The following is a 47,922-nucleotide window of genomic DNA, read 5'->3' as shown; positions in this document are numbered from 1 at the left end:
GGGTCAGCCCAGCGTGTCGTAGTCCCGCAACGCCCTGCGCAGAGCGCGCAGGGCGTAGTGGCTGCGGGACTTGACCGTGCCCGGCGGTACACCGAGCGCCTCGGCGGCCTCGCTCACCGACCGCCCGCAGAAGTACACCTGCTGCACCACGGCGTGGTGCCGGGAGCTGAGCGCCTTCAGCGCGGCGCGGACGTCGAGCACCTCTATCGACGGCTCGATCGGGTCGTCCGCCTCCAGCCGGTCGCCGTCCAGGCCGTGCGGGCATTCCTCGACCCGCGCCAGCCGTGCTCTGCGCGCGTCGATCGCGAGCCGGCGGGCCACGGTGAACAGCCACGGCCGCATCGACTCGTGCTCGCTCGTCAGGGCCTCCGGGTGTCTCCAGGCCCGGATCATGGTCTCCTGCACCAGGTCCTCGGCGCGCTGGGCGTCGCCGTGGGTCAGCCCCGTCAGGAAGCGGAACAGGGCGCGGCCGTGCTCGCGGTGGAGCCGCGCCAGGTCCTCGTCGCTCGTGTGCGCCGTGGGACGTGCGGGGGTGCCGGGCGAGACCGTTGTCGTCACAGACGGGGCTCCTTGACGAGGTGCCGAAAGATCCGCGAGGTGGCGGAAATTCAACACCGTTTCGCCGAGCGGTTCAACGGCTCGCACAGGACCTCGGTCCTACAACCTCTCGGCGAGCGGCGGCCGTTGAACCGTTCGGCACCGGGCAGGGCCCTTCCGCGGCGTCTCCCGTTACGCGGGGGTCAGACGCACGGGCACTTCCTGGTGGCCGTTGCTGATGAGGGACGGCACCGGGCGCAGGTCGTCGGCCGGGACCGCGAGTGCCAGGTCCGGGAAGCGGCCGAAGAGCTGCCGCAGCGCCTCGGCGACCTCCAGGCGGGCCAGGGGGGCGCCGAGGCAGAAGTGCACCCCGTGGCCGAATGCCAGGTGCTCCTTGAGGGTGCGGGTGACGTCGAAGGTGTCGGCGTCGGCGCCGTGCCAGTCGGGGTGGCGGTTGGCGGCGCCGTACGAGGCGAGGATGGCCTCGCCCTTGGCGATGGTCCCGCCGCCGGGCAGCTCGACGTCGTTGACGGCGTAGCGCAGCGGAAGGTGCTTGACGGCGGGCGAGTGCCGCAGGGTCTCCTCCACGACGTCGTCCCAGCCTGCCTTGCCGGTGCGGACGAGGTCCAGCTGCTCGGGGTGGGTCAGCAGGGCCACGGCGGCCTGGTCGATGACGTTGACGGTGGTCTCGTACCCGGCACTGATCATCAGCAGGAGCGTGTCGCGCAGTTCCTCGGCGGTCATGCCGCTGCCGCCGCTCTCCTCGTCCCGGGCGGCGATGAGCAGGGACGTCATGTCGTCCCCGGGGGTGGCGGTCTTGGTGGCGATCAGCTCGTCGAGGACGCCGTACAGGGCGAGGGTGTTGGCCTGCGACTCCTCCTGGGTGAGGGTGGTGTCGAAGACGCCGTCCACGAGCTTGCGGAAGCCGGCCCGCTGGTCCTCGGGCACGCCCATCAGGTGGCCGATCACGGAGATGGGCAGCGGGTAGGCCAGGTGCTCGCGCAGGTCCACGACCTGCCCGGCGGGCCGGGCGGCGAGGGCGTCGACCAGCTCGGTGACCATGGCCTCGACGGCCGGGCGCAGTTCGGCGATGCGCCGGGCGCTGAACGCGGGGGCCACCATGCGCCGCAGCCTGCGATGGTCGGCGCCGTAGGCGGTGAACATGTTCTTCACCGCGACCCACAGGGCCAGCGGCCAGGTGGCGACCCGCTGCTCGAACTCGGGCCAGTGCGCGCGGGCGTCCTTGGACACCGACGGGCTGGTCAGCAGCTGCTTGAGCAGCGCGGGGTCGGTCACGGCCCAGGCCGGGACGCCGAGGACGTCGACGCGTGCGGCCGGGCCGCGCTCGCGCAGGGTCCGGTGCTCCTCGTGCGCGGTGGCGCCGGTGGGGTCGAGGACGAGCGGGGGGTGCTGGGACATGCTGGTCTCCTTCGGACGGCCGGCGGGGTTGGGGTCCGGCTCAGACGACGGCGGGGAAGCGGACGGGCAGGGCTTCCAGGGCTCGGTGGAACGGGCCGGGGCGCCACACCAGTTCGGAGCGCGGGCAGGCCAGGTGGATCTCCGGCAGCGCGTCCAGGAGGCAGGTGATGGCGGTCTCGGCGATGAGATAGGCGTGTGTGCGGGCCGGGCAGGTGTGCGGGCCGATGCTCCAGGACAGGTGGGCGCGGTTGCCCGCGAGCTGGGCCGCGCTGAGTCCGGCGGTGACGGCCGGGTCGTTGTTGCAGGCGGCCATGGAGATCACCACGGGCTGGTGGGCGGGCAGCAGCACACCCTCGACGTCGATCGGGTAGGGCGGGTAGCTGATGCAGTAGTTGGCCATCGGCGGGTCCGTGTACAGGACGGTGTCGAGGGCGTCGCGGACGGGCTGGCCGGCGTGCAGGCCGGCGGAGAACTGCTCGTCGGTGAGGATCCTGAGCACGGTGTTGCTGATCAGGTTGGTCAGCGGTTCGATGCCAGCGCCGTACAGCGTGACGAGCTGGTGGGCCATCTCGACGTCGTCCAGGCGGGCCGAGTGCGCGATGAGCCGTGAGGTGACGTCGTCGCCGGGCTGCTGCCGGCGCAGGGCGACGAGGTCGGCCACCGCCCGGCCGAGGATCTCGTTGCCCCGGGCGGCCGTCTCGGCCTCCGCCTCGAAGATCTTGGCCATGCCGTCGGCGATGCGCCGGCCGATCTCGTCCGGGCAGCCCAGCAGGGCGCTCAGCACACGGAAGGCGATGGGCCACGAGTACTGCACGAGCAGGTCGGCATGGCCGAGGGCGCGGAAGTCGGCGATGGCCGCGGTGGCGACGTTCTCCACCAGGGCCCGCAGCCCGTGCTGGTCGACCGCCTGCAGGCTCGCGGTGTTGGCCGCCCGGTAGCGGGTGTGCTCGGCACCGGAGGAGCGCAGCGCGTTGGGGCGCCACTCCATCATCGGCCTCACCGGGCAGGTCTCGGGGATCGACTCCTGCCAGATCCGCGGGTCGGCGGGGAAGTGCAGCGGGTCGTTGAGGATGCGCCGGGCCTGGTGGAAGCCGATGACCAGGGTCGCGGGGACACCGGGGGCGAGGTCGACGGGGACCAGCGGGCCGAAGTCGCGGCGCATGCGCTCGTAGGCGGCGTGCGGATCGCCGGCGAACTCGGCGTCGTAGAGGGCGATCCGGGTCGTGGGGCTCGTGGTGCCGGGGGCGGGGGTCGTCATGAACGGGGCTCCACAAGGGGGGCTGAGACCTGCCGGGTGGTCAGGTGCTCGACGAGGGTGATGAGCGAGAACACGCAGGACCGGCGGTCCCGCGCGTCGCATTCGGTCAGGGGCGTGTCGGGGTCCAGCGCGAGCGCCTGACGGATCTCGTGCAGGGGGTAGCGGGGCGCGTCCGGGAAGACGTTGATGGCGACGGCGTACGGCGTCTGCTGCTCCTCCAGCAGGCTCAGTACCTCGTGGCAGCCGTCCAGGTCGCGGGTGTCCGCCAGGACCACCGCGCCCAGCGCGCCCTCGGTCAGCCCCTCCCACAGCGGGCGGAAGCGGGTCTGGCCGGGGGTGCCGAAGAGGTACAGCACCAGGCGGTCGCCGAGAAGGTGGATGCGGCCGAAGTCCATGGCGACCGTCGTCGCGGTCTTGTGCGGCTTGCCGCGCAGATCGTCCACGCCGATGCTCGCCTCGGTGATCGGCTCCTCCATGCGCAGCGGTGTCACCTCGGAGACGCTGCCGACGAAGGTGGTCTTGCCGACGCCGAACGCCCCGGCCACGACGATCTTGGCCGACCGGGTGACGCCGGGCGCGAGGTAGGAGAGGGCGGGCTGGTCAGACGAGTTCGCGGAGTCCACGCAGCACCTCCTGTAGCAGGTCGAGTCCGGGCCGGTCCTCCTCGGCGGGGGCCGGGACGGCCAGATGGCCGCTGTCCATGAGCGTGGAGACGAGGATCCGGACGGTGGACGGCGGCAGTTCGAGTGCGGCGGCGATGTCGGCCACGGCCAGGCCGCCGCGCCCGCCGGCGAACAGACGCATCACCCTGCGGGCGTCCGGCCCCAGCGTGTCGGTGGGGCCGGACGCGGCGACGAGCACCGTCTCCAGGCGGACGTCCCGGCTGGGCCGGTTGCGTCCGCCGGTGCGGACGTAGGGTCTGATCATGTCCGGGTCGTGCCGCGGACCGGTCACGTCGCGGTGCCGCCTTCCGCGGTGGGACGGCGCTCCGCGACCTCCATCTCGTGGCCGACCCGGGTCGCCAGCCGCACCATGTGGTGGGTGATCAGCCCGACGTCCGCCTCGGGGCCGGTGGTGACGACCGAGAGCATGGTGTTCTTCGCGGCGGCGGTCGTCAGCCCGATGCGGCCCTGCGACTCGATCAGCAGCTGGCACATCCCCTTGCCGCCGACATGCTCGTCCCACGCCTTGCCGGCCGCCCGCAGCGACGCGGTCACCGCGGCGAGCTTCTCCGCGTCCTCCTGGCCGATGGTCCGGGTGCGGGCCTGGAGCAGGCCGTCGCCGCTCATCAGCACCGCGTACTCGACCCCCTCGACCGAGCCGAGTTCCTGGTCGAGCAGCCACCCCAGGCTGTTGCTGTGCGTGTCGCGCATGATCAGTGTCCTTCGACGGTTCCGTTGTCTTGCGGCATCTGGCGTCCCCGGCGGGTGCCCGCCGCCCAGGCGGCGGCGACGCTCGGCCGGCCCGGGACGACCGGCTCCTCGGACGGCGGCGGGGACGCGCTGCGTGCCGCCCGGGCGGGTCGTTGACGGACCGTCAGGCCGCTGGCGGTGGTCTGCGCGGGGGCCGGGGCGACGGCTTCGCGCGGGGCCGGGGCGGCAGCCGTGGGCTCGTACTCGGGCTCGGTGGCGGGCTCCGGTGCGACGGCCTCGGGTGCCGCGGTGAGGTCGGTCGCCGCGGTGTGCCCGGCCGCGACCGGCCGGGGCTGCGTGGTGGCGGCCGCCGCGGGCCGGGGCGCGGTGGGGGTCACGGGCGCCAGGAGGTTCTTCGGCAGCACCAGGACGGCCCGGGTGCCCTGGTAGATGTTCGGCGCGGTCAGTTCCACCCGGAAGCCGTAGTTCTCGGCGAGCAGTGAGGCGACCCGCAGACCGGTCTGCGGGTGGGCGCCGAGCCGGGTGATGTCGTCGCGGTGCTTGCCGGACATGATGTCGCTGGCCCACAGCAGCCGCTCGTCGTCCATCCGCAGCCCGGCGTCGTCCACGATCAGGAAGCAGGCGTGGTGGCCCTCCTCGACGGAGACGTGGACGCGCGCGGTCGGTGGGGAGTACCGCAGGGCGTTGTCGAGCAGCAGCGCCAGGGTGTGGACGACGGCCTCGACCGCCCGGCTCTCCACCGCCACGGTGTCCCACTCGTGGTGCTCGATGCGCTGGTAGCCCTCGATCCGGCCCATCGCCGCGCGGATCACATCGGTCAGGGAGGTCCGCGGCCAGCGCCGGGAGAGCCTGTCGCCGGCCAGTACGGCGTACCCCTGCGCGGTGAGCAGCATCTGCTGCGCGATGTGGTCGATGTGCACGAGGGTCGCGTACGCCTCGTCGTCCTGGTGGGAGCGGACGCCCTGGCTGATCTCCCGGCTGAGCCGGGACGCCTTCGCCACCACGTTGGAGGCGAAGCTGCGCACGGCGGCACGCGTGGCCTCCCGCGCCTCACGGCGTGCCTTGTCGATCTCCTGGTCGGCGGCGGACCGGATGCCGTCGACCCGCTCGTCGGCCGAGGTCTGCGCCGCGTCCCGCACCTGTGTCACCGTGGCGGTCACCTGGGCGCTCAGGTCGCGGAGCCGGCCGGCGAGCGGCGTGTACGCGAGCTGGTGGGGCACGGCGGGGTCGCCACCGGGTCGTTCACCGGCGGCCAACCCGGGTATCTCGGAGGTGAGTTGGGCCAGGGCGTATTCCACGGCACCCAACTGCTGGGTGAGTTGCTCCACATGGCCCCGCAGCTGTTCGCCGCGGCCGCGTTCGCGCCGGTAGCAGCGGTGGAAGTGCCAGGTGGTTCCGGCGGCCGCCAGCGCGACCGTGGTGCCGGCGGCCAGTAACAGGTCGGTCATCGAGTCCTCTCCAAGGTGTCCGGCTCGCGCACCGGCCGGCACGGGGCGTCGCGGCCGGGCGAGGTGGTGCCACCGGCTGCCGTGACGCCGTCGTCCTGGATGCGGGCAGGGCAGACCACACGCCCGGATCCCCGCGGACCCGCGACCACGGGTGCCGTCGGGGAGGACGATCCGGTGAGGATCCGACTGGTGGCGCTGAAGGGGTGAACGCGCACGGCGGGTGGGCCGACCGCGACGCCGGCGGCTGCCACGGCCCGGGTACGGCCGAGGTGAACGGGCCTGCCGGCTAAGGCAGGGAGGGCGGCGGGCACAGTGTCCTTTCGGGTACGAGGTCTCGTCGTCCTGCGTCACTTCCGCGACGCCCGGTGGCCGTTTCCGGTCTCGCCGGAGTTTATCGGCAAACCAGCAGTGTGTTCGACGCTTGGGCCCCTGACCCTGTGAAAGATCCATGGCGGCAGGGGGGTTACGGATGCTGCCGTTCCGTTCCTTCGGCTATGTCCCGAACGCACTTGATCCGCAAAGGTGTTGACGTAAGTCGGACATGAGAGCCACCGGGGGCGGGACCGCCGCGCACCCCCCGTGAACCGTCCCCGTCTGATGTAATCGTCGCCGGAAGATCCCCCGGGGGCGGGGGTGGCACTGGGGGGCGGCTTTGGAAGAGTTGGGGGCGTCGGACCCGCGCCAGCTGGGGCGCTACCGCATCCTCGCGCGCCTGGGCGCGGGCGGGATGGGCCGCGTGTACCTGGGCCGCTCCACCAGCGGCCGGATGGTCGCGGTGAAGGTGGTGCGCGCCGAGCTGGCGGAGGACGCCGCGTTCCGGCGCCGGTTCGCCCGCGAGGTGGACGCGGCCCGGCGTGTGACGGGCTTCTTCACCGCGGCCGTCGTCGACGCCGACCCCGAGGGTTCGCCCGCCTGGCTCGCCACCGCCTACGTTCCGGGCATCCCGCTGGACGAGGCGGTCCGTGTGCACGGGGCGTGGCCGCGGCGCTCCCTGCTCGTCCTCGGAGCGGGGCTGGTCGAGGCCCTGGAGGCGATCCACGGCACCGGGCTCGTCCACCGGGACCTGAAGCCGTCCAACGTGCTGCTCGCCGGGGACGGACCGCGGGTGATCGACTTCGGCATCTCGATCGCCTCCGAGGCCAGCGTCCTGACACAGACGGGCATGGTGATCGGCAGCCCGGGCTTCATGTCGCCCGAGCAGGTGACGGGCCGGACGGTCGGCACCGCCGGCGACGTGTTCTCCCTGGGCGCGGTCCTGGCCTACGCGGGCACCGGGACGGCTCCGTTCGGGACGGGCTCTCCGCACTCGGTGAACTTCCGCGCCGTCTACGAACAGCCGGACCTGCGCGGCCTGCCGGCGGGCACGGAGTTCGTCGGCCGGTGCCTGGAGAAGGACCCGGACCTGCGGCCGACGGTGCCGGAACTCCTGGCCGAGTTCGCGCAGTTGCTCGCGGAGGAGGACGGGCAGTCGTACGAGGGCCGGCTGCCGAAGGAGACGGACTGGCTGCCGGAAGCCGTGGCCCTGGCCCTCACGGAACGGACGACGGGCGCCCCCCGGCCCCGCCCGGCGGGAGGTTCGCGGCCCGCGCGGCCCGCGACCGCGGAGCCGGACGGCCGGCAGGAGGCGAGGGCCGGGGGCACGCCCGGCGCAGGAGTCACGCCGAGCGCCGAAGCCACGCCGGGCGCCGGGGCCACACCAGGTGCCGAGGCCAGGCCCAGCGAGGCGAGCACGCCGAGCCCCACAGGCACGCCCAGCGCGGGAAGCACGCCGGCCCCCGAAGCCGCTCCGTCCCCCACCCCCGGCACCACCAGCCCACCCACCCCCGACCCCCGCGTCTCCCTGGCCAAACCCCCCACGTCGCTGCCCGCCCCACCGCCCGTCGATCCACCAACACCCGCAACCCGCACCCCCGTTCCCCCCGCCGGCGAGCCGTTCCTCCTCTCCGCCGGAGTGCCCGCCACATCGCCGGCGTCACCGCCGCGCCCGCCCCGGCGCCGCCGTCTCCTGGCCATCGTCCTGGCGGCAGTCCTCGTCACCGGTGGCGGCATCACCGCCCTGCTCCTCCAGCAGGGCAAGGACAAGCACGGCACCGCGGAGACCGGCTCGAACGCCACCCCGCGCAACAGCCCCGGCACCGCCGAGGGGTTCGACGCGGCCGTCGGCCACGTGGTCAACGCCTCCGACCGCAAGGGCGGCACGCTGCGCCTGCTCAGCAGCACGGACGCGGACTCCTGGGACCCGGGCCGTTCCTACTACGGGTGGGTCTGGAACCTGCAGCGGCTCTACACCCGCACCCTGCTCACGTACGACGTCAGGCCCGGCCAGCAGGGCCGCACCCTCGTCCCGGACCTGGCCGCGGCCCAGCCGCAGGTCTCGGCGGACGGCAGGACGTACACGGTGAGGCTGAGGCCGGTCCTGAAGTTCGAGGACGGCACCCCGATCACCGCGAAGGACGTGAAGTACGCCATCGAGCGCGTCTTCGCCCAGGACGTCGTAAGCGGCGGCCCCACCTACCTCGTCGAGAGCCTGGACCAGGGGCAGAACTACCAGGGACCGTACAAGGACGCCTCCGGAGCGCGGTCCGGGCTGAGGGCCGTCGAGACGCCGGACGACCGGACACTCGTCTTCCGGCTGGCCAAGGCGGACTCGCGCTTCCCGCACCTGCTGGCCATGGGCGCCACCGCCCCCATACCGCGGAAGCGGGACACCGGCGCCGACTACGGCATGAAGCCCGTCTCCTCCGGCCCGTACCGGTTCCAGTCCTACACCCCGGGGCAGTCCCTCGTCCTGGTGCGCAACGAGCACTGGGACCGGGCGACCGACCCGCTGCGCACGGCACTGCCCGACCGGATCGAGCTGACCGTCACCGATGCCGACACGGTGGCCACACGGCTGCTCGGCGGCGCCGCCGACCTCGACGTCCAGCAGGCCGGCCTGCCGCAGTCCGCCGAGACCACGGTGTTGCGGGACCCGCAGCTGAAGTCCCATGCCGACGCGGCGTACACGGGGTACGTCCGCAGCGTGGCGCTGGTGTCGAAGACGGCGCCGCTGGACAACCCGCACTGCCGCAAGGCCGTGTTCTACGCCGTCGACCCCACCGCGCTGCAGAACGCGCGCGGCGGTCCCACGGCCGGCTCCCTGCACGGCAACCTGCTGCCCCCGACGATCCCGGGCGCCGACGGCTACGACCCGTTCAGCCTGACCGGCGGCAAGCCCCGGCCCGACAAGGCCAGGGAGGAGCTGCGGGCCTGCGGCCGGCCCGCGGGCTTCACCACCAAGCTCGTCGTGCGCGACACCAGGGCGAAGGACCTCCAGACGGCGGAGGTGCTGCGGCAGTCCCTCAAGGCCGTGGGCATCACCGTCGAGACCGAGCGGATCGACGTCACCCAGTACTTCTCGGTCGTCGGCTCGCCCGGCGAGGTGAAGAACAAGGGCTACGGCCTGATGATGCTCGGCTGGGGCGCTGACTACCCCGAGGGCTCCGGTTTCCTGCCGCCCCTGACCGACGGGCGCCTGATCACGCCCAGCGGCAACACCAACTACGCCCAGGTCGACGAGCCCGAGATCAACACCCTCCTCGACCAGGCCCGCACCGCCACCGACCCCGCCCGGGCGACCGAGCTCTACCGCCGGATCAACCACAAGGTCACGGACGGGGCGTACTACCTGCCGATCGTCGCCGACAAGGCCCTCAACTACCGCAGCCCGCGGCTGACCAACGTCTATGTGCACGAGGCCTACGGCATGGTCGACTTCCTCTCCCTCGGCACGGAGGACGGCAAGTAGCATCAGGAGGCGCGCTACTTTACCTTCCGGTTGGTAAAGTAGGCGCATGGCACGAAGCGCGAAGCGTCGGATCCTGGAGGGCGCACTGGAGCTGCTGCGGGTCGAGGGCGGTGGAGCGATCACCCTGGACGCCGCGGCCAAGCAGGTCGGACTGACCAAGCCCGGGCTGATGTACCACTTTCCGACCAAGGAAGCGCTGATGCTCGCCGTCGTCGGCCATGTCGCGGACCGGTGGGAGAAGCTCCTGCTCGACCGGCTGGGCCGGCCCCTGGAGACCGCCTCACCGCACCAGCGGATCCGCGCCTACGTCGAGGTCTCCCTGGACGTGCCGTTCGACAGCGCCGACTTCGCGATCTACGCCGACGTCCACTACCGCACCGCGCTCACCGACACCTGGGTCCGCCGTATGGAGCCGTGGCTCGACCTGCCGGGGACCCTGCCGGAGACGGTGCGCGCCCGGCTCACGGCGGCCCGGCTGCTCGCCGACGGCTACTGGATCGCGGCCGCCACCGGGGTCCTGCCGGTCCCCGGTCGTGACCGCGAGCAGCTCCGGGCGGTCGCCGACGACCTGATGGCGGAGGAGAGATCCTGATGCGGAAATGGCTGCTGCTCGGCGCGGCGATCCTGCTGGAGGTCACCGCCACCCTGTGTCTGCGCGGGGCCCTCGACCACCCGGCGCTCTACGTCGTCGTCGCCGCCGGCTACACCGGCTCCTTCACCGCGCTGTCCTTCGTGCTGCGCGCGGGCCTGGCGCTCGGCGTCGCCTACGGCGTCTGGGCGGCCAGCGGCGTGGCGCTGACCGCCGTACTGGCGACCCTCGTCTTCGGCGACCCGCTGACCGCGGTCATGGGCGTCGGCATCGTCCTGCTGATCGCCGGTGTGCTGTGCGTCGAACTCGGAGCCCAGGCGGCGCACGGCCGTGCCGGCCAGGACGAGCGGGCGGTGTCATGAGCTGGGTGTTCCTGATCGGCGCCGTGCTCGCCGAGGTCAGCGGGACGCTGTCCCTGCGGATGGCGTCGCACGACAGGAAGTGGTTCGCCGCCGTACTCGCCGGGTATCTGGCCGCGTTCGCGCTCCTCACCCTCGCCCTGGACAGCGGTCTGCCGCTCGGCGTCGCCTACGGCGTCTGGGCCGCCAGCGGAGTCGCTCTGATCGCCGTGGCCTCCCGCGCCCTGTTCGGCGAACCCCTCACCAAGGTCATGAGCGCGGGCATCGGCCTGATCGTGATCGGCGTGCTGTGCATCGAACTGGGCGCGGCACACTGAGACTTGGACACGGCAGGCCCGGCCGCGAGCGACACGTGGCAGTGTTCGTCGGCAGAGGTGTGCCGCTGCCGACGAACGGAGGACTTGAGTGCCCGCCGAACCCCAGGCCGCCCGACCGGCCAACCCGGTGATCCCCGGCTTCCATCCCGACCCGAGCGTCTGCCGGGTCGGCGAGGACTACTACCTCGCCTGCTCCAGTTTCGAGTACTTCCCCGGCGTCCCCGTCTTCCACAGCCGTGACCTGGTGCACTGGACGCAGCTCGGCAACGCCCTCGACCGGCCCACCCAGTTGCGGCTGCCGGCCTCCACACCGTCCTCCGGCGGGATCTACGCGCCCACCCTGCGCCACCACGACGGCCGTTTCTGGCTGATCGTCACCAACGTGAGCGAGGGCGGCGGCAATCTGATCGTCACCGCCACCGACCCCGCGGGACCGTGGTCGGAGCCGGTACCGGTGCCGGGGGTGGAGGGCATCGACCCCGATCTGGCCTGGGACGAGGACGGCACCTGCTGGTGCACGTTCGCCGGAGTGGCCCAGGTCCGTATCGACCCCTCGACGGGGCGGACGTACGGCGCACCGCACAGGCTCTGGTCGGGCACGCCCGGCGCGAAGGCCCCGGAGGCGCCCCACCTGTACCGCGTGGGCGACCACTGGTACCTGCTGATCGCCGAGGGCGGCACCGAGCGCGGCCACGGCGTGTCCGTCGCCCGCGGCCGTACGCCGGACGGCCCGTTCGAGCCGTGCCCGGCCAACCCGATCGTCAGCCACCGCGGCACCGACCACCCGGTGCAGAACACCGGCCACGCCGATCTGGTGCAGGCGCCCGACGGCTCCTGGTGGATGCTGCTGCTCGGGGTGCGGCCACGCGGCGGCACCCCCGGCTGGCACGTGCTCGGCCGGGAGACCTTCCTCGCGCCGGTGACCTGGAAGGACGGCTGGCCGGTGGTCGGCGAGGTGTCCCTGGACCTGCCCGCGCTCCCCTGGCCGCTCTCCCCCGCTCCGGCCGAGGAGGGGCGGGACGACTTCGACCTCGGGGAGCTGCGTCCGCAGTGGATCTCCCTGCGGGACCGGCCCGCCGAACACCACACCACGAAGGAGCGCCCCGGATGGCTGACGCTGCGGGCGCGCGGCGGCTCCCTGGACGAGCCCGACGTCGTGTTCACCGGCCGGCGCCAGCAGCACCTGTCCTGCACGGCACGCACCCTGATCGACGCCTCACAGGGCAGCGGGGGCCTGGCCGTCCGGCTCGACGAGCGGCACCACTACGCGGTCGAGGTGTCCGCCGGTCAGGTGCGGGTCGTCGCCCGTATCGGCCCGGTGCGTACGGTCGTTGCCACGCGGCCGGTGCCCGCCGGGCCGGTGGTCCTCCGCGTCAGCACCGGCGAACCGTCGCCGCACGGTCCGCTCACCGGCCCCGACACGGTCTCGCTGGGCATGGAGTTGCCGGACGGCACCTTCGACGTGCTCGCGGCCCTCGACGGCCGCTATCTGTCGACCGAGGTGGCCGGCGGTTTCACCGGCCGCGTCATCGGCATGTACGTCACGAGCGGCACGGTCCACTTCGACTGGTTCGACTACCGGGACGAGGGCTACCGGTGCTCGGGGTTCTCGTAGTCGTGGCGGCAGCCGGCGTCCCAGGCGGTGCGCTGGTTGCCGTAGGCGGGGATGCCGCCGAGGTCCTTCAGCGCCCGCGCCAGGTGCAGCAGGTTCCAGGTCATGAAGGTGGTGTTGCGGTTGGTGAAGTCGTTCTCCGGACCGCCCGAACCAGGGTCGAGGTAGGAGGGTCCGGGGCCGGCCTCGCCGATCCATCCGGCGTCCGCCTGGGGCGGGATGGTGTAGCCCAGGTGCTGCAGGCTGTAGAGCACGTTCATCGCGCAGTGCTTGACGCCGTCCTCGTTGCCGGTGATCAGGCAGCCGCCCACCCGGCCGTAATAGGCGTACTGACCGGCGTCGTTGAGCAGGCTGGAGCAGGCGTAGAGCCGCTCGATCACCTGCTTCGTCACGGAGCTGTTGTCGCCCAGCCAGATGGGGCCGGCCAGCACCAGGATGTCGGCCGCCATGACCCGCTCGTACAGCTCCGGCCAGGCGTCCGTCTGCCAGCCGTGCTCGCGCATGTCGGGCCACACCCCGGTGGCGATGTCGTGGTCCACCGCCCGTACGACGTCGACGCCGACGCCCTGCGCCTCCATGATGGCGGTGCTGCGGTCGATCAGTCCCTGGGTGTTGCTCGTCTCGGGCGAGCGCTTGAGCGTGCAGTTGATCACCAGTGCCCGCAGGTCGTCGTAGCGAGCCGGCGGGGCGTCGGCGAAGGGCGACGAGGTCACACAGTCCTCCACGGGCCTGCCGCCGCACCGGCGCACGGCGGTCTTCCACGTCCGCGACCAGCCTGCGCGAGGACCGCGGCGGGCGCCACCACGGCGCGTCCGTCCGGAGGCACTCCGGCTCACGCGGTGGTCAGGTCGGCGTACAGCAGGTGGTGGTCGGAGTACCGGGTCGGATGCACCCGGTGCGCGAGCGGGGCGACGCCCTTCAGGAAGACGTAGTCGAACCTGCTCTGCCAGTCGGTGGTCGGCTCGCAGTTCCCGGGAGTCGAGGGACGGCAGCGGGGGTCCGCGTCCGCGGCCAGTGCCCACATCGGGGCGAGTTCGGGCGCGTCCGCCACGGCGTTGAAGTCGCCGAGGACGACCGCGCGGTCGTGGCGGGCGACGGCAGCGGCGAGTACGCCGACCTGGCCCGCGCGGACGGTCTCCTGACGTCGTTGAGCGAGGTGGGTGTCGAAGACCCGGACGGACCGGCCGCCCACCGTGGTGGTGACCGCCAGATACCCGCGGTCCTCCGAACCGCCGTCGGGGTATTCCACGCGGACGGGGTCCGTCATCGGTGCCGCCGAGAGAACCGCCTGCCCGAAGGCACCCGGAGACCACGGCACTCCCCCGCAACGGCTCCAGTCGCGCAGGACCGTCCCGTACTCGACGTGGTAGACCAGCCCGTAAAGGGTGCTCAGATACCACCGGATCCTCTCGACGTCCCGCACGCACGCCTCCTGCATGCCGATGACCTGGGGCGCGTACCTGGCGATCTCCGCCGCCCGGTCGGCGTTGTCCCTGCCGCAGGGATTGCAGATGTTCCACGTCATGACCCGGTTCGGCACGACGTGCCGGACGGCCTCGGCGGGCAGCGGCCGGGACGAGGGGGTGCCGCTCGGCGCGCTGGGGCCGACGAGCAGCAGGCAGACCACGGCCAAGGCGCCCGCGACCGAAAGCGTGCCCCTGCCGTGCAGCATCGTCTCCCCCACAGTGTTGACAGTCTTCGGGCACTTCCTATCATCAAACACTGTCCGTAAACACGACCATTGTTCGAAATGACGAACACCCCACCTCCCTCCCACAGAGATGACATGGACATGACTTTACGCTCCGGGGCATCGTCCGGCTCAGGCCGCGCCAGGCCCCTCGTGCTGCTGGCACTCGTGCTGGCCATGGCCACGGCCCTGCTCGGCGGCCGGGCCTCCGCCGGCAGCGGCGCCGTGGCCGCCGGCTCGCTGCCCTGTGACCTGTACGCCGCGGGCAGCACCCCCTGCGTGGCCGCGCACAGCACCACCCGGGCCCTGTACTCCGCCTACAACGGCCGTCTCTACCAGGTCAGACGCGCCTCGGACGGCGCCACCCGGGACATCGGCGTGCTCGGCGCCGGCGGTTACGCCGACGCCGCCGCGCAGGACTCCTTCTGCGCGGGGACGAGCTGCCTCATCACCGTCGTCTACGACCAGTCCGGCCGCGGCAACCACCTCACCCAGGCCCCGCCCGGAGGATTCCAGGGCCCGGCGGCAGGCGGGTACGACAACCTCGCCGAAGCATCCGCCGCCCCGGTCACCGTGGGCGGCCACAAGGCGTACGGCGTCTTCATCGCCCCGGGCACCGGTTACCGCAACAACCACACCAACGGCATCGCCACCGGGGACCAGCCGGAAGGCATGTACGCGGTCCTCGACGGCAGCCACCACAACGGCGGTTGCTGCTTCGACTACGGCAACGCCGAGACCAACAGCCGGGACAACGGCAACGGCACCATGGAGGCCGTCTACTTCGGCAACATCAAGGTGTGGGGCTACGGCACCGGCAACGGCCCCTGGGTCATGGCCGACCTGGAGAACGGCCTGTTCTCCGGAGTCAACCCGGGCTACAACGCGGGCGACCCCAGCGTCAGCCACCGGTTCCTCACCGCGATCGTCAAGGGCGGCCCGAACCAGTGGGCGATCCGGGCCGGCAACGCCCAGTCCGGCGGCCTGTCCACCTACTACAGCGGACCGCGCCCCAACGCCTCGGGCTACAACCCGATGAAGAAGGAGGGCGCCATCATCCTCGGCATCGGCGGCGACAACAGCAACGGTTCCGCCGGCACCTTCTACGAGGGCGTCATGACCTCCGGATACCCGTCGGACGCGACCGAGAACGCCGTCCAGGCCAACATCGACGCGGCCGGGTACGCCACCAGCCCCCTGGCGGGCGCCCCCGCCGTGGGGTCCAGGATCTCGCTGCGGGCCACCACCCCCTGCTGCAGCGCCGACTACCTCCGGCACGACAGCGCCGGCAGCGACGCCGCCATCGCGGCGGTCTCCTCCTCCAGTCCGTCCGCCGACAAGGCCGCCGCCACCTGGATCGTGCGCCCGGGACTGGGCGACGCCTCGTGCGTCTCCTTCGAGTCCGCCGACAGGCCCGGGCAGTACCTGCGCCACTACGACTTCCGGCTGCGGGTCGACAGCATCGACAGCAGCGCGCTGTCCCGGCTGGACGCCACGTTCTGCCCACAGGCGAGCCACAACGGCCAGGGCGTCTCGCTGCGCTCCGCCAACTACCCCGGCGACTTCGTACGCCACTACGCCTACGGCGTCTACATCGCCGGCCACGGCGGCAGCCACGCCTGGGACACCTCCACGGCCTGGGCCGACGACACGAGCTGGGTCGTGACCTCCCCCTGGGCCTGACACGACGACGCCGGGCCGTCCGGCGACGGCCCGGCGGCCGGGGTCAGTTCGCGGCCAGGACGTCGACGACGAAGACCAGGCTGGAGCGCGCGGGGATGCCCTGCTGCGCCTGGGAGCCGTAACCGAGCGCGGGGGGTACGACGACCAGCAGCCTGCTGCCCACGGTCGCGCCCACGAGGGCCCGGTCCAGGCCCTCGACGAGGTTGTGCCGGCCCACGACCACCGGCGTGGGGCCCGTCGTCCAGGAGGTGTCGAACAACGCCACGTCGTCCTCACCTCGGTTGCTGTTCCAGACGGCTCCGGCACGCCTCAGCACCACCGTCTGACCCGCGCGGACCCGTGGCCCGGAGCCGTCGACGAGGCCGCGCACGACCAGGTCCCTCGGGGGCGCCGCGTCGGGCACGTCGAGGGAGACGGAGGAGGCGTCGGCCCGGACGCTGGGCAGGCCCGCGCCGGCGCCGTGCTGCCGTCCTGGGACGGTGGCCTTGGCCGGCACGGCGTCGACGATGTCCACCGCGAAGACGACCGTCTCGGTCGGCGACACCCCGAGGGCGGGGTTGCCCGAGCTGCCGTAGGCGGCCGGGGGCGGCGCCACCACCAGGACCCGGCTGCCGACGCTCTGCCCCCGCACGGCCTGGTCCAGGGCGGGCAGCACCGCACCGGTGCCGACCGTGAACAGCACGGGGTGCGCGGGCTTGCCGGCGCCGGCGAAGGTGGCGGGCAGATCCTTGCCGGCCTTCCAGGCGCGGGCCGAGTAGTTCACGACCGCGATGTCGTGGTCGGCGACCTCACGGCCGTGACCGGTGAGTGCGGGGGTCACCACGAACTTCCCGGTCGGGTCCGCCTTGGGGACGGTGATGACCGGCTTCTTCCCGAAGTCGCCGCGCACCGTGGGCAGTACGGCGTCGGTGTGCACCACCGGCGGCAGCGGCCGGCGGGCCACGGACACGGTCGGGGCGGGCAGAGGACGGTGGCCGGCCTCCTGGGAGGGCGAGGTCTTCTCGGCGCTGCATCCGACGAGGGCCAGGGCGCAGGCGAGCAGAGGCAGGGCGATTCGGCGCATGTTCTTTCCCGGTCGGCGTGGAGGCGAAGGAAACCGCTTCGGATCAGCGGCGCCGCTTGGCGGCCTGACGCGTGTGCAGCAGCCCGGCGAGCCAGGATCCCGCCAGCAGCGCGCAGGCGGACTCGATGAATGCCCTGGGGCCGTCGCCACCCGTCGTGAGGTCGGCGACATAGAGGATGGCGAACACGAATCCGAAGACGAACAGGATGACGGAGGCGGCACCGAAGGCGGGTCCTCGCTTCATCGTGGGTCCTTGAGGGGTGTAGGGGGAGGGGGATGGGGGCCCGTCCGGTGGCCGGGAGCGGCCACCGGACGGGCTCACCGCTTCGCGGTGGTGTCAGCCGGTCAGCAGCGGACGTACGCGTAGGACACGTAACCCACGGGGTAGGTGCCCACCCACTTCTGGGTGCTGAACAACTTCAGGCACTTGCCCCGTTCCTTGGCCCGGTACGCCGCCCACACGATCAGCGCCGCGTACAGACCGAGAATGGCGGCCACGGCGCCCGCGTACACGTTGATGCACGCGATGATGCCGGCGATGAAGCCGTAGGCCGTGAGGACGTACGGGCCCTCGTTGGCCATCTTCTTCGTCGCCCACCAGTTGAAGTAGACGCGGACGGAGGAGCCGATGTGCAGGCCCGCGTCCCAGCCCCAGTAGTCCCAGTACTTCCAGGAGTGGCCGACGACCTTGCCGAAGAAGTAGTGCTTGGTGCGCCAGCGGTGCCACTTGCCGTCGAGGTCGACCTGGTTGACCGGGTCGGCGCCGGCGTATTCGTAAGCGTTGTCGCTGCCACCCGGGACCGGGTCCATCGACAGGAAGCGTCCCTGCGTCGGGTCGTACAGGCGCACGCCCATCAGCACGGCCCCGGTCGGCGTCTCGGCGGACCGCATCTCGCTGCCGAGCCAGCCGTAGCGGGCGCCGGCGCTGCCGGTGACGGCGTTGCCGTACTCGTCCTGGCGCAGCACCGTCGGTGCCTGGCCGGCGTCGAGCGGGAGCGTCAGACCGATGTCGCCGTGCAGGCCGGTCAGTTGCAGGACGACGCCTCCGGTGGCGCCCGTGACGGCCTCCAGCTTGCCGCTCAGGCCGCGGACGTTGCGGGTGATGAGACCGGAGGAGTTCTCCGTCACCCAGTCCGGGCTGTCGTCGGCCGAGCCGTAGTGGTTCGTCTTCTGGCCGGTCTGGGCCCAGGTGCCGTCGGCGTTCTGCGTCTCCGTGGTCCACGAGGCCAGGCGTCCGGCCGCGTCGAGGTCCCACGTCTGACGCTGGGTGCCGGCGGTCTGCCGGCGCACCAGGTCGTGCGCGTAGTACTCGATGGTGGTGCCGCTCGCCTGGGTGGTGGTCCGGCCGAAGGCGTCGTAGGCCACGCCCGTTCCGACGATCCGGTCGGCGCTGTCGTAGGTGCTGGTCACCGTGGTGGCGCCGGTGTCGGTGCAGCCGTCTCCGGGTGCGCTGACGCTGGTGGTCAGACCGGTGCGGTTGGTGTTGCCGTCCAGCGCGTAGGCACGCCGGGTGCAGGTCTCGTCCGCGGCGGTGTCGTCGGTGCGGGTGAGCCGCCCGGCGTTGTCGTAGACGTAGTCCTGCTCGGTGGTGTCTCCCGCGGTGCCGTTGTGGTGGACGATCTGCCCGTGCGCGGAGTAGTCCGCGGTGTCCGCCAGCAGGATCGCGCCGTCGGTGTCACGGGTGTAGATCCGGGAGGTGTTCTCGCCGATCTCGTTGAAGCCGAGGTTCAGCGTGTAGCCGCCGGGCAGGGTCTCGGTGGTGAGCTGCCCGTCCGGGCCGTAGGCGGCGTTGAAGGTGCCCGCCACGGAGTCGGTCAGGGAGGTGGGGAGCCCGCGGGGCTCCTTCGCCGTGTCGTAGGCGTAGGTCGTCGTCGACGGGGACGAGTCGCTGACCTTGAGCGGGCGGCCCAGGACGTCGTACTCGGCGGTGCGGGTGTTGCCGGCGCCGTCGTTGTAGGAGATGACCCGGCCGAGCTTGTCGTAGGCCGTGGTGATGGTCTTCCCGTTGGACGTCACCGTGGTGGTGCGGCCCGTCGCCGGGTCGAACGTGTTGGTGGTGTCCGGCACCGCGGTCCCGATGCCGCCGGTGAGCGACGCGGAGACCGTGCGGCCCGCGCCGTCGGCGGTCAGGGTGGTGGTGCGGGTCGCCCCGTTGGCGGTCTCGGTGACCTTCGCCGGGTTGCCCCACCAGTCGTACTCGACGGTCCGGGTGGGCACCTGGGCCGGGTTGGAGCCGTCTCCGGTGACGGCGGCGGCGGGAGCGGTGGAGCACTGCAGGTCGGCCCACTCGGGGCGGCCCTGGCAAGCCCCGGTGCCGCTGGCCGACCAGTAGGTCGTCACCGTCGCCCCGGCGTCCGCGCCGTTCGACTTCGGCAGGGTCGTCTTCACGACTCGGCCCTGGGCGTCGTAGGAGGTGGTCCGGGTGAGGTTCAGACCGCCCGCGTCCTCGACGGTGGAGGTCTGCAGACCGGTGGCCCAGTCGTAGGTGTTCTTGTTGACCCGCACGTCGGCGTCGGACGGGTAGCCGTCCACGTGCGCGCCGACGCTCACCTGGGTGGGCAGGTCGCTGACCTTGGCCGACCCGTCGGTGGGACGCCCGCCGTCGTAGGCGGTGACGGTGTGCGTGCGCGCGGCGACCTCGGTGCCGGCCGGCAGGTCGGTGCCACCCGTGCCCGCCTTGAGGGCCGAGGTGAGGGTGGTCAGGTGCAGCGGCCCGAACTCCTCCAGCTGCAGACGGCCGTCACCGCTGTACACGTACGAGGTGGACAGCTGCCGCGCGCGCTCGGCCGTGGAGGCGTCGCTGATGCCCAGCAGGGTGAGCCGGTTCAGGTCGTCACCGGAGGTGGCCAGCGCCATCCGGCGGTCGCTCGCGGTCAGCTCGCGGACCTGGTTGCCCAGCGCGTTGTACTCGGTGACGTCGATGTGACCGCCCGGGTCCGCGCCGTTGACGCCGCGTCCGGAGGCGTCGATGTAGGAGATGGTGGCGCGCTGGTAGGCGCCGGCGGACAGGGTGCGGCCGTCGTTGGACGCGGGCGCGGTGTCCGCGGGGAAGATGGCCGTGGCGTCCGTGGGCACGTCCGTCTGGCCCCAGGCCTGCACATCGGTGGCGCCCATGGCGTACGGCGCCGTGGTGCCGGTCAGCGGGACGTCGTAGACGACGCTGGTGTCCGCGGTGCCCTCGGTGACGTCGGCGCTGCCCTGGCGCAGGGCGGGGCGGGACGTCTTGAGCAGCATGCCGTCACCGGCGGTCGCGGCGTTGCCCGCCTTGCCGTAGGAGAAGGTCCACGGCAGTTCACCGGGCGGCGTCAGCTTGGTGACGCGGCCGGCGCCGTCGTACTCGTACGCCGTCTTCAGCGACGGGGTGATCTGCGGGTTCCACGCCTGGCGCAGGTGGCCGGCCGTGTCGTAGGCGAAGGTCTGCACCGCCGTGGCCGTGGACGCCGAGGCGCCGGGCGCGGTGGAGCGCAGCCTGATCTCCTTCACCTGGCCCGCGACGTCACCGAACGCCGAGGACGTGGCGGTGGTGGTGGACGCGTAGACGTACTCCAGCATCCGGCAGCCCTTGGCGGCGGGCGTGGCGGCGCAGGTGTCGGCGGTGACCGCCGAGGTCGGCGCGATCACGTACTTGGGCCGGGCCAGGGTCTGCGTCCCGGAGACGACCTTCTCCGAGACGACCGTGGTCGTGGAGTTGGAGGTCGGCCGGTAGGAGGTGGTCTCCTGCCACGCCGTCGCGGCGGGGTCGACCTTGGCGAACGAGGTGGTCGTGCCGGAGGTGTCCTTCAGGGTGAACGATCCGGTCAGCGACCCGGTGAGGGTCAGCGACTCCGAGCCGGGCTCCGGCTTCCAGCCGCCGGCGTTGGTCGCCGTGAAGCCGATGCCGCGGCCCTGCGTGTCGACCAGTTCCACGGAGGTCGCGGACGTCTTGCGGATGCTGGTCCAGTCCGACCCGCTGGCGTCCGCCGTGATGCCGGAGATCCAGTCGGGGCCGAAGATGGCGGCCTGGCCCTCGATGCCGTCGTCGGTCGTCGCCCGGCGGGACGAGGTGCTGCGCGTGGCCGTCAGACCGAAGCCGCCGGCGTCGCTCTCCGAGAGGGAGAAGTCACCGGTCAGCAGGTTCACCTCACCGGGACCCACCTCCTGGGTGGGCGCGTCGCCCGCCTCGCGGTCCACGGTGACCGTGACCGGCTGGCTGTAGCCGGTGGTGGTGCCGTCGGTGAACGCGGCACGGATGTCGATCGGGCCGTCCTGCGCGATGGAGGTGGTGATGTTCCACGTCAGCGCGGCGGGCGCACCGTTCGGGGCGGGCAGCGGCCACGAACCGACCGCGGCGCCGGTGGAGTTGACGGTCACGTCGCCGAGCGGCACGTTCTGCCACGCGTCGGTCTCGCCGCGGCGGTACTGGTACGTCACACCGGTGTAGCTGGTGCGGCCGGTCGAGGTGAGCGCGACCCGGCGGGCCGGGCGGTCGCCGTCGCGCGGTGAGACCATCGCGGCGCCGTCGGCGCCGACACCGAAGCGGTACTCGGTCGTCGTCGTGGACAGGTTGCCGCCGGAGTCGATGGTCTTGGCGTACAGGCTGTGCCAGCCGTCGCCCGGCTGCACGGTCACCGTCAGCGCGTCACCGCCGGTGCCGTCCGTGGTGTCGTCGACGCGGTTGGGCGTGTTCGCGTCGTCCAGACCCCAGTAGTAGCCCTGGCCGTCGGTGGAGGTCGTGTCCAGGGTGCACTGGGCACCGTTGGCCGACTTGGCGGTCCAGGTGTCCTTGGCGTACGGCGTGCACGAGATCGTGGGCGCCACCGGCTTGGCGGTGTTCAGGACGAAGGTGTTGTAGCCCGTCCAGGTGCCGTAGTCGGTGCCGTCGTAGCCGCGCACGCGGTAGCGCAGGTGCGCACCGGCCGGGAAGGCGTTGGCCGAGGGAATGGTCAGCTGCGCCGTGCCGCCCGAGGCCACGGACGCGGTGGTTGCCGTGTACGTGTAGGTCGTGTCGTTGTAGGCGGGGTCCGGGGTGACCTCGAACTGCGCCTTGACCGTGCTGCCGTCGGCGTCGCTCACCTTCGCCGACAGGACCGGCGTGAGGGAGGTGACGTAGCGCTTGCCGTTGTAGGCGTTGACGGCGCTCGGCGAGATGGCCGCACTGGCCGGGACGGCGGGGTACGAGTTGTACGTCACCGTCAGGTGCGGCTCGACGGAGTTGTCACCGCTGATGTAGTTGGCCGAGCGGAACCGCCGCCACGTCAGCGGGTCGGTCTCGTCGGCGCCCGCGATGCGCAGGCCGTAGTTGGCCGAGCCGCTCGCCCAGGCCTGCACGATGGCGTCGATGTCGAAGTTCATCGTGCCGCCGGGGCAGGTGGAGTTGTAGCCCAGGGCGGCCTTGTTGACCACCGCGCCGGTGGTCGTGGTGGCGGGCTGGGCGCTCCAGGTGATGGCGGAGGAGCTCCAGTCGGCGGTGACCCGCCGCACCTCGGTACCGGCTCCCGTGGTGGCGCACGTCGAGGAGTAGTACGAGTACAGGGCGAGGTTGGTGTCCAGGATGTGCTTGCCCTTGAAGGCGGACACGTCGAACTTCAGGTAGGAGCGGGCCTTGTCGGCGCCCGTGTCGTACGTGCCCGACTTCAGCTCGGCCGAGGAGACCTGGGAGTCGGGGTAGTCCGGCGTCTGCACCCAGGTGTCGGTGGTGACGGCCAGCGTGGACGTCGGGTCCACGGTGACGGGGTACTTCAGGTCCTTGCGGGCCAGGTAGCCGGCGTCCGGGGTGAGGACCAGGGTCTGCGATCCGTCGGCGGCCGTCTCGATGGCCGTGCCGACCGGGGCCACGTTCTTCGACTCGCCCGAGCGGGAGTCCTTGGAGGAGTCCCACATCCGGGGCGCGGGCGCCTCGGCGACGAGGTGTCCGGCGGCGTCGTTCAGCAGCAGGTGGCCGGAGGCCGCCTTGGACAGCTTCAGGCCGTCCAGGTGGAGCGGGATGCGGTACGACACCGCGGCATCCGGCGCCTGGGACAGGACGACGTTCTCGGAGAAGCCCTGCTCCAGAGCGGTGACCTCAAGTGTCTGGCCGCGGCCCAGGTCGTAGGAGGCGGTGGAACCCTTGAGCCGGGGCGCCGGGAGCTTGCTCTGCCAGCCGAGGCCGAAGGACGTCCTGCCCTTGGTCACGGAGGCCAGCTTGTCGTCGCCGCCGTCGGACAGCCGCACGTCCGCTGCCGCGGCCTTGGGCGTCACCGAGGGGCCGGTGTCCCGCAGCGAGGTGTCGATGTCCTGCCAGACACCGTCCTTGTGGGTGCGTATCGGTCCCGCGTAGACGGACGTCCGCAGGGCGCCGGACGGCAGGGCCCAGGTGGTGGACTGCTCCGTGCGGGACGACAGCACCTCGATGTCACGGTTCTGCAGGCGTGCCATGAGCAGCGCGGACGCCTGGTCGGCGGCCTGCGCGGGGCCGGATGCCGCGGAGTTCTTCCCGGTCGGGGTCTGCGCGGCCGCGGTGGCCCCGTCCAGCGCGGCGACGGACAGGGCGAGGGCCAGACTGCCTGCGACATAGCGCATGCGTCTGTCGCGCCAGAGCCGCCGTCTCGCCCAGGGCGAGGGCGGCTGATAGCGATTCATCAGGAATTCCCAGCCTTTCGTCGTACGAGAGAAAGACGTTGAGCCGGAAAAGCTAGCGACGCCGATATAGCGTGAAGATCATCTAAAGAAGGAGGCACCGGACATCTCCCGTGGTCACGGCTTGATCACAACTCCGCAGTAGGCGAACTTCGTCAACACCGCATCTTCAGAAGGAAATTGAAACCCGGACGCGTCAGTTTTTACGAAAGCATGGAGCGGCGGAGTTCATTTGGGGGACATTCACCCGAGGATCCGCCCATAGGTCATGCCTATCCGGCCCATCGAGTCGAGGCGGCACCGGTCGGGGCCCGGTGCCGCGGGGACCTGGATGGAGGCCGCAATGACGCACACCCCGGACGAAACGGTGGCGATGGCGGGACCTGGGCGAGTCGATGGAGCCGATCGGCACGACCTTCGTCGCGGCGATGAAGATGCTCATCGGCCCGATCGTCTGCCTGACCGTCCCACCTTCCTCAGATCCGCGACGCCGGCGATCCCGCCGATGAAGGCCCTCGTCTACTTCCAGGGCGGCACCGTCGTGGCGATGGCCGCCGGGCTCGTGGCGATCAACCTCTTCCCGCTCGGCAGCGGTGTCCACGCCGATGTCGGCGACCTGGAGTTGTCCTCGGACGCCGGCCAGTACGTCGACAAGGGCGCGCACCAGCACTGGTGGGAGTTCCTCACGAACCTGGTCCCGGACAGCTTCTTCGGCGCGTTCGTGGAGTCCTTGTTCACCGAGGTCGGCTGTGAGCGCATCATGCGGTTCGCCTTTGACCTGGCCCGCACGCGCACCCGGCGCAAGGTCTCCTCGGTCACCAAGAGCAACGCCCAGCAGTACGGCATGGTGCTGCGGGACGACGTCTTCCGGCGCGTCGCCGCCGACTACCCCGACGTGGAGACCGAGAGCGTGCTGGTCGACGCCATGTCGGCGAAGTTCGTCCTGCACCCCGAGGACCTGTCGGTCGTCGTCGCGTCCAACCTCAACGCCGAGCACCGCTCCACGGCTCCGCCCCGGACAACGCCGGGCAGGGCCTGGCCAACCCCATCGGCGCCGTGGGCAGCGCCGCGCTCATGCTGGATCACCTGGGCCTGCCCGAGCAGGCCGCCCGTCTGCACCGGGCCATCGAGGCCACCGCCCGCGCCGGCGTCCTCACCCGGGACGTCGGCGGCACCGCGTCGACCGAGGACGTCACCAAGGCGCTCATCGACGCACTGGCCGGCTGACCGTCGTCGCCGGCCTCCGGATCGGCCCGGGCTGCGTTCATGTCGCGCCCGCAGCCCGGGCACCGGTCCCGCTGCTAATGGGCCTTCCACTTCGCGTTGTCGGGGATCGTCTTGTCAGGCACGTGCACCTGGATGAGGGACGGGCTGTTCGTGTTGTCCAGCGCCCCCGTCACGGCATCCTTCAGCTCGCCGTACGTGCCGACTTCCCACCCCTGGCAGCCGAAGACATCCGCCAGCGTGCTGTAGTTCCACCGGTGCAGCCCACAGGGCTTGTAGAACGGCTTGTCGGAATGGAACACCGACGCGTCGGCGAGCCACTGCTCCACGGCGTAGACGCCGTTGTCGATGACGAAGATGATCGGATGGAGCCCGAACCGGGTCTGTGTCGACAGGCATTGGGCGGTCATCTGGAATCCGCCGTCGCCCGAGAAGACCATCACCTTCTGGTCGGGACCCTTCGCCAGGCAGATTCCCGTCGCGGCCGGCGCGCTGTACCCGATCGCCGAGTAGGACGACTGAACGATGAACCCTCCCGGGCTCGGCACGTCGAGCAGCAGGCTGCCGAAGTAGTTCATGCTCGCGTCGGCGCCGACGATGGTGTTCCGGTCGATGTACTGCTGGATGTAGTCGTAGAACCCCTGGTACGTGATGACTTCGGACTCCGGCACGGCCGGCGCGCTGAGTACCTGCTTTTCGGGCAGCTTCCGTCCCTTGGGCACGATCTTTTCCGCCAGGATGCCGTCGATCAGGTGCTCCAGCGCGACCTGTCCGCCGAAATACGTTCCGAACTTGACCGCGTCGAACGAGGCGAACGCGGTCTTGTCGTAGTCCGGGTCCCAGCCCAGCGAGTTGATGTCCGTCAGCCACACGCCGAGGGCCAGGATGAAATCGGACGTGTCGGCCAGATCCGTCACGGCCGTCGATGACGCCTGGCCGTCGAGCACGCCGACGAACAGCGCGTCGTCCTCGGAAAGGACGGCCTTGCTGAGGAGTTCCGTGACGAACGGGACGTTCAGTTGCTGGATCAGCCTCATGGCCTTGTCCTGGAGGCCGAGCCGGTCGATCTCCACGCCGAGCCAGATGAGCGGATTCTCGGCGCTTTCGAGCTTCGCGCAGATCCGTTCGACCGACTGTGCCAGGCTGGTCTCGTCCGACAGGGCCCTGGCCGGCTTCAGCACGCCCTTCGGCGGCTCGCACTCCAGGTCGACCATGTCCTGGAGCAGCTCGATGTAGATCGGGCGCCGTTCACTGATGCACTTGGTCAGTGCGTAATCGATCAGCGTCGGCGCGATATCCGGATTGTCGATGCGTATGGCCGCGACCGTCAGGTGCTCGAAAGACTGAAGATCCGTTTCGCGTCCGGTGATGAAGTGATGCGCGCTGAAGCCGGTCTGCTCGAACGTGATGGTCTTCTTGATGCTCGGCGTGCCGTTGATCAGCACGAGCGGCACCTTCTCGACATAGGCACCGGCGACGGCGTTCACGGCACACAGCGCGCCCGCGGAATAGGTGAGGCAGAGGGCGCCGATCCCCTTCAGCCTCGCGTAACCGTCCGCCGCGTAACCGGCGTTGACCTCATTGACTTCCTCGACGATTTCGACGCCGCTTGGCGCGACGTACCCGTTCAGCCACTCGATCGAGTAGTCGCCCGCGATGGCGAACAGGTGCTCAAGACCGAGTTGGCGGAGCCTGTCCACCAGGTACTGTCCTACAGTGCAGCCCTCGTTCATGGTTGGCACACCTCCGTGGTCAGTAGTCGCTCGCGCCGCCGAACAGCCGGGGCATGTAGATGTCGAAGATTCCGGGGCACCTGCGTTCCGGATACCGCCGCAGCATGAAGTCCTTGAAGGCGTCGTCCGTCAGCCCGCCGTCGACGGCCTGCCGAGCGGCGGACAGGTACTCGATGTTGCGGGCGACCTCGTTCTTGTCGGCGGGCAGGCCGTGGCCCGGCATGAACAGCTCGTAGTCCGACACCAGCATGTCCCCCAGTACCCGAGTCCAGTGGTCCATGTGTTTCGTCAGGTACAGATGGTTGCCGCTGTAGATCAGGTCCTGAGCGATGTACACGCCCAGCTCGGGAAGCCTGATGGTGAGGTGGTAGTCGATCTCGGTGTCGGTCACCCGGTCGAAGAGGTACCTGACGCCGTCGATAGTCTCCTCGCCGGGAGAGACCACCTGTTTGGGAACGACCACGCGCTCCGGGGCGAGGTCGCCGAGTTTCCAGTGGTCGCTTCGCGAGTCCTCCCCATGGTCCTGGATGAAGGTCATGGTCTCGGACAGCGCGTGGACCGTGATGTCGGTGAACGCGGTCCCCAGGCCGAACCAGTGGTCAGGGTGGCGGTGGGAGACGTACAGCCGGTCGATCGGCTTGTCCAGGCTGTCCGCGTAGTCCCTGAAGGCTCTGGCATAGGGGGCGAGGAACTGCCCGTCGACGAGAACCAGCTGGTTCTTCGTCTCGATGATGTGCGTCGCGTTCGCGATGTTGTTGTCCGTGAAGGACGCGACGAAGGTGTGAATACGGACATCGCCTGTCTGCTTCACGACCATGACGATGGGATCTGACACCTGAGCCAGCATGACGAGGCCTCTTTCGAATTATGTGGTCCGCTCGCGCAGTTCCTCCAGGGCAGCCCTCGCGACGTCGTAGGCGCTGTCCCGGTCGGGCACCGGCTCGTCCTCTCCGGGACGCCAGAAACGCCGGCGTGCCATGCGCATGGAGCTGTCGAAGGGCGGGATCGCGTTGAACACTTCGATCAGGTAAGGCCCGCGATACACCGGCTCGATCTCGTCGGTGATGATGTGCCACGGGATCCAGCTGTCCTTCACCGCGCCCCGGTCGGGTGCGGATATATGGACGTAGTAGAGCCGGTCCTGCCGTACCGCTCGCGCGACGTTGTCCTTGAAGACCGACGGGCCCTGGCTCTCCATGACGACCTGCGCGGTGTCGACCGTCACGCCACCGCGCGGGTGCTCCAGGCCCTCCAGGAAGTCCAGTACCTCGGAGACCATGTTGGGCGGCGGCGTCTCCCAGCTCTTGACGGGCTCGACGGCGAGCTTCACCTCGCGCGCCGTGGCGTACTCCAGCAGCTCCTCGAAGACGGAACGCGCCGCGTGGTAGCGCGGCTTCATCCAGTCCTGCAGGGCGTCGCTCCAGATCGGCTCATCGGTGTCCGTGAGCGGAAAGACCCCGTAGGGATAGATGAACGGCCCGGACATGATCGAGTCGCCGCCCAGGACCCGGGTGATGTCGACGCGTGACTTGAGGTAGGACAGGGCCTGCCTGCGCTGCTCCTCGTACGGCGACGTCGGGTCGAAGGTCCGCGTGGTCCCGACGTTGGTGGTGAACTTCACCTCCCCCAGGCCCGCCTGGTCGAACGCCTTCCTGAGGTCGGTGTAGCTGTCGACCTCAAGCTTGTGATCGACGGTCGTGGGCTGGGCGGCGATGTGCACGTCGAAGCCGTCGTAGCCCATGTCGGTCAGGGCCTTCAGATGACTGACCAGCGTCCGGGTGTACGTGGCGTCCTGGGGCCGGAGATCGGCCGTGAACATGAAGAAGCTGAAGAATACGTCTCGTCCGAGTGTCGCGTTCATGGTCACCAGCCCAGGACGTCGGCGAGGTAGGCACGTGCGTGCTTGGCGTACTCCAGCGGGACGGCCTTGTTCGGGTCCTGCTCCGCCTCCACGACCAGCCACCCCTGGTAGTGCGCGTCGGCCAGCGTTTCGAGGATGGGCCGGAAGTCGATCGCGCCGTCTCCGGGGACGGTGAAGACGCCGAGCTCGATGGCCTCCTGGAACGACAGGCCTTCTTCCCGCACCCGGCTCACGACCTCGGGCCGGATGCTCTTCAGGTGGACGTGCCCGATGCGGTCGGCGTAGGCCCGCGCCACGTCCAGCGGATCGTCGCCGGCGAAGGCCATGTGGCCGGTGTCGAGCAGCAGGTGGACCAGGTCCGGATCGGTCGAGGCCATCAGCCGGTCGACGTCGGCCCGGGTCATGACGCCGGTGCCCATGTGGTGGTGATAGCTGAGCTTCATCCCGGCCGAGCCGGCGATCTTGCCCAGCTCGTCCAGGCCCGAGGTCAAGGCGTCCCACTGGGCGTCGGTGAAGACCGGGCGGTTGGCGAACACGTCCACGGGCAGCAGGTGCGAGGAAGCGCCGAACTCGGCCACGACCAGCTCGTTCCCGCCCAGCGCCTTGACATGGGCGAGCGTCTCCTCGAACGCGGCGATGGTCCTCTGCCGCATCTTGCCGATCGTGAAGTACGTGCTCGTCCAGGGCTCGGACACACTCAGGCCGCGCAGATCGAGGGCGGCCTTGAGCTCGGCGGCGTCCGAGGGGTACTTGTGCCCGATGCTGCAGCCCTGGAAGCCGGCGAGCGCCATCTCGCTCACGGCCTGGCCGAAGGTGATGCCGGCGTCGATGGTGGGGAAGTCGTCGTTCCACCACAGGGTGCAGCAGACGCCGAGCTTCACCTTGTCCGGGCTGAGGCGGTCAGCCAGATCCCTCATCTCGTCACCCCTTTCAGGTAGCGCTCCGGGATGCGGGGTGGCTTAGCCCAGGAGCCGTATCCGGGTGCCTTGGCGCCTGGCGGATTGGCCCCGATGGCCCGCCACACCAGCCCCTCCTGGTAGGAGGCCGCGGTGACCGTCGAGGTGCCCACCGCCGTGTCGGCCCCGTAGCGGTCGGTCCACTCCGGTGGCAGCGCGTACCACATCCCGGCGTACCAGAGCTTGATCACACCGCGGGCCACCGGGCCGAGCCGGTCGTCGCTGAAGATCCGGTGGCGCAGGGCCCGGTCGAACAGGTCCCGGTCGAGCGGGCTGCGGGCATTGCTGCGGGCTGTACCGGCCGCGTCGGCCCGGGCCGCCCGGTGGGCGTCCAGGAGAGCGGTGACGACCTCGTCGCCGCAGGCGGCCCGTACTTTCGCCAGGTAGTGGTGGGCCATGCCGGTGCCGAGGAGATCGGTCTCCTCGAAGGCGGTGAGGTCGGCCGACAGGAGCAGGAACTTCTCGAACGACGGGGCCGTCATCGTGTCACCGCCTGGGCTGTCTCGCCGGCCCGCGGTGCGGTCTGCGGGCCGGACCCGGCCGCGGCCGGAATCTCGAAGGTGGGAGCGGCGTGCAGGCCGCCACTGCCCGGCAGGGGGTTGCACACCAGCCGGTTGAATCCGTCGCGCAGGCGGAACATCGCGCAGACGGCGTCCTGCAAGAGGCTCGGCCGCCCGTCGAACGCCCCGGTGAGCAGGGCGAGAAGCGCCGCGTATTCGGCGTTGAAGTCCTGGGCGACCCTGGCCAGTTCCGATCCCGCCGGATAGTCGGCCAGCCGGGCGCTCACCTTGACGTTGTACACGTCGTCCCAGGAGATGCTCAGCTTGGGCCCCGAAGGCGCGTCGGGCTCGTCGCCCCGCTGGTAGTAGCGCCCGAACTGCAGCTGCCGGAACCGGTAGTAGTGGGCCAGCTCCCCCTCGGCGTCGTAGATGCCCGAATCGAGACCCTCGCCCTGGGCGGCGATGAAGCGGAGCGCCCGCTGGGCCGAGTCCAGGTCGGTGACGATGATCACCTCTCCGCCGCCGGAGTAGAAGTACTCGGGCCCCACCTGCCGCTCCGGGTTCCCGCGGAAGAGCGTGGGGTCGTCGGCCGCGACCTGTGCGAGACCTTCGATGATCTCCTCGTAGAACTCGCCGATGCTGTAGAAGCGCATCCCCTCGACGGTGGGGCTGGAGACCAGGAGCGGAGAGCGGCCGTCCGATGTCTGCACCAGCCGTGCGTCGGCGGTGGGGGCCTTGCCCGGCCGCTCGATCTTGCAGAAGGTCTCGACCGCCTCGTGGGAGAAGGGCCGCAGGTCGACGGTGAAGTCGTCCTCTCCGTCCGGCAGGTAGGCCGGATAGGACGGCACGAAGCCGGGGCGGGTCAGGTCGGGTTTCGCGTCGATGGCGTTCAGCACGTTGGCGACGAGGGTCAGGTGCAGCATCTCCTCCACCACGGCCACCCGGATGATGTGGGCGGCGTCGGAGTTGGTGGTGGAGCGTATGGAGTAGTACGCGGTCAGGTACGGCGGAAGCGTCGCGTGCTCCAGCGCCAAGGCCGCGTCCAGGTAGCGGACCAGGTCGTCTCGGTTCTTGATGGTGGACTCGGTCACCGGGCCACCTCCCCTGTGGTCGGCGCCGCGTGGCGCCGGTCGAAGGTCACGTTGATCGGTGCGGACTCGGAGTCGAGCTGGGCCAGCATGGCCCGGACGCTGCGCAGGCACAGGGCGGCGACGGTGAGCGTCACGTTCGAGGTGCCCACGGTGGGCATGCTTCCCCCGCCGACCATGTACAGGTTCTGGTGGTCCCAGCACCGCTGATCGGCGTCGACCACCGAGGTCGCCGGGTCACCGCCCATCACATGGGTGCCCGCCAGGTGATTGCCCCCGCGGATCTCGTACCCCTCGCCGTCGTGGACGATGTAGCCCCAGAAGTTCGGGTTGTACACGGTGTGGTCCTCGGCTCCCAGCCGGGCGAAGATCCGTCTCGACAGCTGCCGGGCGTACGCCACCCCGCGCATCGTGTACTCGGGGATGTCGTAGGTGAGGACGGGCCGCATGTTCCCCAGCTGGTCGGTGAAGTCCGGGTTCACGGTGATCCGGTTGCTCGGGTTGGCGGGGACCTCGACCATGAAGGCCAGCTGGAGCTGGCGGGACACCCGGTCCACCAGGCCCTGGCGCAGGGACTCGCCGTAGCGGCCACCGGCGTCCACCAGTTCCATGATGTCGGTCATCGGCGCACCGCGGCACCAGCCCCAGCCGTCGTTGTGGATGTCGACGGTGAACGCCGCCTGGTGGCTGCGGAAGCGGCCGCCGCGCAGATCGGTGATGCCGCCCGTGCAGTTCGTGCCGCGGAAGGTGCCGGCCACCTCCGGCAGCCGGGCCCACGCCAGCAGATAGGCGTGGTCCATGAAGTTGCGCCCCATCTGGCCGCTGGAGCTGCGCAGCCCGGAGGCCAGCATCAGCCGGGGGTTCTCCACCGCGTTGGCGGCCAGGACGAACAGCCGGCCGCGGGCTCTCATCGTGGTGAAGCCGGGGCTGTCGGGCCGGTCGTAGCGGCGGTACTCGATCTCGGTCACCCGGCCCGTCTCCTCGTCGATGTGCACCTTGTGCGCCACCGCCTGGCCCACCAGGTCGACCCTGCCGCTCTGCAGGGCCACGGCGAGCGTTTTGCCTGCGTTGTACTTGGCCTGCACCGGGCAGAGGGGCACGCAGTTGTTGTTGCCCTGGCACCGCTCGCCGACCTCGACCTGGTACGCGCTCACCGCCCCTTGCGGCACGAAGCCCTTCCCGCCGTCGTAGGCCGGGTTCGGTATCCCGTTCCGGCCCTGTGGGAACGGCCGGATCCGCAGCTGCCGCTGCTCCCCGTCGAGTTCGACCGGCATGCCGTCGACGTCCTTGGCGACCATTCGGTCCAGGTAGGACAGGGGCAGTCCCTTCATGGGGAACACATAGCCCTCGTCGAAGGTGATCCCGAGGTAGGCCTGGTCCTCCACGTCGGCGGAGACGCCGATCTCGCGTTCGGCCTCGTTGTAGTACGGGACGAGGTCCTCGTAGGTGAGCGGCCAGTCCGCCCCCTCGCCGTAGAGCGTCCGCATCCGGAAGTCCTCGGGCAGCATCCGCAGCGTCTTGCCCTCCCAGTGCATGGTGGTGCCGCCGAGGACGCGCGTATAGGTGGTGTCGGTGGCGAAGGGCCCGCTCTGGACGATGTACGACGAGGCGTCGGGCCGGCCCGGGGTGATGGGGCGTGCGTCGGTGCCGCGGGGCATCGGGGCGTTGGGGATGGCCGGGTAGGGGGCCTGGTTGTCCTTGCTGATGGCCGAGTAGAACCGGTTGAGGTAGTCCTCGTAGCCCCTGAGCGTGAGGTCCTGGGCCGGGCCCGCTTCGAGGATCAGCACTCTTCTGCCGGCCTGGCTCAGCCGCAGGGCGATCAGGGCGCCGGAGATCCCGCCGCCGACGATGACGGCGTCGTAGAGGACGTCCGCCGCCGCCACGGGGTCGGTGCGCTTCGCCGCTCCTTCGGGGAACTTCGCGTACATGAGGCAGTCACTCCTCCTCTGCCAGGCGCAGCCGGGAGCGGCCTGGCGGCCGGGATTCGGGTCGGCAGGCCACGGTCACACCGCCTCGGCCCGGGCTCGCATGGCGGACAGACAGGCGGCGTAGCTCCACGTCAGGTTGCGGACACTGCGCTGGTAGCCGGTGGTGCCGTCGAACTGCTCGGAGAGCTCCAAGTGGTCGCTGTGGTGGATGACGGCCATCACCATGGCGTCACCGGTGGCTGTCAGGGCGGCGGCTGCTGCCGCCGGGGGCGTCGACGTGTCGATGCCCGACTGGGCGAAGAACGGCGCGGACAGGTTGTCCCGGGGGACGCTGTTGCCCGCCTTGATCTCGGCGGCCAGCCGGTAGTGCAGCTCGGCGACGTTGCATGTGGACAGGGCCCAGGGGTGGCCGCCGCGTACGGGGTGCGCGGTGTCACCGTCGTAGGAGTCTTCCGGGTAGCGGCCGAACATCGGCCCGATACCGAACTGGTCCTTGTCCGACTTGTTGATCGGGTAGAACGCGGTGCCGCCCTCTTCCCACTGCGACCGCAGCTGGGCCGCGGTGGCCAGCAGGCCGGTGTCGGTGACGGGCAGGGCGCCGTAGAGGGCCGCCTGGACGATGTCGATGTTGGGGTCGTATCCGCTGACGACGGGGTTCTGGGGCGAGGGCCGGGCTCCGCCACCGGGGTCGGCCAGCACGCTGACGTACCTGTTCCCGTCCCAGTGTTCTGCGAGGGCCTGGCGCAGCCAGTCGACGGCGGGCCGCAGCCCGGCCGGCTTGTCGATGCCGGCGACGGTCGAGGCCTGGATCTCCTCGAAGCAGCGCAGCTGTGCGGAGCGGGCGAAGAAGCTGTACCCGCTGTGCTCCTCCCACAGGTTCGTGGTGGGGCCTTCGTAGACGCCGAGGAGGTAGGCCACGTTCGCGTTCACCAGGTCGACCGCCTGCTTCCGCGTGGCGACGTCGAGCTGGTCGTAGGCGGCCAGGATGGTGATCGTCTGCAGGGCCGGGCCGTCGTTCTGCTCGGACCACGGGCGGGGTTCGCCGGAGATCTCGAAGCAGGCGTGCCCCTTGGTCAGCGGCGGCTGGGCGTTGGAGTGGCACAGGTCGGCGAACTGCACGTAGTCGTTGAGCGTCTGCACCGTGCCGCCCGGGCGCACGGGCATGCCGGCCTTCGCCACCTCCATGGCCGCGACGGCCCCGTCGCGCACCCAGTGGAAGACGTAGTCCTGGTCGATGCCGGGGGTCGAGGCCGGGAAGGAGGGGGCGGCGATGATGCAGCCCGGCTTCGAGTCGCGGGAGACGTCGCCCGGCGACCGGGGATCGCTGAAGACGAAGCCGTCGCTCGCGATGTTCCGGAACATGAGGGCAAACATGATCGGCACGAACGACCGCAGGTCGACCGCTCCCGGGGCCAGGGAGATCTGGACGCTCGCCCGTGCCCGGGGAGCACTCGCCCGCGCTCGGGGAGCGTCGGCCGGCCGGTCGGACCGGGCGCGCACATGGGGCGTGGTGGACTGGGGCATTTCCGGACTCCGTCACCCTGCGAGCGGATCCATCGGATCCGGTCGTCGGTCGGTGTCCCGGTCACATGGATGGAAAGGGCGGGAATCGAGTGCGTCCATGGCTCCACCACGGGTACGTGGGATTTCCGGCGTGAGCATCAGCAAGCCGGATGGACGGCGCGCAGAAAAGCGCAGATATTTCTGGGATTCGTTTGGTCCAGCGAGTCGGTCGCCGCCGGCAACGCCTGGCGCGCAGACCACTGCCGCATCACCAACGATACGCGGGAACCCTCAAGATCGCCGAGTGAGCCGCGGACGACTTCTCGTGAGCCTCGCGCGCGGCGGGCCGGCAGTTTGCGCCGGCAGTCATGGGGCGCCGCGACCGGAGGAGTCACAGCGCACCTGAATGAGCATCAGGAGCCGAGAGGGGGCCTGAATCGACATCAGAATGGTTGAATTCCTCCCCATTTTCCGGGCGGTGCCGGAGGCCGTCTGCGCCGGTCCGGCGGAGATGTTGCGGTCCACTCCACGAGTGCTTTCATGGAGACGAAGGCATACGTGCGAGCAGATTTCGCGAGGCAGATGCCCTCGACACGGGGCGGCGACATCGCGCAGTGGCAGCGTGGAGCCGGGAGCGCGCAGGTGATGCGCGGCTCCGCCGGTACCGATCTCGCTGGTCTCCATTCGCGCCGGCACTCGACTGTCCGTACGACGTCCCGCCAGTAATGTGCAGCGCGGAGGGATCGGACCTCATGCCCACGAAGGTGATTCGCCACCCGGAAGGAAAGGCGCGGCCGCACAGCGCCCCCTGGTACACCTTGTATCCCAGGCGGTGGTGGTCCCGGATCTCACGGGCAATGGGAAGAAGGTGGCGCAAGCTCCGCACCGAAAGGGAGGCGCGCAGAAGTATCGTCCCCAATCGGAACTGGCGCCCCTGGCGGCTCTCCCTCGGCCCTCTGCTGCGCGCATACGCGCTTGTCGGGACGGTTCTGCTTTTCCTGTGGGTAGGCCTGGCCATTTATGATTTCTATTACCTGAAGGATGACGAAACCTCGAAGGAAAGCGAGGCATCAGCGCTCCACAAAGTGCTCGCTTCCGTGTGGTTCGACGCCGTCAACCATATCGTGGGCCCTGTTCTGACGGGTTCCCTGCTGCTGGCATTCTTTCTTCTCTACTGGTACCACAAGACCAAGAAGCCGCTCGTCGACAAGGCGCGCACGCAACCGCATGCCCTGGTCCCCACAGCCGGAACCCTCGTCAACCGGATCGTCGGTCGGCGCGAACTGTCCCAGGTGATAGCCCAGACACTCCGCAACCGGAAGACCCGGAAGCCTTATCTCCTGGTAGGCGGCGTGGGCGTCGGCAAAACGGCGGTTCTGGTGGAACTCACCCGGATGCTCGCACAGCAGGCCGCCGTGCCCGTGCCCATCAGTCTGCGCGACATGAAATCCGACGGTGAACTCGACTTCGAGGAAATGGCCCGGCGCCGCTTCCAGGACGAAGCGGACCAGGGAGTGCTCGCCGGCACCAACATCGACAAGACGTGGCGGCAGCTCAGGCTCGACGACAAGGCCGTCGTCATCGCCGACGGCCTGGAAGAGGCCCTCCTCGACGAGAAGTACCAGGAGGACCGCGACAACATCATCCGGCGGGCGATCGACCGGGCAGACCGCCAGAAGCTGCCCCTGGTGATCGCCTCGCGCCCGCACGCACCACTGGAGGGCACCCGGGCCGCGATCGCCGAGATGGAGCCGCTGAGCGAGGAAGCGGCCCTGGAATACCTGATACACAAGCGCGGTGAACTGGACGAGCGCCGCCTCGACTGGGTGGTGGAGACCGCCAATGTCGTGGATTCGCCGATCTATCTGCGGATCGCCCGTCTGCTGCAGCAGTGCGGGCTGCTGGAGCATCTCACCCTCCGCGACGAGAACGACCGACTGGACACACGCAGCAACGACTGCTCCGCTCTCAGGCTCGGGCTGCTGAACACCTACCGTCAGGCCATCGAAGACGGCCGCATATTCGACAAGGTGGTGATGGACCGCACGGAACGCCGGGAGACCTTGTGGGTCGTGTCGGCGCTGGCCTGCCTGGGCCTGCTGCAGGACAGCATCGAGGTGAAGTTCGACGACTTCGTCAGCGCACACGTGGACGATCTTCGAAGGCGCAAGAAAACGCGGAGTGTTCGTGAGGAACCGCAGGAAAGTGGCCAGCAGTACGGGGCCCGGCTCACCGTTTCCTCGACGCAGCGCGACGCGGTGTGGGGCGTGTTGCGTCGCATGGTCGGCGGCAGGTCGGCGCCCTGGCTCAACGTCCTGGACTACCCCAACGAGTGCCGGACGGAGCTGGCGAGGTACACCGCCAACGGACAGCTCCTCGGCCTGGTCTACGGCTGCCAGAACAAGGTCCGGTTCCCGCACAGCATCCTCCAGGCGTATCTGGGCTATCGCCTGCTGAGGGAGGTGAAGGACGAGGAGCTCGCCGCGGTCGTCGAACCGGCGCTGCACAGCCCGGGTCCGTCCCGGGAACTGCTCATCGCCCTGGTCCTGCTCTCACGTCACCGGGCAGATCTCCTCACCACCCGGTCGGGCAACGGTGCGCACACGCCTCCTCCTGACCGGAGCAGCAGCGGAGAAACGGCGCCGAAGCTCGCCGCGATGCTCAGAAAGGCCGCGGAGAACCGGCACGACGCGAAGTACTTCGACCTGTACGCCGCGGCGCTGGAGATCGACTGTGTCGATCCGGAGCCGATACAGGACGACCTGGCCGAAGACCTCGACACACAATGGGCGCAGCTCGACATAAGAGGCGATCAGCGGACCATCGAGGATGCGAAGCTGAGGTTGGTGCGGCGCTTCGGAGCCGCTCTGCGTGAACGGAGCCGGCGCAGCAGCGGGACTCGTCCCCTTCCCTACAAGCGCCTGTTCCAGATCGGTACCCATGAGCCTTCTCATCCTGTCCGGATCGCCATCGCACATCAGATAGCCGCCGGCGGCGACGTGGCCTTCCAGGCCCTGCGCACGGAATTCCCCCTCGGCACCGATCCCATCGCCCAGTACCTGGGGAAGATCGACGAGGCCAAGAAGAAGCTCGACCACGACTACACCGCTTGGCTCAACGAAGTGGACGCGAACCCCGCCGCCGATCCGGAGGCGGCGGAGGAAAGACAGCGGGCCCATGACCGGATCGTGGAGGAGTACGAGCACAGCCGCACCACCTGGTGGCGCCACTTCGCCCTGCGGGCCTGGCTCGTTCCCATGATCGTCGGGTCCGTCTCCGAGAAGTACCGTGACGAGGCCAAGGAACGGCTGGACCTCTGGTTGCAGAACCTGACCACCGCAGCCGGCCGGGAGCACCCGCTCATGCCGCTCTCCTTGGAGAACGCTCTGGCCCAGGGCTTCAAGAACGCGGCCAACCGCAGGAGACGGCATCCGGACGCCTACGAGGAGACCCGGGCCTACCTGGTGAAACAGGCGGAGCGGATGCTCACCTGCAGTCGCTACTGGTACGCGCAGCTGTCTCTGCTCCATGCGCTGTGTCTGTGGGAGCTCCCCGACACCCTGGGAGGCGCAGGCGCGTTCGGCGCCGCGAACGGGCAGCGGCGCGGTTCCGCACCACCTGACCACAAGGCGAGGGCGGACGGCGACGTGTCGGCCGACGGTCCCGTGGAGCCCATGCAGTCGGTCACCCGATGGATCGCGATGGCGGGCAGCGCACACGAGACCCCGGCCGGCGTCGGCGCCGTACACGAGGGCCATGCCGAAAAGATCCTCCACCCGTTCGTCGCCGAGGCCGGCGATCTGGTGACCCTGGCCCTGGAGACAGGACATCCCGAGCGGTTCATCTGGATCGACGAGAACGGAGCCATCGCCAACGTCGGCTCCACCCCGGCCGATCCGGACCGTTACCGCAAGCACAACCTGTGGATCGCGCCGTCCGTCGGCTGGAGCATCCTGCACCCACGAGCGCAACGCCTGCTGGCCGACGTACTGATCATGCTCAATCTCACCGAGGGCGACGGGACCCCGGACGACATCGAGGAGCGTCTGAAACTCGCCAACCGGGACGACCTCCCGCACTGTCTCACCCACGACCGCACGCGGCTGCACCCGGAACGCAATGTCGGCCGGGCCGAAAGGGACGAAACCCGCACCACCTGCCAGTCCCCGTGCGAGTTCCGTCTGTGCCCCTATCCCCCGCAGGCCGGGAACGCGCGGACGGAGATGGCGGAGCTGTTCTGCCGGCAGCAACAGGCGTTGCTGCACAGCCGCTTCCGCTGGCACCTGCCGGCCGTCAGCCGGCACACCGCGCCCTGGGTGAGCATCCCCGTCAGGGAGCTGGACTCCTTCTGGGAGGAGATGGCCAACCGGAACCGCAAGACCACCGAAGAGGACGAACACCTCCTGTGAGGGACACGATCTCACGCCGAAAGGGGCGCCCCGATGGACGGTTACCCACTGATAGAGAACCACGGTCTCATCGGTGATCTGCAGACCGCGGCGCTGGTGACCACCGAGGGCGTGGTCGACTGGTTCTGCTCGCCGCGGTTCGACTCGCCGAGTGTCTTCGGGGCACTGCTGGACAAGGAGAAGGGCGGGCACTGCACGGTCCGGCCGGCGCACCGGACCCATTCGACCAAGCAGTTGTACCTGCCCGACACGGCGGTTCTGGTGACCCGGTTCATGACCGAGGCCGGCGCCGGCGAGGTGGTCGACTTCATGCCCGTGACCGGCACGACGGTCACCTCCAGCCACCAGCTGGTGCGGCTGGTCCGCTGTGTGCGCGGCACCATGACGTTCGAGGTGGAGATCGCGCCGCGGTTCGACTACGGACGCAGGAAGCACGAGTTGAAGATCACCGGGCACGGAGCGGTCTTCGTCGCGGAGGACGGCACGGAACTCACCGTGCACCCCATCCGTGAACCGGAGGACGAGCGGCTCATCGACGTACTCACGGACCAGGGGGCCGACCTGCACCTGACGCTGACGCTGCAGGCCGGTCAGCAGCGTGGCCTCATCCTGGAGATGGGCGCCGAGGGGCCACCCGCCGAGGTCCGCCTGGACGCCTATGAACGGCTCTTCGACGAGACCGCGGGGTTCTGGCGCACGTGGCTGGCGCAGTCGCGCTACACCGGACGCTGGCGTGAGATGGTCGAGCGTTCCGCGATCACGCTGAAGCTCATGACCTTCGCGCCCAGCGGCGCCATCGTGGCCGCCCCGACGACGGCTCTCCCGGAGCAACTGGGCGGCGGACGCAACTGGGACTACCGCTTCACCTGGATCCGTGACGCCTCCTTCTCCGTGTACGCGCTGCTGGGCCTGGGCTTCACGGAGGAGGCCCGGGCGTTCAACTCCTGGCTGAGCGACCGGGTCAAGGAGCGGGCCGGCAGCGGCGGGGGCACGGGCCCGCTCAACATCATGTACAAGGTCGACGGCTCGTCCGACCTGGACGAGCAGCTCCTGGACCACTGGGAGGGCTATGCGGGCTCCCGGCCGGTACGGATCGGCAACGGCGCGGCGACGCAGCTCCAGCTGGACATCTACGGCGAGGCGCTGGACAGCATGTACTTCGCGCACGAGCACGGATTCCAGGTCGGGTACAAGGGATGGACCTCGATGCGGGAGAACCTGGACTGGCTGGCCGACCACTGGGACCAGGCGGACGAGGGGATCTGGGAGACCCGCGGCGGGGCCCAGAACTTCACCTACGGCCGGGTCATGTCGTGGGTGGCGTTCGACCGCGCGCTGCGTCTGGCGCAGTCGAAGGGCTGGCCGTCGGCGTCCGGACGGTGGCAGACCGAGCGGGACGCCGTCTACGAACAGGTCATGGCCAAGGGCTGGAGCGAGAAACAGCAGGCCTTCGTCCAGCACTACGGCAGTGACGTACTGGACTCCTCGCTGCTGCGCATGGCGACGGTCGGGTTCCTCAGTCCCGAGGATCCGATCTGGGCCTCGACCCTGGACGCCATCGAGCGGGAACTGGTCAGCGACAGCCTCGTCTACCGCTACAACCCGGAGGCCTCGCCCGACGGCCTGCGCGGCTCGGAGGGCACCTTCTCGCTGTGCACGTTCATGTACGTCGACGCCCTCGCCCGGGCGGGGCGGACGGAGAAGGCACGGCTGGTGTTCGAGAAGATGATGGGGTACGCCAACCATCTGGGCCTGTACTCCGAGGAGATCGACCCGACGGGCCGCCAGCTGGGCAACTTCCCGCAGGCGTTCACGCACCTCGCCCTCATCGACGCGACCATCACCCTCAACAACGCGCTCGACGGCCGGTGACCCGGTCCCGGGTCATCCGGCCGCCCGGCGCGACACAGGCATCACTGGCGATTGCGCGGAAGGGTCGCCGACGCGATGAAGAAGGGCAGGGCCAGGAAGAGCCGGTCGGTCCTGGCCCGCGCCCGCTGCTCCGACACCCAGTCGCCGGCCTGCTCCTGTGTGACCGCTCCCGCGGAGCGCGCCTTCTCGGCCAGACCCAGCAGCATGGGGAGCACGGATTCCCCCGTGAACACGCCGGTACGCACGTCGACGGTCACGTCGTGGAAGCCGCCGTCGAGCAGGAGGTTGCGGTAGCGGCGGGCCGCACGGGGGGCGGGGATCAGACCGGCCCGTCCGTGGACGATGGCGCGGGTCAGTACCGGGTCGTCGGAGTCGATGACGAAGGAGTCCCAGTCCTGACCGAGCAGGACGATCCGCCCGCCTGGCACCAGGACCCGGCGTGTCTCAGCCAACGCGCGCTGCGGCTCGGCCAGTTCATGGAACACCTTGTCGGCCCGGTAGCCGGCCACCGCCCGGTCCTCCAGCGGAAGGGGGTACGCCCCTGCCCTGCGGAAGTCCGCTGCGGGCCACCGGCCGCGGGCGACCGCGAGCATCCCCTCGTCGGGATCCACCCCTATGGCGTGCACCCCGAGCCCGCCCAGTTCCGCCACCGCCCGCCCGGACCCGCATCCGACATCGACCACGGCGTCTCCCGCCCCGACCCGCAACAAGTCGTACGAGTGAACCCGCAGTTCCTTCGCACCCGGCATCCGGTCAGCGGCATCGAGCAGCGTGATGAGCGGGTCGGTCGGGCCGCTTTTGCGCTCCGTCTCCTTGGCCATGACCGTCAGGCTGCGACTTAATGTCGGCATGAAGTCAAGCGAGCGCGCCGCAGCTGCGAGCGGCGCACAGACGACGACCATCGGAGCTCTGGCGGAGTACTTCGGTCTGGCCACCCACGTGCTGCGTCACTGGGAGGGGGTGGGCCTGCTGACCCCCCGGCGGGACACGGCCGGCCGGCGGCGCTACAGCGCCGAGGACTTCACCCGCGTTGCCGTCATCCTGCGCGCCAAGGAAGCGGGCCTGTCCCTGGCGACCATCCGTGATCTGGCTGCGACAGCCGATGCACGCAGACGGCGCGACACCCTGAAGGCCGAGGCTGCCGCGCTGCGTGCGCGCATCGCGGCAGCCCAGGCCTCTCTCGAACTGATCGAGTGTGCCCTCGGCTGCGACCACGACGACCTCACCCGGTGCGCCCACTTCCGGCAGCTGGTGGCGGAGCCCACGGCTGCGTTGTCAGTGGGCTGACGTATCGTTCCCGCCACCGCACACCGACTGGGAGGAACACAAGAGTTGACCGGCCTGTCTGCTTTCCCGCTGCCTTTTCACGCCTCCCGTTCCCCGTCGTTCGCGAAACCCCGAACGCTGCGGGAACTGGAGATGATGGAGTGCAGCTCGCACCTTCGGGCGAAGCCTGGGTGGTTCGACAAGATGAACGATGCCGGCATCGTCGCCAGGTGGACGCAAGAAGCGATGGACCAGGGCCTCACCGCGGCGCAGGTCGGCTACGTGCTTGCCGAACTCGCGCACTACGCGGCGCTGCGGGACGGGCGAACCGGCATCGAGGTGTCCGCCGTCGACGGGGTGTGGCAGTCGGACACGCTGGTCGACGACAAGCTCAGATCCCGGCTGCGCGAGGCGGTCCGGGTTCTGGAACAGGTCCCCGACACGGAGAAGGACTGGCATCCCGGATCCCACGGCCAGGTACTGGACCTGGTTCATCCCTCACTGTTCTGCCTGGTGAGAGACGTGAGCGGCGCACCCGAGCGGGCCTGGCGGAACCCGACGGACCGCTACTCGAAGTACGAGTTCTCGGAGAAGTTCCAGTGGCTGCCCACGGATGTGGACGTCAGTGACGAGGGCGAAGTGACCTTCCGTTCGTACGTCAACAACGTCCACCCCGAGACTCATCACGAACTGGCCCGCGTGCTGCCGGACTTGTTCGCGCGCTTCCTCCCCCTGTGGGAGAACGTGCTCACCGATCTGCGCCATCCGCGGCCCCTGCGGATCGAGGCCGACCCTTACGGCTGGTACGACTCGGAGCCGGAGTATCCGGACAAGTCCTCCTACAGCGACGACGAGGCCCACGCGGAAGCCGTCCGCGCATGGGAGGAGGCCCAGGACGAGTGGTGGGAGAACCGCCGGCCGGTCGTCCCGGACGCCCCCGTCTTCACCCCGCCCGAGGTGCCCGACGAAACCGCCCGAGTCGACCTGCGCGGCCGCCGTCTCCAGGTCATCGTCAAGCTCGCCACCATTCATCTCACCCCGGACAAGCCCGAGTACCCCGGCGGTTCCTGGCATGTCGAGGGGATGCTGAACGAGCGGATCGTCTCGACCGGCATCTACTACTGGGACAGTGAGAACATCACCGAGAGCCGGCTGAGTTTCCGAGCGGCACTCGACGACCCGGACTACGAACAGAACGACGACAACGGTGTGCGTGAGGTCTACGGCCTGGAGAACGAGGACGCGCTGAACCAGGTGCTGGGCTCGGCGTCGACCCCGGCGGGCCGCTGCCTGGCGTTCCCCAACATCCTGCAACACCGCGTCGGATCGTTCCGCCTCAAGGACCCCACCCGTCCGGGCCATCGCAAGATCCTCGCGTTCTTCCTGGTCGACCCGTCGGAACAGATAGTCTCGACATCCGACGTGCCGCCCCAGCAGCCGTGGTCCGCCACCTCGACCATGACGCTCGAACAGGCCAGGGCCTACCGCGAAGAGCTCATGCAGGAGCGCAAGTTCTTCGTCGACGAACACAACGAGCAGCTCTACGAGCGGGAGTTCTCCCTCTGCGAGCACTGACGGTCCGCCCGGCACCGACGGTCCGCGCGCCAGCCGTTCAGAAGGCGGAGTGGGCGAACCAGTGGGTCAGCAGGTCCTCGTCCCCCTCGTGAGCGAGGGCCTGCGCCCGGTAGGGCAGGCGGCCGTAGACGAGCAGGAGCAGGTCGGCCGCGGTTCCGCGGACGGTCGCGTCGGCGGTGTCCTCGGCCGCGCCGGCCGCGTCCAGGCCGAAGCCGTCGGGCCGCAGGCGAACGAGCCAGGCGTCGTCGCCGTCGGTCGTGCGGAAGCGGATGGTCCTGTCGGGGCCGCGCAGCTCGGCCACCTTGGGGGCGAAGGGGGTGGCGAAGGGCAGGTTGACGAGGAACTCGTCGATCCCGTCGACGGCGAGGGAACGGTCGATCGCGGGCCGCAGGCCGAGGGCGAGCTCGGCGTCGGCCCGGTGCAGCAGCGTCTCGAAGAGCATGCGACGGGCCCAGAAGCGGGCGTGCTGGTCGACGCCCCACGCCCACATCGGCAGGTCCGGGTCGGTGGCCGCGAAGGCCTCCGCGGCCACGGTCGCGCTCTCGGCGAGCCAGTCGGGGTATCCGTCCTCCCGCTCCGGCAGCCGCAGGTCCACCTCGCGCGTGCGCGGGGGCTCCTGGATCCGCGACCGCAGCAGGACCGAGAACCAGCGCTGGACGCTGCCGGTGTGCCTGACCAGGTCGGCCAGTGTCCAGCCGGGGCAGCTGGGCACCGCGGTGGTCAGGTCGGCGTCGCTGATGGTGGCGACGAACCGTGCGGTCTCCGCCGCGACCGCCGCGCGGTGATCGACCTGCGGGACGGCGGAAGCCTGGTGGGTGGGGTCGGACGTGTTCATGTGAGCTGCCTTTCCGGATCGGTGCGGGGTCAGCGGGACGGCTGGTCGAGAACGGCCCGGGAACGGCCTTCGGCGGCCTTCCGCAGGACCGGCGTACGAGGCGCGTGCGCCCGCTTGATGCCGACGAGCGAGACGGCGACCACCAGGCCGAAGGCCACGCCGGCGAGCGCGAAGCCGAGCGTGAACTGGCTCTCCTGGGGCAGTGCGGGCATGCCGTCCGGCAGCGGGATGGTCTTCGACGCCAGCAGCGTGGTGATCACCGCGCTGGCGACGGCGCTGCCGACCGAGCGGGAGATGGAGTTGATGCCGTTGGCGATGCCGGACTGGTGGGCGGGAACGCTCGCCACGATGAGGGCGGGCATGGCGGCGTAACCGAAGCTGATCGCGAGACCGATGACCATGCCCGCGCCGATCACGGAGGCGGACGTGTCGTGGGCCACCGTCAGCCAGGTGAAGCCGACCACGCCGAAGCAGGCCCCGGCGGCGAGGGTGACGCGCGCGCCGAGCCGGCGCACCAGCACACCGCCGAACTGCGAGCCGACCAGCGAGACGAGGGTGGTCGGAAGCAGATACACGACGGACGCTCCGAGCACGGAGGCGCCGAAGCCGTAGCCGGCGATGTCCTCGGGCATCTGGACGAGGTAGGAGACGCCGATGAACTGGGCGAACATCGCGAAGCCCAGCAACAGCCCGGCCAGGTTGGTGAACAGGACGGGCCGGTGGGTGAACATCTTCATGTCCACCATGGGTTCCTCGACCCGGCTCTCGGTCATGACCCACACCGCTGCCATGACGACCGCCCCGGCGAAGGAGCCGAGGGTGCGGCCGGACGTCCATCCCCACTCGTGCCCCTGCGAGACGGGCAGGAGCAGCAGCACCAGCAGCGCTCCCAGGGTGAGCGCGCCCAGCCAGTCCGTCCGCCCTCCCGTGGCCTCACGGGAAGCGGGCACCGCGAACCACACGCCCACCAGCGCCACCACCGCGAGCGCCACCGCGAGCCAGAAGACCCGGTGGTAGTCGGGGTCGGCGCCCCGGGTCAGGAGCCCCGCGCCGACCAGCGCGAGCCCGCTGCCGAACGCGAGGGTGCCACTGACCAGGGCCATGGCACCGGGCAGCTTCGCCGGCTGGATCTCCTCGCGCAGGACGGAGAGGGCGAGCGGAAAGATCGCGGTCGCCGCTCCCTGCATCACCCGGCCGACGATCAGCCAGGTCAGCGAGGTGGTCGTGGCGGCGAGCACCGAGCCGGCGACCATCACGAGCAGAACGCCGACCAGGGTGCCCTTCTTGCCGTGCTGGTCGCCGAAGCGGCCGAGCAGCGGGGTGAAGACGGCGGCCGACAGAAGCGTCGCGGTGGTCACCCAGCTGACGTTCGCCGTGGTGGCCCGCAGATCGTTCTGGATGATGCCCAGGATCGGCACGACCAGCGTCTGCATCATCGAGACGACCATCGCGGCGAGCCCCAGGGTGAGGACCAGCACGCTGTCCGGTGCGCGCCTCCGGCCCGCCGTGCGCAGTGCTTGTGACACGACTTCTCTTCCTTGGTGAGTGAAACTTCAGAACCTCGAAGCTTGAGGAACTCGAAGCTTGAGAACTTCAAGCAATTGGCGAGACCGTAGCCAGCAATATTTGAGATCGTCAAGTTTTCCGGCGTAGGGTGACGCGCATGACAGCACTCCCCCGCGTCGACTCCGCCCGGCTCATGGAGCTGCTCTCGGCGTCACTGGCCGCCTACTACGGCGACTTCACGACGGCCGCCGCCGGCGAGAACCTCACGGCCAGCCAGGGCAAGACACTCAATGTGCTGCGCCGGGGGCCTGCCTCGATGAGCACCCTGGCCACCACGCTGACGTGCGACGCCTCCAACATGACCGGGATCGTCGACCGGCTGGAGAAGCGGGGCCTGGTGCGCCGGGAACCGAGCGCCTCCGATCGGCGCGTCAAGAACGTCGTCCTCACGGCGGAGGGCGAGCGGGTCATCGACGTGATCCGCGGCAACATGCACCACACGCTCGCGGGTCTGGACAGACTGGACGAACAGGAGCGGCACACCCTGGGCGCCCTGCTGGAGCGCGTCTTCGGGACGCGGCCCATCGCCACCCGCCCCTGAGCAGGGGCTCGCCGGAAACGGCCGCGGCCGGGCAGCTCACCGAAGAGGGCGAGCCGCCCGGCACGTCATGGCCAGGTTTTCTCGATGTACGGCGCTCAGACGAGGGCGGGCTTGCCCGGGCCGGGCACGTTACGGAAACGGAAGGGCTCCGGGTCGCGGCCGGGCTGGATGAACCAGCACTCCCCCGTGCCGTTCCCGGTGACGATCCGCAGCACCGTCTCCGCCACCAGCTCGGCCGGGATGACCGGCAGCCCCTGCGCGGAGAGCATGCCGCGCAGGTGGTCGATGATGCGCGACTCGGCGAACCCCGGGCAGACCGCGTTGAAGCGCACGTTGTCCGGCGCGAGGGCCGGGCCGAGGGAGCGGGCTAGGCCCACGACCGCGTGCTTGTTGGCCGCGTACAGCGGATCGAGCGGCACCGCCGCCAGGCCCGCCAGGGACGCGGTCGCCACGATCGAGCCTCCGCCGCGCGCCCGCAGCGCGGGCAGCACCGCGTGGGTGCCGAAGACCACGCCGTCCAGGTTGGCGCCCATCGCCCGCCGGTAGCGCGCCAGGTCGAAGTCGTCGCCGACGCCGCATCCGGTCGCCACGCCGGCGTTGAGGAACGCGATGTCGACACCGCCGTACTGCTCCTGGGCGAAGTCCACCAGCGCACGGTTTGCGTCCAGGTCGGAGACGTCGCAGGCCCGGAAGTGGCCGTCGATCATCTCGGCCACCTCGCGGCCGCCCTGCGCGTCGAGGTCCGCGACCACCACGCGCGCCCCCGCCTTCGCCAGCGCCAGCGCCGTGGCCCGGCCCAGTCCGCTGGCGCCGCCGGTGACGATCGCCACCTTGTCCCGGAGTCCGCCTGTGCTGTCGGCGGCCGTCATGACAGCTCCAGGACGAGCTTGCCGACGTTCTCGCCGCGGAAGAGCATCTGCAGCGTCTCGGGGAAGTCGTCCACGGTGCCCCGCACCACATGCTCCTTCACCTTGATGCGGCCGGCACCGATCCAGCCGGAGATCTCCTGTGCGGCCTCGGCGTAGCGCTTGGCGTAGTCGAAGACGACGAAGCCCTCCATGCGGGCGCGGCGCACCAGCAGCGAGAGGTAGTTGGAGGGGCCCTTGACCGGGGTGGCGTTGTTGTACTGGCTGATCGCGCCGCAGACCACGACGCGCGCGTGCATCGCCAGCCGGGTCAGGGCGGCGTCGAGGATGTCGCCGCCCACGTTGTCGAAGTAGACGTCGATGCCGTCGGGAGCGTGCTGCCGCAGCGCCTTCCTGACGTCCTCGGCGCGGTAGTCGATCGCCGCGTCGAAGCCGAGTTCACCGGTGAGCAGGGCGCACTTCTCCGGTCC

At 70.2% G+C, this 47,922-nt stretch carries 37 protein-coding genes and 1 pseudogene; 13 read left to right on the top strand and 25 right to left on the bottom strand.

The annotated features are described in order from the left end of the window. Positions 1 to 3: 3 nt before the first annotated feature. The 7 genes from C3489_RS27255 to C3489_RS27225 form a co-directional block, all read right to left on the bottom strand. Positions 4 to 558 carry a sigma-70 family RNA polymerase sigma factor gene (locus C3489_RS27255; RefSeq protein ID WP_103784725.1) on the bottom strand — a complete coding sequence of 185 codons (555 nt, stop codon included), beginning with the start codon at positions 556 to 558 and terminating at the stop codon, positions 4 to 6. Positions 559 to 729: 171 nt separating this feature from the next. Then, positions 730 to 1,956: a cytochrome P450 gene (locus tag C3489_RS27250; RefSeq protein ID WP_103784724.1), complete on the bottom strand. Its 1,227-nt coding sequence runs from the start codon at positions 1,954 to 1,956 to the stop codon at positions 730 to 732. Positions 1,957 to 1,996: 40 nt separating this feature from the next. Beyond that, positions 1,997 to 3,214: a cytochrome P450 gene (locus C3489_RS27245; protein WP_103784723.1), complete on the bottom strand. Its 1,218-nt coding sequence runs from the start codon at positions 3,212 to 3,214 to the stop codon at positions 1,997 to 1,999. Further along, on the bottom strand, positions 3,211 to 3,837 hold the full coding sequence (locus C3489_RS27240; RefSeq protein ID WP_103784722.1) for an ATP/GTP-binding protein: 627 nt from the start codon (positions 3,835 to 3,837) through the stop codon (positions 3,211 to 3,213). The genes C3489_RS27245 and C3489_RS27240 overlap by 4 nt, the downstream gene beginning before the upstream one ends. Next, a complete protein-coding gene (locus C3489_RS27235; RefSeq protein WP_181139866.1) occupies positions 3,815 to 4,141 on the bottom strand; it encodes a DUF742 domain-containing protein in 327 nt (108 codons plus the stop codon). The genes C3489_RS27240 and C3489_RS27235 overlap by 23 nt, the downstream gene beginning before the upstream one ends. A 23-nt stretch (positions 4,142 to 4,164) precedes the next feature. After that, positions 4,165 to 4,587: a roadblock/LC7 domain-containing protein gene (locus C3489_RS27230; RefSeq protein WP_103784720.1), complete on the bottom strand. Its 423-nt coding sequence runs from the start codon at positions 4,585 to 4,587 to the stop codon at positions 4,165 to 4,167. A gap of 2 nt (positions 4,588 to 4,589) precedes the next feature. Then, positions 4,590 to 6,035 carry an ATP-binding protein gene (locus tag C3489_RS27225; protein WP_103784719.1) on the bottom strand — a complete coding sequence of 482 codons (1,446 nt, stop codon included), beginning with the start codon at positions 6,033 to 6,035 and terminating at the stop codon, positions 4,590 to 4,592. A gap of 652 nt (positions 6,036 to 6,687) precedes the next feature. Between C3489_RS27225 and C3489_RS39905 the strand changes: the two genes are divergently transcribed. The 5 genes from C3489_RS39905 (at position 6,688) to C3489_RS27190 (ending at position 12,702) form a co-directional block, all read left to right on the top strand. Further along, positions 6,688 to 9,822, top strand: a complete 3,135-nt coding sequence (locus tag C3489_RS39905; protein WP_181139865.1) for an ABC transporter substrate-binding protein — start codon at positions 6,688 to 6,690, stop codon at positions 9,820 to 9,822. Between the two features lie 46 nt (positions 9,823 to 9,868). Next, the gene (locus C3489_RS27205) at positions 9,869 to 10,414 is read left to right on the top strand and encodes a TetR/AcrR family transcriptional regulator (protein WP_103784718.1); all 546 of its coding nucleotides are present in this window, start codon (positions 9,869 to 9,871) and stop codon (positions 10,412 to 10,414) included. Further along, positions 10,414 to 10,773, top strand: a complete 360-nt coding sequence (locus tag C3489_RS27200; protein ID WP_103784717.1) for a multidrug efflux SMR transporter — start codon at positions 10,414 to 10,416, stop codon at positions 10,771 to 10,773. Before C3489_RS27205 ends, C3489_RS27200 begins: the two co-directional genes overlap by 1 nt. Then, entirely contained in the window at positions 10,770 to 11,087 is a 318-nt protein-coding gene (locus C3489_RS27195; protein ID WP_103784716.1) for a multidrug efflux SMR transporter, read from the top strand. Before C3489_RS27200 ends, C3489_RS27195 begins: the two co-directional genes overlap by 4 nt. Positions 11,088 to 11,175: 88 nt before the next feature. Further along, positions 11,176 to 12,702: a glycoside hydrolase family 43 protein gene (locus C3489_RS27190; RefSeq protein WP_103784715.1), complete on the top strand. Its 1,527-nt coding sequence runs from the start codon at positions 11,176 to 11,178 to the stop codon at positions 12,700 to 12,702. Here C3489_RS27190 and C3489_RS27185 read toward each other — a convergent pair. Both C3489_RS27185 and C3489_RS27180 read right to left on the bottom strand, forming a co-directional pair. Continuing rightward, positions 12,678 to 13,412 (bottom strand): flavodoxin family protein, encoded by a 735-nt coding sequence (locus C3489_RS27185; RefSeq protein ID WP_103784730.1) that lies wholly within the window; start codon positions 13,410 to 13,412, stop codon positions 12,678 to 12,680. The two genes, C3489_RS27190 and C3489_RS27185, sit on opposite strands and share 25 nt — an antisense overlap. 119 nt (positions 13,413 to 13,531) lie before the next feature. Continuing rightward, the gene (locus tag C3489_RS27180) at positions 13,532 to 14,371 is read right to left on the bottom strand and encodes an endonuclease/exonuclease/phosphatase family protein (RefSeq protein ID WP_103784714.1); all 840 of its coding nucleotides are present in this window, start codon (positions 14,369 to 14,371) and stop codon (positions 13,532 to 13,534) included. 195 nt (positions 14,372 to 14,566) lie between these two features. Between C3489_RS27180 and C3489_RS27175 the strand changes: the two genes are divergently transcribed. Then, the gene (locus C3489_RS27175; protein WP_258054963.1) at positions 14,567 to 16,072 is read left to right on the top strand and encodes an alpha-L-arabinofuranosidase B; all 1,506 of its coding nucleotides are present in this window, start codon (positions 14,567 to 14,569) and stop codon (positions 16,070 to 16,072) included. 43 nt (positions 16,073 to 16,115) lie between these two features. Here the strand turns inward: C3489_RS27175 and C3489_RS27170 are convergent, their stop codons facing one another. The 3 genes from C3489_RS27170 to C3489_RS27165 form a co-directional block, all read right to left on the bottom strand. After that, on the bottom strand, positions 16,116 to 17,135 hold the full coding sequence (locus C3489_RS27170) for an FKBP-type peptidyl-prolyl cis-trans isomerase (RefSeq protein WP_181139864.1): 1,020 nt from the start codon (positions 17,133 to 17,135) through the stop codon (positions 16,116 to 16,118). A gap of 43 nt (positions 17,136 to 17,178) precedes the next feature. After that, positions 17,179 to 17,379 carry a hypothetical protein gene (locus tag C3489_RS38825; RefSeq protein WP_181139863.1) on the bottom strand — a complete coding sequence of 67 codons (201 nt, stop codon included), beginning with the start codon at positions 17,377 to 17,379 and terminating at the stop codon, positions 17,179 to 17,181. 101 nt (positions 17,380 to 17,480) lie between these two features. After that, complete coding sequence (locus C3489_RS27165) at positions 17,481 to 23,672, bottom strand: DNRLRE domain-containing protein (protein WP_258054962.1); 6,192 nt, start codon at positions 23,670 to 23,672, stop codon at positions 17,481 to 17,483. A gap of 325 nt (positions 23,673 to 23,997) precedes the next feature. On the opposite strand from C3489_RS27165, the pseudogene C3489_RS39900 reads away from it, so the two are divergent. Both C3489_RS39900 and C3489_RS39555 read left to right on the top strand, forming a co-directional pair. After that, positions 23,998 to 24,657, top strand: a pseudogene (locus tag C3489_RS39900) (isocitrate/isopropylmalate family dehydrogenase); the annotation flags it as partial. Between the two features lie 128 nt (positions 24,658 to 24,785). After that, on the top strand, positions 24,786 to 24,956 hold the full coding sequence (locus tag C3489_RS39555; RefSeq protein WP_258054961.1) for an isocitrate/isopropylmalate family dehydrogenase: 171 nt from the start codon (positions 24,786 to 24,788) through the stop codon (positions 24,954 to 24,956). A gap of 74 nt (positions 24,957 to 25,030) precedes the next feature. Here the strand turns inward: C3489_RS39555 and C3489_RS27155 are convergent, their stop codons facing one another. The 8 genes from C3489_RS27155 to C3489_RS27120 form a co-directional block, all read right to left on the bottom strand. Continuing rightward, on the bottom strand, positions 25,031 to 26,686 hold the full coding sequence (locus tag C3489_RS27155) for an alpha-keto acid decarboxylase family protein (protein ID WP_103784711.1): 1,656 nt from the start codon (positions 26,684 to 26,686) through the stop codon (positions 25,031 to 25,033). A 19-nt stretch (positions 26,687 to 26,705) separates the two neighbouring features. After that, entirely contained in the window at positions 26,706 to 27,521 is an 816-nt protein-coding gene (locus C3489_RS27150) for an MBL fold metallo-hydrolase (protein WP_219821984.1), read from the bottom strand. Positions 27,522 to 27,551: 30 nt separating this feature from the next. Beyond that, positions 27,552 to 28,547 carry a sugar phosphate isomerase/epimerase gene (locus C3489_RS27145; protein ID WP_103784709.1) on the bottom strand — a complete coding sequence of 332 codons (996 nt, stop codon included), beginning with the start codon at positions 28,545 to 28,547 and terminating at the stop codon, positions 27,552 to 27,554. 2 nt (positions 28,548 to 28,549) lie between these two features. Then, the gene (iolE, locus tag C3489_RS27140; protein ID WP_181139862.1) at positions 28,550 to 29,464 is read right to left on the bottom strand and encodes a myo-inosose-2 dehydratase; all 915 of its coding nucleotides are present in this window, start codon (positions 29,462 to 29,464) and stop codon (positions 28,550 to 28,552) included. Next, complete coding sequence (locus C3489_RS27135; protein WP_103784708.1) at positions 29,461 to 29,985, bottom strand: hypothetical protein; 525 nt, start codon at positions 29,983 to 29,985, stop codon at positions 29,461 to 29,463. The genes iolE and C3489_RS27135 overlap by 4 nt, the downstream gene beginning before the upstream one ends. Next, the gene (locus C3489_RS27130) at positions 29,982 to 31,094 is read right to left on the bottom strand and encodes a ferritin-like protein (RefSeq protein ID WP_103784707.1); all 1,113 of its coding nucleotides are present in this window, start codon (positions 31,092 to 31,094) and stop codon (positions 29,982 to 29,984) included. The genes C3489_RS27135 and C3489_RS27130 overlap by 4 nt, the downstream gene beginning before the upstream one ends. Then, positions 31,091 to 33,019, bottom strand: a complete 1,929-nt coding sequence (locus C3489_RS27125) for a GMC family oxidoreductase (RefSeq protein WP_103784706.1) — start codon at positions 33,017 to 33,019, stop codon at positions 31,091 to 31,093. Before C3489_RS27125 ends, C3489_RS27130 begins: the two co-directional genes overlap by 4 nt. 75 nt (positions 33,020 to 33,094) lie before the next feature. Further along, positions 33,095 to 34,381, bottom strand: a complete 1,287-nt coding sequence (locus tag C3489_RS27120; protein ID WP_219821983.1) for a glycoside hydrolase family 15 protein — start codon at positions 34,379 to 34,381, stop codon at positions 33,095 to 33,097. An 893-nt stretch (positions 34,382 to 35,274) separates the two neighbouring features. Here C3489_RS27120 and C3489_RS27115 point away from each other — a divergent pair. Further along, the gene (locus C3489_RS27115) at positions 35,275 to 38,931 is read left to right on the top strand and encodes an ATP-binding protein (RefSeq protein ID WP_103784704.1); all 3,657 of its coding nucleotides are present in this window, start codon (positions 35,275 to 35,277) and stop codon (positions 38,929 to 38,931) included. A gap of 33 nt (positions 38,932 to 38,964) precedes the next feature. Continuing rightward, on the top strand, positions 38,965 to 40,803 hold the full coding sequence (locus C3489_RS27110) for a glycoside hydrolase family 15 protein (protein ID WP_103784703.1): 1,839 nt from the start codon (positions 38,965 to 38,967) through the stop codon (positions 40,801 to 40,803). 41 nt (positions 40,804 to 40,844) lie between these two features. On the opposite strand, the gene C3489_RS27105 is transcribed toward C3489_RS27110, so the two are convergent. Beyond that, positions 40,845 to 41,624: a methyltransferase domain-containing protein gene (locus tag C3489_RS27105; RefSeq protein ID WP_103784702.1), complete on the bottom strand. Its 780-nt coding sequence runs from the start codon at positions 41,622 to 41,624 to the stop codon at positions 40,845 to 40,847. A 28-nt stretch (positions 41,625 to 41,652) separates the two neighbouring features. Between C3489_RS27105 and C3489_RS27100 the strand changes: the two genes are divergently transcribed. Together C3489_RS27100 and C3489_RS27095 are read left to right on the top strand one after the other, a co-directional pair. Continuing rightward, the gene (locus C3489_RS27100; protein WP_103784727.1) at positions 41,653 to 42,090 is read left to right on the top strand and encodes a MerR family transcriptional regulator; all 438 of its coding nucleotides are present in this window, start codon (positions 41,653 to 41,655) and stop codon (positions 42,088 to 42,090) included. Between the two features lie 45 nt (positions 42,091 to 42,135). Continuing rightward, on the top strand, positions 42,136 to 43,644 hold the full coding sequence (locus C3489_RS27095; RefSeq protein ID WP_103784701.1) for a DUF4246 domain-containing protein: 1,509 nt from the start codon (positions 42,136 to 42,138) through the stop codon (positions 43,642 to 43,644). A 37-nt stretch (positions 43,645 to 43,681) separates the two neighbouring features. Here the strand turns inward: C3489_RS27095 and C3489_RS27090 are convergent, their stop codons facing one another. Both C3489_RS27090 and C3489_RS27085 read right to left on the bottom strand, forming a co-directional pair. Continuing rightward, positions 43,682 to 44,479, bottom strand: a complete 798-nt coding sequence (locus C3489_RS27090) for a maleylpyruvate isomerase family mycothiol-dependent enzyme (protein ID WP_103784700.1) — start codon at positions 44,477 to 44,479, stop codon at positions 43,682 to 43,684. 29 nt (positions 44,480 to 44,508) lie between these two features. Next, positions 44,509 to 46,005: an MFS transporter gene (locus C3489_RS27085; RefSeq protein ID WP_258054960.1), complete on the bottom strand. Its 1,497-nt coding sequence runs from the start codon at positions 46,003 to 46,005 to the stop codon at positions 44,509 to 44,511. A 137-nt stretch (positions 46,006 to 46,142) separates the two neighbouring features. On the opposite strand from C3489_RS27085, the gene C3489_RS27080 reads away from it, so the two are divergent. Then, a complete protein-coding gene (locus C3489_RS27080; RefSeq protein WP_103784699.1) occupies positions 46,143 to 46,586 on the top strand; it encodes a MarR family winged helix-turn-helix transcriptional regulator in 444 nt (147 codons plus the stop codon). A gap of 95 nt (positions 46,587 to 46,681) precedes the next feature. On the opposite strand, the gene C3489_RS27075 is transcribed toward C3489_RS27080, so the two are convergent. After that, positions 46,682 to 47,455: an SDR family oxidoreductase gene (locus C3489_RS27075; protein ID WP_103784698.1), complete on the bottom strand. Its 774-nt coding sequence runs from the start codon at positions 47,453 to 47,455 to the stop codon at positions 46,682 to 46,684. Beyond that, on the bottom strand, positions 47,452 to 47,922 hold a 471-nt coding region (locus C3489_RS27070; RefSeq protein WP_146075353.1), incomplete at its 5' end, for an NADP-dependent oxidoreductase. The genes C3489_RS27075 and C3489_RS27070, both read right to left, overlap by 4 nt.

Source organism: Streptomyces sp. Ru71 (assembly GCF_002920535.1).
Classification (GTDB): Bacteria; Actinomycetota; Actinomycetes; order Streptomycetales; family Streptomycetaceae; genus Streptomyces.
The sequence above is the reverse complement of the archived record's forward strand: the minus strand, read 5'-3'. Positions and strand labels throughout refer to the sequence as shown.

Excerpts from the sequence above, each read along its gene's own strand:
- C3489_RS27250 (WP_103784724.1), bottom strand. The coding sequence starts at position 1,956 with ATGTCCCAGCACCCCCCGCTCGTCCTCGACCCCACCGGCGCCACCGCG.
- C3489_RS27245 (WP_103784723.1), bottom strand. The coding sequence starts at position 3,214 with ATGACGACCCCCGCCCCCGGCACCACGAGCCCCACGACCCGGATCGCC.
- C3489_RS27235 (WP_181139866.1), bottom strand. The coding sequence starts at position 4,141 with ATGATCAGACCCTACGTCCGCACCGGCGGACGCAACCGGCCCAGCCGG.
- C3489_RS27230 (WP_103784720.1), bottom strand. The coding sequence starts at position 4,587 with ATGCGCGACACGCACAGCAACAGCCTGGGGTGGCTGCTCGACCAGGAA.
- C3489_RS27225 (WP_103784719.1), bottom strand. The coding sequence starts at position 6,035 with ATGACCGACCTGTTACTGGCCGCCGGCACCACGGTCGCGCTGGCGGCC.
- C3489_RS27205 (WP_103784718.1), top strand. The coding sequence starts at position 9,869 with ATGGCACGAAGCGCGAAGCGTCGGATCCTGGAGGGCGCACTGGAGCTG.
- C3489_RS27200 (WP_103784717.1), top strand. The coding sequence starts at position 10,414 with ATGCGGAAATGGCTGCTGCTCGGCGCGGCGATCCTGCTGGAGGTCACC.
- C3489_RS27195 (WP_103784716.1), top strand. The coding sequence starts at position 10,770 with ATGAGCTGGGTGTTCCTGATCGGCGCCGTGCTCGCCGAGGTCAGCGGG.
- C3489_RS27180 (WP_103784714.1), bottom strand. The coding sequence starts at position 14,371 with ATGCTGCACGGCAGGGGCACGCTTTCGGTCGCGGGCGCCTTGGCCGTG.
- C3489_RS27175 (WP_258054963.1), top strand. The coding sequence starts at position 14,567 with ATGGCCACGGCCCTGCTCGGCGGCCGGGCCTCCGCCGGCAGCGGCGCC.
- C3489_RS27170 (WP_181139864.1), bottom strand. The coding sequence starts at position 17,135 with ATGCGCCGAATCGCCCTGCCTCTGCTCGCCTGCGCCCTGGCCCTCGTC.
- C3489_RS38825 (WP_181139863.1), bottom strand. The coding sequence starts at position 17,379 with ATGAAGCGAGGACCCGCCTTCGGTGCCGCCTCCGTCATCCTGTTCGTC.
- C3489_RS27165 (WP_258054962.1), bottom strand. The coding sequence starts at position 23,672 with ATGCGCTATGTCGCAGGCAGTCTGGCCCTCGCCCTGTCCGTCGCCGCG.
- C3489_RS27155 (WP_103784711.1), bottom strand. The coding sequence starts at position 26,686 with ATGAACGAGGGCTGCACTGTAGGACAGTACCTGGTGGACAGGCTCCGC.
- C3489_RS27145 (WP_103784709.1), bottom strand. The coding sequence starts at position 28,547 with ATGAACGCGACACTCGGACGAGACGTATTCTTCAGCTTCTTCATGTTC.
- iolE (WP_181139862.1), bottom strand. The coding sequence starts at position 29,464 with ATGAGGGATCTGGCTGACCGCCTCAGCCCGGACAAGGTGAAGCTCGGC.
- C3489_RS27135 (WP_103784708.1), bottom strand. The coding sequence starts at position 29,985 with ATGACGGCCCCGTCGTTCGAGAAGTTCCTGCTCCTGTCGGCCGACCTC.
- C3489_RS27125 (WP_103784706.1), bottom strand. The coding sequence starts at position 33,019 with ATGTACGCGAAGTTCCCCGAAGGAGCGGCGAAGCGCACCGACCCCGTG.
- C3489_RS27120 (WP_219821983.1), bottom strand. The coding sequence starts at position 34,381 with ATGTTCCGGAACATCGCGAGCGACGGCTTCGTCTTCAGCGATCCCCGG.
- C3489_RS27115 (WP_103784704.1), top strand. The coding sequence starts at position 35,275 with ATGCCCACGAAGGTGATTCGCCACCCGGAAGGAAAGGCGCGGCCGCAC.
- C3489_RS27110 (WP_103784703.1), top strand. The coding sequence starts at position 38,965 with ATGGACGGTTACCCACTGATAGAGAACCACGGTCTCATCGGTGATCTG.
- C3489_RS27105 (WP_103784702.1), bottom strand. The coding sequence starts at position 41,624 with ATGGCCAAGGAGACGGAGCGCAAAAGCGGCCCGACCGACCCGCTCATC.
- C3489_RS27100 (WP_103784727.1), top strand. The coding sequence starts at position 41,653 with ATGAAGTCAAGCGAGCGCGCCGCAGCTGCGAGCGGCGCACAGACGACG.
- C3489_RS27090 (WP_103784700.1), bottom strand. The coding sequence starts at position 44,479 with ATGAACACGTCCGACCCCACCCACCAGGCTTCCGCCGTCCCGCAGGTC.
- C3489_RS27080 (WP_103784699.1), top strand. The coding sequence starts at position 46,143 with ATGACAGCACTCCCCCGCGTCGACTCCGCCCGGCTCATGGAGCTGCTC.
- C3489_RS27075 (WP_103784698.1), bottom strand. The coding sequence starts at position 47,455 with ATGACGGCCGCCGACAGCACAGGCGGACTCCGGGACAAGGTGGCGATC.